The sequence below is a fragment of the Vallitalea sediminicola genome (assembly GCF_054408565.1).
Genome location: NZ_BTPT01000073.1, coordinates 57,672 through 106,105 on the forward strand (window position 1 = coordinate 57,672; position 48,434 = coordinate 106,105).

Annotated in this window: 42 protein-coding genes (1 of these 42 only partly in view); 4 read left to right on the forward strand and 38 right to left on the reverse strand. The window is 29.6% G+C overall.

Annotated elements, in window-relative coordinates; translation table 11 throughout:
• From ACX6CF_RS23060 to ACX6CF_RS23170, 23 genes are all read right to left on the reverse strand, one after another.
• On the reverse strand, positions 1-570 hold the 5' portion of the coding sequence (locus ACX6CF_RS23060) for a S41 family peptidase (protein WP_458787733.1). 690 nt of this gene lie to the left of the window's left edge; 570 of the gene's 1,260 nt are visible here — the first part of the coding sequence; it begins with the start codon at positions 568-570; its stop codon lies beyond the left edge, outside the window.
• A 110-nt stretch (positions 571-680) separates the two neighbouring features.
• Positions 681-1,811, reverse strand: coding sequence for a murein hydrolase activator EnvC family protein (locus tag ACX6CF_RS23065; RefSeq protein WP_458787734.1), 1,131 nt, complete (start codon positions 1,809-1,811; stop codon positions 681-683).
• Between the two features lie 39 nt (positions 1,812-1,850).
• Positions 1,851-2,762, reverse strand: a complete 912-nt coding sequence (gene ftsX, locus ACX6CF_RS23070) for a permease-like cell division protein FtsX (RefSeq protein WP_458787735.1) — start codon at positions 2,760-2,762, stop codon at positions 1,851-1,853.
• Positions 2,752-3,438 (reverse strand): cell division ATP-binding protein FtsE, encoded by a 687-nt coding sequence (gene ftsE, locus ACX6CF_RS23075; RefSeq protein WP_458787736.1) that lies wholly within the window; start codon positions 3,436-3,438, stop codon positions 2,752-2,754. The genes ftsX and ftsE overlap by 11 nt, the downstream gene beginning before the upstream one ends.
• 130 nt (positions 3,439-3,568) lie before the next feature.
• Positions 3,569-4,660 (reverse strand): PucR family transcriptional regulator, encoded by a 1,092-nt coding sequence (locus tag ACX6CF_RS23080; RefSeq protein ID WP_458787737.1) that lies wholly within the window; start codon positions 4,658-4,660, stop codon positions 3,569-3,571.
• A 433-nt stretch (positions 4,661-5,093) separates the two neighbouring features.
• Entirely contained in the window at positions 5,094-6,206 is a 1,113-nt protein-coding gene (locus tag ACX6CF_RS23085; RefSeq protein ID WP_458787738.1) for an ABC transporter ATP-binding protein, read from the reverse strand.
• A 508-nt stretch (positions 6,207-6,714) separates the two neighbouring features.
• Positions 6,715-7,584, reverse strand: a complete 870-nt coding sequence (locus tag ACX6CF_RS23090; protein ID WP_458787739.1) for a YitT family protein — start codon at positions 7,582-7,584, stop codon at positions 6,715-6,717.
• Between the two features lie 49 nt (positions 7,585-7,633).
• Positions 7,634-8,359, reverse strand: coding sequence for a WecB/TagA/CpsF family glycosyltransferase (locus ACX6CF_RS23095; protein WP_458787740.1), 726 nt, complete (start codon positions 8,357-8,359; stop codon positions 7,634-7,636).
• Between the two features lie 18 nt (positions 8,360-8,377).
• Positions 8,378-9,472 carry a polysaccharide pyruvyl transferase CsaB gene (gene csaB / locus ACX6CF_RS23100; protein WP_458787741.1) on the reverse strand — a complete coding sequence of 365 codons (1,095 nt, stop codon included), beginning with the start codon at positions 9,470-9,472 and terminating at the stop codon, positions 8,378-8,380.
• A gap of 40 nt (positions 9,473-9,512) precedes the next feature.
• Entirely contained in the window at positions 9,513-10,877 is a 1,365-nt protein-coding gene (locus ACX6CF_RS23105; RefSeq protein ID WP_458787742.1) for an O-antigen ligase family protein, read from the reverse strand.
• A 55-nt stretch (positions 10,878-10,932) separates the two neighbouring features.
• Positions 10,933-11,415 (reverse strand): hypothetical protein, encoded by a 483-nt coding sequence (locus tag ACX6CF_RS23110; RefSeq protein WP_458787743.1) that lies wholly within the window; start codon positions 11,413-11,415, stop codon positions 10,933-10,935.
• A 40-nt stretch (positions 11,416-11,455) separates the two neighbouring features.
• Positions 11,456-11,944: a DUF4330 domain-containing protein gene (locus ACX6CF_RS23115; RefSeq protein WP_458787744.1), complete on the reverse strand. Its 489-nt coding sequence runs from the start codon at positions 11,942-11,944 to the stop codon at positions 11,456-11,458.
• 88 nt (positions 11,945-12,032) lie between these two features.
• Positions 12,033-12,527, reverse strand: coding sequence for a DUF4330 domain-containing protein (locus ACX6CF_RS23120; RefSeq protein ID WP_458787745.1), 495 nt, complete (start codon positions 12,525-12,527; stop codon positions 12,033-12,035).
• Between the two features lie 81 nt (positions 12,528-12,608).
• Complete coding sequence (locus ACX6CF_RS23125; protein ID WP_458787746.1) at positions 12,609-13,733, reverse strand: glycosyltransferase; 1,125 nt, start codon at positions 13,731-13,733, stop codon at positions 12,609-12,611.
• 49 nt (positions 13,734-13,782) lie between these two features.
• Positions 13,783-15,042, reverse strand: coding sequence for a glycosyltransferase (locus tag ACX6CF_RS23130; protein WP_458787747.1), 1,260 nt, complete (start codon positions 15,040-15,042; stop codon positions 13,783-13,785).
• 4 nt (positions 15,043-15,046) lie between these two features.
• Positions 15,047-16,309: a nucleotide sugar dehydrogenase gene (locus ACX6CF_RS23135; RefSeq protein ID WP_458787748.1), complete on the reverse strand. Its 1,263-nt coding sequence runs from the start codon at positions 16,307-16,309 to the stop codon at positions 15,047-15,049.
• 38 nt (positions 16,310-16,347) lie between these two features.
• Positions 16,348-17,334: a hypothetical protein gene (locus tag ACX6CF_RS23140; RefSeq protein WP_458787749.1), complete on the reverse strand. Its 987-nt coding sequence runs from the start codon at positions 17,332-17,334 to the stop codon at positions 16,348-16,350.
• A gap of 13 nt (positions 17,335-17,347) precedes the next feature.
• Positions 17,348-17,884: an acyltransferase gene (locus ACX6CF_RS23145; protein ID WP_458787750.1), complete on the reverse strand. Its 537-nt coding sequence runs from the start codon at positions 17,882-17,884 to the stop codon at positions 17,348-17,350.
• A 23-nt stretch (positions 17,885-17,907) separates the two neighbouring features.
• Complete coding sequence (locus tag ACX6CF_RS23150) at positions 17,908-19,368, reverse strand: lipopolysaccharide biosynthesis protein (RefSeq protein WP_458787751.1); 1,461 nt, start codon at positions 19,366-19,368, stop codon at positions 17,908-17,910.
• Between the two features lie 95 nt (positions 19,369-19,463).
• A complete protein-coding gene (locus ACX6CF_RS23155; RefSeq protein WP_458787752.1) occupies positions 19,464-20,066 on the reverse strand; it encodes a hypothetical protein in 603 nt (200 codons plus the stop codon).
• Between the two features lie 23 nt (positions 20,067-20,089).
• Positions 20,090-22,927: a phosphodiester glycosidase family protein gene (locus ACX6CF_RS23160; protein ID WP_458787753.1), complete on the reverse strand. Its 2,838-nt coding sequence runs from the start codon at positions 22,925-22,927 to the stop codon at positions 20,090-20,092.
• Between the two features lie 82 nt (positions 22,928-23,009).
• Positions 23,010-24,341: an LCP family protein gene (locus tag ACX6CF_RS23165; protein ID WP_458787754.1), complete on the reverse strand. Its 1,332-nt coding sequence runs from the start codon at positions 24,339-24,341 to the stop codon at positions 23,010-23,012.
• A 261-nt stretch (positions 24,342-24,602) separates the two neighbouring features.
• Entirely contained in the window at positions 24,603-25,763 is a 1,161-nt protein-coding gene (locus ACX6CF_RS23170; protein WP_458787755.1) for an LCP family protein, read from the reverse strand.
• 489 nt (positions 25,764-26,252) lie between these two features.
• On the opposite strand from ACX6CF_RS23170, the gene ACX6CF_RS23175 reads away from it, so the two are divergent.
• Positions 26,253-27,131 carry a deoxyribonuclease IV gene (locus ACX6CF_RS23175; RefSeq protein WP_458787756.1) on the forward strand — a complete coding sequence of 293 codons (879 nt, stop codon included), beginning with the start codon at positions 26,253-26,255 and terminating at the stop codon, positions 27,129-27,131.
• Positions 27,132-27,176: 45 nt separating this feature from the next.
• Positions 27,177-27,911 (forward strand): elongation factor P 5-aminopentanone reductase, encoded by a 735-nt coding sequence (gene ymfI / locus ACX6CF_RS23180; protein WP_458787757.1) that lies wholly within the window; start codon positions 27,177-27,179, stop codon positions 27,909-27,911.
• Here ymfI and ACX6CF_RS23185 read toward each other — a convergent pair.
• From ACX6CF_RS23185 to murB, 6 genes are all read right to left on the reverse strand, one after another.
• Positions 27,908-28,756, reverse strand: a complete 849-nt coding sequence (locus ACX6CF_RS23185) for a glycine betaine ABC transporter substrate-binding protein (protein WP_458787758.1) — start codon at positions 28,754-28,756, stop codon at positions 27,908-27,910. The genes ymfI and ACX6CF_RS23185 overlap by 4 nt on opposite strands.
• Positions 28,757-29,036: 280 nt before the next feature.
• Entirely contained in the window at positions 29,037-29,294 is a 258-nt protein-coding gene (locus ACX6CF_RS23190) for an HPr family phosphocarrier protein (RefSeq protein ID WP_113673645.1), read from the reverse strand.
• Positions 29,269-30,255, reverse strand: a complete 987-nt coding sequence (gene whiA, locus ACX6CF_RS23195; RefSeq protein ID WP_458787759.1) for a DNA-binding protein WhiA — start codon at positions 30,253-30,255, stop codon at positions 29,269-29,271. Before whiA ends, ACX6CF_RS23190 begins: the two co-directional genes overlap by 26 nt.
• Positions 30,256-30,337: 82 nt before the next feature.
• Entirely contained in the window at positions 30,338-31,318 is a 981-nt protein-coding gene (locus ACX6CF_RS23200; protein ID WP_458787760.1) for a gluconeogenesis factor YvcK family protein, read from the reverse strand.
• A gap of 43 nt (positions 31,319-31,361) precedes the next feature.
• A complete protein-coding gene (rapZ, locus tag ACX6CF_RS23205) occupies positions 31,362-32,234 on the reverse strand; it encodes an RNase adapter RapZ (RefSeq protein ID WP_458787761.1) in 873 nt (290 codons plus the stop codon).
• Positions 32,235-32,257: 23 nt separating this feature from the next.
• On the reverse strand, positions 32,258-33,169 hold the full coding sequence (gene murB, locus ACX6CF_RS23210) for a UDP-N-acetylmuramate dehydrogenase (protein ID WP_458787762.1): 912 nt from the start codon (positions 33,167-33,169) through the stop codon (positions 32,258-32,260).
• 437 nt (positions 33,170-33,606) lie between these two features.
• Between murB and ACX6CF_RS23215 the strand changes: the two genes are divergently transcribed.
• The gene (locus ACX6CF_RS23215) at positions 33,607-34,842 is read left to right on the forward strand and encodes an MFS transporter (RefSeq protein ID WP_458787763.1); all 1,236 of its coding nucleotides are present in this window, start codon (positions 33,607-33,609) and stop codon (positions 34,840-34,842) included.
• Positions 34,843-35,046: 204 nt separating this feature from the next.
• On the opposite strand, the gene ACX6CF_RS23220 is transcribed toward ACX6CF_RS23215, so the two are convergent.
• From ACX6CF_RS23220 to ACX6CF_RS23255, 8 genes are all read right to left on the reverse strand, one after another.
• Positions 35,047-36,273 (reverse strand): extracellular solute-binding protein, encoded by a 1,227-nt coding sequence (locus ACX6CF_RS23220; RefSeq protein WP_458787764.1) that lies wholly within the window; start codon positions 36,271-36,273, stop codon positions 35,047-35,049.
• A gap of 221 nt (positions 36,274-36,494) precedes the next feature.
• Positions 36,495-38,516: a hypothetical protein gene (locus ACX6CF_RS23225; RefSeq protein ID WP_458787765.1), complete on the reverse strand. Its 2,022-nt coding sequence runs from the start codon at positions 38,514-38,516 to the stop codon at positions 36,495-36,497.
• 16 nt (positions 38,517-38,532) lie between these two features.
• Positions 38,533-40,596 (reverse strand): efflux RND transporter permease subunit, encoded by a 2,064-nt coding sequence (locus tag ACX6CF_RS23230; RefSeq protein ID WP_458787766.1) that lies wholly within the window; start codon positions 40,594-40,596, stop codon positions 38,533-38,535.
• A 46-nt stretch (positions 40,597-40,642) separates the two neighbouring features.
• Positions 40,643-41,233 carry a TetR/AcrR family transcriptional regulator gene (locus ACX6CF_RS23235; RefSeq protein ID WP_458787767.1) on the reverse strand — a complete coding sequence of 197 codons (591 nt, stop codon included), beginning with the start codon at positions 41,231-41,233 and terminating at the stop codon, positions 40,643-40,645.
• Positions 41,234-41,463: 230 nt separating this feature from the next.
• The gene (locus ACX6CF_RS23240) at positions 41,464-42,501 is read right to left on the reverse strand and encodes a winged helix-turn-helix domain-containing protein (protein ID WP_458787768.1); all 1,038 of its coding nucleotides are present in this window, start codon (positions 42,499-42,501) and stop codon (positions 41,464-41,466) included.
• 12 nt (positions 42,502-42,513) lie between these two features.
• Positions 42,514-43,803, reverse strand: a complete 1,290-nt coding sequence (locus tag ACX6CF_RS23245) for an MFS transporter (RefSeq protein WP_458787769.1) — start codon at positions 43,801-43,803, stop codon at positions 42,514-42,516.
• 358 nt (positions 43,804-44,161) lie between these two features.
• A complete protein-coding gene (locus tag ACX6CF_RS23250; RefSeq protein ID WP_458787770.1) occupies positions 44,162-45,076 on the reverse strand; it encodes a pseudouridine-5'-phosphate glycosidase in 915 nt (304 codons plus the stop codon).
• Positions 45,070-46,161, reverse strand: coding sequence for a carbohydrate kinase (locus ACX6CF_RS23255; RefSeq protein WP_458787771.1), 1,092 nt, complete (start codon positions 46,159-46,161; stop codon positions 45,070-45,072). The genes ACX6CF_RS23250 and ACX6CF_RS23255 overlap by 7 nt, the downstream gene beginning before the upstream one ends.
• Positions 46,162-46,447: 286 nt before the next feature.
• Here ACX6CF_RS23255 and ACX6CF_RS23260 point away from each other — a divergent pair, with 286 nt between their 5' ends.
• On the forward strand, positions 46,448-47,092 hold the full coding sequence (locus tag ACX6CF_RS23260; RefSeq protein WP_458787772.1) for a class I SAM-dependent methyltransferase: 645 nt from the start codon (positions 46,448-46,450) through the stop codon (positions 47,090-47,092).
• Between the two features lie 193 nt (positions 47,093-47,285).
• Here the strand turns inward: ACX6CF_RS23260 and ACX6CF_RS23265 are convergent, their stop codons facing one another.
• Complete coding sequence (locus ACX6CF_RS23265; protein ID WP_458787773.1) at positions 47,286-48,032, reverse strand: nucleoside phosphorylase; 747 nt, start codon at positions 48,030-48,032, stop codon at positions 47,286-47,288.
• Between the last annotated feature and the right edge of the window lie 402 nt (positions 48,033-48,434).

Genomic DNA, 48,434 nt, shown 5'->3' on the forward strand with positions numbered 1-48,434 from the left:
CTCTCTATAAATGCTTAAAGTTACTTTTGTACCTTTTTTTCCTCTAATCATGTTGGCAACTACTTCTTCCATAGTAAGACCTTCTATATCTTGATCATCAACTTTTCTTACTATATCACCAGGAAGTAATCCTGCTTTTTCTGCTGGTGAACCTATGAATGGAGATACTATCATTAACTCTTTTGTCTCCTCAATATAGGTAACAACTGCGCCAATACCTTCATAACTTCCTGATGTACTTTCCATGAAAGAATCGTATTGCTTTTTAGTGTAATATACAGTATATGGATCATCCAAACCTTCCAATAAACCTCCATATAAACCTTCATAAGCACTGTTATATAGATCATCTTTATTATAATCCTCTAGATAATATCTATCATCTACTAGCTTAAGTATATCATCTATTTTTTCTTCTGGATTATCGTATCCTTCCTTTACGACTTGAACACCTTTATTATCTTCCACTTCGTGCATTAATTTTGATGATCCAAAATATATTACATTTATTACAAGAATAATAGCCATACCAACAAATAATCCATAAATAAATTTTTTTCTTTCAGCCATTTTTCATTCTCCTTACTATACTAATAATATTGTATTGTTTTTGAGTTAGTATTATTCCATTATAGCAAAAAAACTGCATTAGCAGTTTTTTGCAATTAAATAATTTTTTATTAATTAAGCATATTAATTGGATTAACCCATTCACCATTTTTTCTTATACCAAAATGCAAATGAGGTCCAGTTGACCATCCTGTATTACCTGATTTTGCGATGGTTTGTCCAATTTTTACTTTTTGTCCTTTTTTTACTAGTAATTTAGAGTTATGTGCATAGATAGTGACATATCCACTTCCATGATCTATCAAAGCATAGTTACCCCATACACTACTATAACCAGCAAATGTCACGGTTCCATTACTAGCCGCTTTTACAGACGTCCCAGATGGTATACCAATATCAATACCTGTGTGATATGAAGGATTTTTTGTAATAGGATGAGGTCTTGGACCAAAATCACATGTTATACGACGTGATTTAGTAGGCCAAGACATCTTACCACCTGCATAAACTAATTTACTCTTAATATTATCAATAGCCTTTGCTATTTCATCCATTTCTTTCTTCTTAGCATCTATTTCTGCTTGATTAATTCTTTTATCCGTTTCTAGAACAGCCATTTCTTTTTCTTTAGTTGCTTGTACTTCTTCTAATGCAACTTTTTGAAGGTCACACTCATCTTTCAATCCAACAATTATTTTCTTATCATCTTCAAGTTTTGCTTCTTTATTAGCTATATCATCTCTTATATCTTCTAGTTCTTTTATCATATTCATATCATATTCCAACAATGCGTTTACGTACTCTACCCTGTTAAGTAGATCACTTAAATTTTTGGATTCTAACACTACCTCTAAATAGGCTGAATCTCCTTGTTCGTATATTACTTTCATACGTTCACTTGTTTGCTTAAAATATTTTGCTTCCTTTTCCTTAGCTTTTGCTAAGTCTTGCTTAGTGACTTCAATCTCTTTTTCTTTATCACCTAATTGTTGCTCTAAATCTTTAATCTTAAAATCGAATTCATCAATCTGCATATCTAACTGTATAACTCTTTCTATCAACTCTTTAATATCTGAATCCAACTCTTTGATATTCTGTTCATTTTCCTTTATCGAACTTTGGTTATTTTTCTTTTCTTGTTCCAATTCATCTAACTGCTGCTTATAGGAAGAAGCAAATATTGTAGTTGGAACCATAAACAAAAGTAATATGATCATACAATTTTTAATTACTCTTTTCATATAGCCCTCCATTATTATTTTATAAATTTTCTCAAGTAGTTAGACTTTTAAGTGCTTTCTTATAGTAATTCTACTTCCTACGATACCTATACCCATTCCGATAATTAGTGATAATGGTATAAGTATTCTATATATCTGTCCTACATCCATAAATGATAAGAACTGATTAATTACAACAAATTTTTCATTTATTTTATTTATTACATAGTCATATGCAAAGTATATTATTGCTAACGGTACTATTGCACCCACCGCTCCTATAAGCATACCTTCTATTATAAATGGGAATTTTATAAAAAAGTCTTTTGCTCCCAAATACTTCATAATGCCAATTTCATTTTTTCTAACCGATATAGCTATTCTCACTGTGTTAGAAATTAGGAAAACAGATATGAAAATAAGTATTACAATAAGTACTATACTCATATAATTTATAAAATTATTGAATCCTTTTATTATCTCTGTAAGATTTTTTTCCTGATTTATTTCTCTAACACCTTTTAGAGTTTGTATGTACTTTATTAATAATTCCTGATTATCAATATCTTTAATTAATACCTGGAAACTATCCGAGTCTTTTAATGGATTATTTTCTCCATCAAATCCAGTCAGTAGTTCTTCATTATTTTCATACATTGTTTTTTTAAAGTTTTCCCATGCTTGCTCTGGTGAAATATATTCAACTGATTTTACTTCTTCTCTTTGGCTTATCATGGTTTCAATAGCTTTTCTATCTGCTTCAGTTATATCTTTTTTCAGAAAAACCACTATTCCTAAGTTACTTTCTGCTTCTTGTAACGTAAATTCAACATTGGCAGCAGTTATATAAAAAACTCCTACAATAAATAGACAAGCCGCTATTGTACCAATAGAAGCGATGGACATTAATCTATTTTTAAATAAATTAATTACCCCTTGTTTAAAGCAATAATCAACTGTTCTAAGCTTCATCCCCGTAGTCTCCCCTTTGCACATCTCTTACAACACATCCATTATTAAGGGTAATAACTCGTTTTTTCATTGCATTAACCATCTCTTTGTCATGAGTTACAACAACTACCGTGGTACCCCTCATATTAATTTCTGTTAGTAATTTCATTATTTCCCATGAATTATTAGGATCAAGATTTCCTGTAGGTTCATCTGCTACCAGAATTGGGGGATTATTAACAATTGCTCTAGCTAGTGCTGTTCTTTGTTTCTCCCCACCTGAAATCTCTGTTGGATACATTTTTGCCTTCTTAGAAAGACCCACCATTGATAATACCATAGGTACACTTCTTCTTATTTTTTTACTTGAAACTTCTGTTACCTTAAGTGCAAAAGCAACATTATCATATACTGTCATTTTATCAAGCAATCTAAAATCTTGAAATACAACTCCAATATTTCTTCTTAGTGTAGAAACGTAACGTCTTCTTAATTTTGTTATATCCTTGTCATCAACAAATAATTTTCCTTCAGTTGAATCTAGTTCTTTCATTAATAATTTTATTAATGTAGTTTTTCCTGAACCACTATTACCAACTATAAAAACAAACTCTCCTTTTTCTATTCCCAATGATACATTATTCAAAGCACATACCCCATTAGGATATATCTTTGTAATGTTTTCAAGACGTATCAACTATTATCCTCCTAACTACAAAAAACAAACTATTATTTTACTCCGACTCATATGTAAATGAACAAATGACTTAGGCAATTGTAGATAACTACAATTGCTTTATCATTTTTTTCACTCATACATCTATATCTTAATATTCTGATTCACTAATAAATTTCATATACTTAACAACCATCAATGCTATTTTGAATGTAATGGCATCTTCAAAAATACGTAAATCAAGACCAGTATTCTTTTGTAGTTTGTCTAATCTATACACAAGAGTATTCCTATGGATATATAACTGTCTTGATGTCTCAGATACATTCAAACTATTTTCAAAGAATTTATTTATTGTTGTGATGGTTTCTTTATCAAAATCATCTGGTGATTTTCCATGGAATATTTCTTTTATAAACATTTGACAAAGAGGTAATGGTAATTGATAAATAATTCTTCCAATTCCTAGATTATTATAACCTACAATATACTTGTCCACGTAGAATATTTTACCTACTTCTAAAGCCATTTTAGCTTCTTTGTAAGAACGTGAAACATCTTTAATATCATTTACTACTGTACCCATAGCCACATACACACTACTCATAGCTTCTGTGTTAAGAGTATCTAAGATTACTTTTGCAATTTTATTAATATCTTCGTTAGTATCGTTTTCATCTAATTCTTTTACAATAATAATATTTTTTTCATCAACAGCAGTAATGAAGTCTTTAGTTTTTAGAGGGAATATACTTCTTACGATCTCTAGAGCGTTATTATCTTTCTCGAATTTAGTTTCTACTAAAAATGTTACTCTTCTGACATCTGTCTCAATGTGAAGTTTCTTAGCCCTATTATATATATCAACAAGTAATAGATTGTCCAGTAATAAATTCTTGATAAAATTGTCTTTATCAAATCTTTCTTTGTAGGCTACTAAAAGATTTTGTATTTGAAAAGATGCTATCTTTCCTATTTTATAAACATCTTCTGCTTCACCTTTTGCAGAAACTACATATTCTACATTATGATCATCATAAACTTTAAAAAATTGATACCCTAGAACTAATTGACTTTCTGCTTGTGATCTTACGAAATCTGGAACTGCAAAATTGTATTCTTCTAATCTACCTTCTTCAGTTGTTGCTAGTATCTTGCCATCTGGATCTATAACACTTATATCAATACGTGTTATTGTTTTTAGTCCTTCAATGGTGTTTTGAATAATTTGGTTTGATATCATTTATTTCTCTCCCTTATTATTTAGTATTGAAAAGCATATTATATAAGTGAATAAAATATTTGTTATTAAAGTTATTTCCAATTTTAGGCTTTACTATTTCCCTTATTATATATTTTATAGCAAAATCTACAAAAATAAAAGAGGGAATACGTAATTTTGTATATTTCCTCTTAATCATTTACAAAAAGTTCATAAATCTTGTTAGTTTTTAATAACGAATATACAATTTTTTATATTTTTTTCATTTTTACTATACGATATTAGTTATATTATGTTAATAGCAAGTAACAATTACTAAATAACATTGTAATACTTTTAATAAATAAAGCCATGTATATTAAATTTAAACATAAAAATCAAAGGGAATGTAGTATTCTACATTCCCTTTTGGTATATTAACATTTTTCATGTTAAAAATCTAATTTAATATAATCTAGTTAGCAATAGTCTTTTCAGTTTCTTTATCAAAGAGATGAATTCTATTTAAATCCATAGCCAACTCAACTTTATCTCCTGGTTTAGCTTTTGATCTTGGATCTACACGTGCTGTCATGTCATAACCATCAACAATAACATATAAGAATGTTTCAGAACCTAACATTTCTGTAACATTTACATCCGCCATAACAATACTCTTTGGTGATGATTCTAAGAAAATTTGGCTATCATGTATATCTTGTGGACGAATACCCATAACTACTTCTTTACCTATATAACCACCATCGATTAAAATCTTAGCTTTCACTTCAGGTAAAGTAATTCTGTTTGATTCAAATACTAAATCAATACCATTACCATTCTTAGCTACTTTTGCATCAAGGAAGTTCATTTGTGGTGATCCAATAAAACCAGCAACAAATAGGTTTTTGGGTCTTTCATATAAGTTAGTTGGTGTATCAACTTGTTGCACAATACCATCTTTCATAACAACGATACGAGTACCTAATGTCATCGCCTCAACCTGATCATGAGTAACATAGATAATTGTTGTTGCTAATCTTTGATGTAATTTAGAAATTTCAAGTCTCATTTGAACTCTAAGTTTAGCATCTAAGTTTGAAAGAGGTTCATCCATTAAGAATACTTTTGGTTCACGAACAATAGCACGACCCATAGCTACACGTTGTCTTTGTCCACCTGATAATGCTTTTGGTTTACGATCTAATAAATGCTCTATATCTAATATTCTAGCAGCTTCCGTAACTCTTTTTTGAATTTCTGCTTTAGGAGTTTTACGTAGTTTAAGACCAAATGCCATGTTATCATAAACAGTCATATGAGGATATAACGCATAGTTTTGGAAAACCATGGCGATATCTCTGTCTTTTGGTTCAACATCATTAACTAATTTCTCACCAATGTAAAGTTCACCTTCTGTGATTTCTTCAAGTCCAGCAATCATACGAAGTGTAGTTGATTTACCACAACCTGATGGTCCTACAAAGATAATAAATTCTTTATCAGCGATTTCAAGATTAAAATCTTGTACAGCTGTAACTCCTTGAGCATATACTTTTTTAATATTCTTTAATGATAAGCTTGCCATAATAAATTAGCCCCCTTAGGATTTTTTTGTAATTTTCCGGCTCTTGTATGTATCTACGTATGATAATATACTATATTTCAGGGGCTAATACCATAGGTTAATTAAACAAATTAGCTGTTTTCATTTTGTTTAATTTGTATATTGCTTATTCTATTTAATACTTATATCTATAATATTAATTTGATAAGTTACTAATCTATATATAATGACTAATTTCTTAATATATAATAATCATGTACTACTCTGTTTCTAGTATGATTTACCCAAAAAAAAGTAATAAATTATGTCACACTTGTAAAATTAACATATTAATTATTATAATCTATTAACACCAATCCTGAAAATTTGCATTATATATGAATTAATAATTAGTCAACTTATCTATACTTATATCGTGATAAGTAAATATAGATAAAACTTATACTTTTTTTTATATATTTTTTTTGCTGAGAATTACATAAAAAATAGTCTATAAATAAGGTTTTCCTATAGAAAAAATGCTTTAATTTTATTTATATTCTATAAACCCTTCTCCTAAAACTTCTTTTACATCTGCAACAATAACAAAGGCAGATTTATCATATTCTCTGACAATCTCTTTCAATTTAACAATTTCTTTTTTTGATACAACACAAAGAAGTACTTCTTTGCTCTTTTTAGAAAATTTACCACTACCTTGTAAACCTGTTACTCCTCTATCTAATCTTTGCATAATTTCGTTGGATATTGCATCGTTATGATCAGATATGATTAATGCTGCTTTTGAGAAATGAATACCCTCCAAAAACGCATCTATAATTTTAGCAGAAATAAATACTGCCACTAAAGCATACATAGCCTTTTCCATGCCAAATATAAAGTATCCTGATAAAATTATAACAGCGTCTAACATAAGCATTAATTGAGCTACTGATATATGCTTTATATAGTGTTGTATTATACTGGCTGCTAAATCTGTTCCACCTGTAGTTGAATATGCCGAAAAAACTAATCCTAGCCCTGCTCCAGATATAACACCTCCAAACACGCTTCCAAGTAACATATCATTTGTAGCTGGTGGTAAATAAGATGTATAGATTAAAGCTAATGATAAAAACATTGTAGAGAATAAACTTCTACCGCCAAAATTTTTACCCTTAATAAGCACTGCTGTAAAAAACAAAGGAATATTTATGACAATATTAGTAATCCATGGTTCAATTCCACCAGGTACTATATTTTCAGTCATTTTTTTAATAATTATAGCCAAGCCAGTAACTCCACCTGTTACAAGATCCAGAGGGATAAAGAACATATTTAATCCCGCCGCTAATAATGTTACTCCTACAATTATTATAAAATAATCCATAATAGGTTTTCGCTTACTTGTTAATTCCATAATTTTTCTCCTTCTGTTATACAAATTTAAGCATTTTTAAGAAAACATTTTAGCTAGCTTTCCTATGTATAATAACTTTTATTAAGAACATGGGTAATTTTATCATCCTTTTTATTCTGGTAGGTTGTTTTATAAGCCTATAAAACCATTCAAGACCTAATTTTTGATATATTTCAGGAGCTCTTTTTACAATTCCTGCCATTCCATCAAAGCTACCTCCAACGCCTAGAGCAACTTTGACATTTAAATTATTAATATTCTTGCTTATCCATTTTTCTTGTTTCGGAGCACCTAAACCTACTAATAATAAATCCGGTTGAAGAGAATTTATAGTATCCATAATCTTTTGCTCTTCTTTTTCATCAAAATATCCATCATGTATACCAACAACATTTAACCCTTTGTGTATCTCTTTCATTTTATTAGCAGCTTGTAAGGCTACTCCTTTGGAAGCTCCAAAAAAATATACAGTTTTATCAGTACCTTTAATCTTATTAAAAACGTTTTGAAGAAGATCATAACCTGCAACACGTTCTGTTATACTTTTTTTCATTATTTTAGAAGCAATAACAATACCTATTCCATCAGGAATAACCAAATCACCTTGATTAAGAATATTTCTAAACTCTTCATCTTGATTTGCTGCCATAACAAATTCTGGATTAGGGGTATAGATTTTATATTTTTTATCGCTATTAGTATATTCTATTACCTTATTAACGGCTTTGCTCATTGTTAAATCATCTACTTTAACTCCCAAAATATCAACTTTCATCTATTAACATTAATCCTTTCATTTTTTTGATACATTTATCAGATCTAAAAGATATTTATTGTTAAGCTCTGATTTCTTTTTCATTTCGACCTTTATCTTATTCAACTTCTCAACATAATTATCATAATTATTATAAACATCATTAACAATATTATTAATAGAAGTTATATTTAATTCTTGAACATCACCTGCTGATGGCATATCCATCAGTTCCAAATAGCAACTGACTTTTGGATCATATACAAATCCTACCATTGGTATACTGCTTAACGCCGCAAATAATAAAGCATGAAGTCTCATACTTAGTATCATATGCATTTCACCTATTACTCCAATAATAGATGATGAATCCAAGTCTTTATCCAGTACATAAGATTTGTTCTTCATCATACTAGAAATGTGTTTACTAATACCTATATCTTCTTTATATTCCATTGGAATGAAAACTATATTTACATTTTTATCTTCTATAAGTTCATCACATACTTTTGCGATTATCTCTTCATATCTAATGTTTTTCCATTCTCTAAATAAAATTCCTACAAGTGGTTTATCCAACGGAATGCCACCATCTGCTAAGAGTTTTTTGTAACCATCTTTTTTAATATTCATAGAAAATACAGGATCTGCAGTAACATGGATTATAGGTTTTGTTACTTTCATACTCTCTAAATCTCTTCTTGACAATTCATCCCTAAGAGTTATTAGATCCACCTTATTAACTATGTATTTTGTCATCATTCTATTCATTTTCTTGTATATTGGTCCAATTCCATTAGCATATAGCATAACCTTTTTTTTATATAATTTAGATAATTTTATTATACCTAAATAATATAGGAGTGATCTTGTACTTGTAGTATCTTGTAGTAGACTACCCCCACCACTTATTATAATATCTGCATTTTTTATAGTTTTGTTAACTTCTTTCCAGTCAAATCTATATATTGATTTTATATTATTATCTTTCATAGTAATTGTAGGATTTTTAGATAAAGCTATAATATTAGCTTCTATATTCAATTCTCTAATTCCTTCACATATAGCTGATAGTATTGCATCATCACCACAATTACTATAACCAATATATCCAGAGATTACAATATTTATCATGTAAACACCCATTCCTTTAATGAAATAAAATGCCATCTTATTATTTCATTCTATTATCTCTTATACTATATCCACTTTTATCCATCTTAAGTGCCATTATCAGTCCTATACAAAGCCAAAAATAGGTCACCATCATGGGAACTTCAAATATGTTTTCTACAGCATTTTGCGCTAGTATACCTAACGCTCCTGCAAATAATCCCATCATTAGATCTTTTTTCCTTTTATTACGTTCTTCTATGACTGCTGTGGTACACCATTTAACTACGCATATTAGAAGTAAAATAAAAGATACTAATCCTAATATACCCATTTCAGCTAATGTCTTAAGATAATAATTATCCATATAGAAAGGAGATAAATCATTATTGGTTGCAACAGCTCCTCCATATCTTCCTAATCCTAACCCAATAATTTTATTTCCTTCACTCCAAGCTTCAATGCCTTCTTCCCATCTATATATTCTTCCACCTTGGGATGATTTAGCTTTATATTCATCAGTAAACATATATGTCAATCTACTTGATAATGAAGGAAGCATAAGTACAGCTATACTTCCACATAATATAAGCGGTAAAATAAATTTTTTATTTTTATAGAGTATAAAGATACCAATACCGAAAGCAGCTGATATCCATGCCCCTCTTGACATAGTTGCAAATAATCCTCCAGCCATGACTATTGTCATACATAGTGCAATAAATTTCCTCCATCTATTATAATCAGAAGTAAGTAACGCTATACTCATAGGAATAAAAAGCACAAAAATCGCTCCTAGTATATTAGGACTTCCTACAATAGAATACGCTCTTGTAGTTATACTTTCTGCACTATCTACCCAATTACCTAACATCTCAGCACCAGTTAAGTACTGATATATACCATGTAATCCTAGTAATGTACCAACTGATGTCAATACCCAATACACTTTCAGAATACTTTTTGTAGAATCAAGTAATTGAACCGCTAAGAAATACCATAGCATATATTGTACAACCGCCCTTAATCCATCGATTGCAATTTCTAGATTAGGTGAATTAATAAATACTAGTAAAATACCTATTAAAACAAAAAAAACAATTGGAAAATCTATAGGAGTGGATTTATAAACACCTTTTTTCCTATAACGTATTAATTTATAGATAAATATACATATAAACCCTAGAAACATTAATTCATCCCATATACTTGAAAAAACAGCCAAACCAGCTACGTTTCTTACTACAAAATCAATAAAGACATATAGTCCAAGTAGTATAACTGTCTTTTGATAATCTAGAATAATAGCTGCCGCTAATATTATAACCATCGTTGCTCCCAAAGCCATGCTAATGCCTAATTTAGCGCCTATCATACCAATAACTAAACCAATTATTATAATTAATACATTTATTTTATTTTTCACATTGTTCACCAACTAACTTGTATTATTTTCATATTTATCTTCTAATTCAACTTATTCAGCTTATAATTTTGTTCAACAGACAAATCAACATACTATTTTCCTTATACTCTCGCATAAGATATTCCATAGAATTAACAACTATGGTTAATACAACAAATACTAGTACGTATTTTATTTTATAGCCAGCAAACATACTAAAAGCAATATTAGTTATTATATATCCAATAATAAAACTTATCATAAATTGATTGAATACCCTTATTTTCTTATTCTCCATATCATACGTTAATTTACCTATTGCATTTATTATGAAGCTAGTTGTACAACCTCTATTAATACAATTAAATAATGCATTAAATGCTTTTCCTATAGCACACAATAGTTTATATATTAATGAATACTGATATATTGAATGGTTAAACTTAGTAGATTTGTGAATTTTCTTCTTTTTCCTTGTTTTATAGAAAAAGCTATACTCATGTATTCTATCAACATACTTAATTATTCTATAAAAAAAACTAGTTCTAATTACATTCATAGCTTTCTTTCCTCTCTTATATATCTCCTAAGTCAAGTTATTACTTTATAACCTCATATATAAAACCTGGCATTTCACATAATTTAGTTCTAACAAAGTTACTACATCCGATTCTAATTTCTTGTTCACCCAATTTAAAAATCGGATCTTTATCAGATACAGTTGCTTTTATAGTTATGAAAGCTTGCTTATAAAATGGATGTTTCTGTGAAGAAACTTCACCATTCTCATCTTGTACAGTCTTATAATAATCTTCTATTTTAATATCAGTTATAGTTGCATCTAGGACTCTTTTATCTTGAACTAATTTATCTCCTATATTATATTGTTCGAAGAAATATCCATAGTTTGGCACTAATCTAACAACATATTCCACTTCTTTTGTTTGGTTAGAACCTAATACATTGATATCATTACCTTTAAATTTATAAAATGCTCCTAAAACTAATGCAATAATCAGAACAATGGTTATTAAGTCAATAATATTAATTAATCCAAATAGTTTACCTTTTTCATTTATAATCTTCATCTATTTCTCTCCCTTATATTATTGTTTTCTCCTAACTTTCCCACCTTTAATTTAGCCTGCCTGAATTTTTTGTAGTGGGTAAGTTTAATTATTGCTCTAATCTAACCTCTTTAACAAGTCCTTTTATTTGACCATTACTAGTTTTTATCCAGTATGGCAACCCAACTTTTATCTCTTGTCCACCACTATCAATGTATGGTCCACTTATATTGGCTTTACATTTAATTCCAACTTCGATTGTTTTTCTGCTTGGATCTTTTGTTGCAACAAGTTTTCCATCTTTTGTAGTTGCAACATAATCATCATCTCTTATATCAACGTAATCTATGTTTCCTGGTTGATATTTGTTTTGAGCAACTATAGTTTCTCCTTCTACAATAGATTCTGCTATGTCTGGTGCTTGAGAATAAGCTTCTGCAACAATATATATATCCTGTTTAGCAGATGAAATAGCTATCCCACTACCTTTATTATTTAATTTATTAATAACAGCAATACCTATCACTATTACTAAAAGAATAATAATTATATCCATAATATTAATCTTACCAAATAATTTACCATTCTTGTCAATTAATTTCATATTATCCTTCCTTTCTTAACGACTATTTTGTTGACTTAAACTTTTAAGAAGACTCTATATCAATTCAACTTATATAGATGGTTAATTTTTTAATATGTTTTTATATATTTCTAAATGTGATTTTGCCATGTTTACATCAGAGAAATTATTTTTAATTCTATTATACATATTTTCACTATATTTATTCCTCATATCAGTATCGTCAGCAAGCATCATAATATCTTTCGCTAATTGCTTATAATTACTGTCTTCAAATAATAATCCTGAATCTTCGTGTATAATCATCTCTGGTATTCCACCTACAGCTGAACTAATAGTAGCTTTCTTATTAAGTGCACCTTCCAACAATGCATATGGAAAACTTTCGCTGTGAGATGTTAGTGTATTAATATCCAATGTGTTATAGAAATTATCAATATCCTTAATGAATCCTAGAAATTTAATTTTATCTCCTAGATTATTGTTAATAACAAATTCCTTATATTTTTCAGTATGTTTTTCATCACCGTTACCAGCAATTAAAAATTCAATATTACTAGAAGTTTGTACTACTTTAGCTGCTGCTTTAAGAAAAACAGGAATTCCTTTCACTGGATGAAGTCTGGTTACAATACCTACATAAATCTTATTCACGTCATACTTAATATCATATCTACCCAAAAATTCTTGTTTAGATACTGAATATTCTTTTTCTACTATTTCGATACCATTATAAGATACAAAAATCTTATTATCCTTGAATCCTCTTTCTACTAACATTTTTTTGAACCGGTTAGTTATTGCTATAAAATAATCCATATGTTTTAAACTAAAATAATTTAAAGTTGTATATACTATCTTTTTATACAAGTTATTATCAAAATCCGATTTATAATCGCTATGTATAGTAGATACAGTAGGTATAGAATATTTTCTTTTGATAAACATGGCTAAAAAATTAGCTCTTGCTCCATGGCAATGAAGTATATCATATTTATCCTTTTTCAGCATTTCAACCAGACGATTAACAATGTCTAACTTATATCTTTTATTTTGTTTTATAACAACAACGTCAATACCTTTCTCTCTTGCTTCTTTTGCAAACCCCTCGTCTAAAAGGCATACAAGTGTTATATCTGCATGCTTACTTAATTCATTTATTAGAGTAATGACATGAGTCTTTGCTCCTCCACTATCTCCTCCACTAATAAGATGTAATATTTTCATAACATTCAACCTTCCTACTATTGTATCTCATAACTTCCACAGCTATAATCTACCTGATATCATAAGCTTTATTGAGTATTTGAACAAGTTGTTTTGTCAATTCTTTTCTCTCAAAAGTTTTGATTTTATCCCAATTTGGTTGTATTGCAATGGTATTATTCTTCCAATCCATATATAACTTAAGCATTAATTCTTTTATTTTACTTACATTGGTGGTCTCTGATATATATCCCGTATTAGTCTCTCTTATTACATCAGCTGCAACACCTTTTGGCGGTACCAACGCCAATATAGGTCTATTAGTATTCATATATTCAAACACTTTACCAGAATAAAAATTCTCTGCTCCCTTGCCTTCTCCAATAATAAATAATAAGATATCAGATTCTATGAGCATTTCAATGCTTTTCTTATGTTCCATATATGGTAAGTACTTAACTGTTTCGTTAAAAGAATAGATTTCATTTATCTCTTTTATCTTCTTATTAGGAATATTGCCTATAAATCTTATTAATATATCATTTTTATCAATTTTTTGTTCATCTATTAATTCATTCACTGCTTGTAAGAAATAATCTGGTTTTCTTCTTCCATACATGGATCCTGAATAAGTTACTATAAGTTTATCCTTTTTCACATAATCTTTATTAAGATTATTGAAGTCATCTTCGTCATAGCCGTTTGGTATTACATAAGATTTACCTTCTATTTTATAATCTTTCAAGAAGTTTTTTAACATCAGCGGTGTATTAGTAATAAAATAATCGCAATTGTCAACTACTTCTTTTTCCATTTTACGTTCTTTGTTCATACGTTTTTTTGAATATCCCATGTCAAGAATATACGGATTATTACACCACTCATCTCTAAAATCTACTACCCAACATATATCAGGTATATGTTTTTTCACATATAGACCTAATAGATGATCGCTATAGGGGTAAGATGTTGTATACAAAACTTCAATTTTATTTTGTTTGATATATTCTAGGAGAATATCTTTGTTCTTTTTATACCAAATTATGTCACCATCTGGTATCAATAATTTCCTAGATATAAATTTTCCAACTAAATTGAATGGTTTCCCTAACTCATTTAAGTCATAAGATTTAGTCCTTATTACGTTTAGATCTTTAGGTATATCCTGAAGTAATGATTCATCAATTAAACCTTTATTACATTCTCTTGTAAATACAACTGGCTCCCACTGAAATTCTGGTAAGTATTTAGCAAATTTTACACTTCTTTGAACCCCTGAGCCACCCATTGGTGGAAATTGATTAGCTACCATTAAAACTTTTTTTTCCATTTTTTTATTTACCTTTTCCTAATAAATTATAATTGAATCCTATTTCCACTAACTGCTTTTCATTAAAGAAATTTCTTGTATCTAATATATTAGCTTGTTTCATTTCTTTATATATTCTATCCATATTAGCATCACTGAATAGTTTATGATTTACTCCAAGTATGATTAAATCACTGTCCTTACATGCTGTATAGATGTCTTTTTCAAGATATTTAAAATTCTTCACATAAGGATCATGTATTGATATATTGATACCACTAACTTCCTCTAAAAGTTCAACTAATTCAATAATAGGACTTTCTCTCATATCATCAACATCAGGCTTATATGTTATACCAAGTATTGTAATCTTTTTTTCTTTTAAAGTTCCAAGTATCTTTCTGCTTTTGTTGAATACATATTCGGGCATACTATCATTGATAGTCCTACCTAATGTTATCATTTTTGCTGTTTCTGGGAATTTTTCTACTATGAACCATGGGTCAACTGCTATACAATGACCTCCAACTCCTGGTCCTGGTTGATGTAGATTAACTCTAGGGTGCTTATTGGAGAATTTTATTACATCCCACACATTGATACCCATTTGCTCACTGATCATTGCTAATTCATTAGCAAGTGCTATATTTACATCTCTAAAAGTATTTTCTGTTAATTTACACATCTCAGCAGTTGTAGCATTAGTTGTATAGATTTCTCCTTTTACAAAGGATTGATATAATTTTTTAACTTTTAGTGCTGATTCTTCATCTATTCCGCCAACGATCCTATTATTTTCCACAAGCTCAAAAAGAATCTTACCAGGAATAACACGTTCAGGAGAATGTGCTATATATAAATCTTCTTCTACATTGAGTGAAGATTCCTTTAATATTGGAATAATAATATTTTCTACAGTTTTTGGTGGTGACGTTGACTCAAGAATTATTATATCACCTTTTTTAACTAATGGTACAATAGACCTTGTTGCGCTGATTACATAAGACATATCAGCAGTCTTATCTTCATTAATAGGAGTAGGTACAGCTATAATATAAACATCTGATATCTCAGGTTTAACTGAAGCACTTAGCTTACCTGAAGCAACAACATCTCTTACCATAACATCTAAATAAGGTTCTTCTATTATTATTTCACCTTTGTTTAAAGCTTTAACAACTTTCTCATTAACATCTACGCCAATTATATCAAATCCATTACTAGCAAACATAGCAGCAGTAGGAAGTCCGATATAGCCTAGACCTAATACACATATCTTTTCTTTCACTTTAATCAATCCTTTCTATATTCTTATTAATTAGATTTCTATTTAATATTACTATATCTAAAAGTGTATCTTCCTTTCCATCCAACTTCGTCTCCCTTTTTCATATATAAATCTTTACTGTTTACTAAATTAAAATAACTTTTCCCATAGCTTAATGTAAAAGCATATGGACAAGACTCATCTACATAATCACCTTTACCTAAACCATATTCATTATTTAAGTAAGCTTCTAATATATGTGTTTCATCTTCTGAGCTAAGAGTAAACTGATTAATACAGTCAACCTGTTTTAATGGAGAGTCATTGGTTTCATAGGAATTAAATTTAGTATCCAAAGAACCTTCGTATCTAATAATTTTATAAAGAGAATTCTGTGTCTGTAAACCATAATATCTCTCAATAACAATATCATCTAACGCTTTTATACTTACTTCAACCTGTATATCCTTACTATCAATATTATAAATAACAGTTTCTTGTAAGATTTCTTCTTTATTTTCAAGGGTATTATATCCTTGAATATTATTTTTAACTGTTATAGTAACATTTGAAGCTTTTTGGAGATTATCATTATTGATATCACCATCTATTTTAACACTATGGTCAATCATCCTTGCAGTTTCATCTTTATCATCAATACCATGCCAGCCACCTGTAAATTGGGGCTTTTCAGTAGTTTTATCTAATCCTTTTCTAACCATATATGGACCAACCCAATCAGAACAACTATCCAGCAACTCTACTTTAATTAAATTATTAAAACTATCTAGTGTCATATTGTTTTGTATAGTTGAAGTTGATATATTCGAAATCTGCATCAACTCATTAATACCTCTCTTAGCAAATTCGATCCATATATCTTCTCTATCATTATAGCGATAACCAATATTGATCCTATCATCATCTTGCATAACCCAAATATCTTTTTTTCTTACATCCTCTTCTGCTGTATTTTTATTAACATTACATGCAGATAGTAGACTTATAACTATTACCACACCAATAATTTTTGTAAACATATTCATCAATATCATATCCTTAATTAATTAGGTTTTTCCTTGATTTAATCTTCCTTGCAGGAGTTCCTCCTACAATTGAATATGGTTCAACATCTTTTGTTACTACTGAACCAGCTCCGACAACACTTCCCTCACCAATTGTAACACCTGGAAGTATAATTGTTCTAGCTCCAATCCAAACATCATCTTTTATAAAGACTTTCATAGGTTTCGTTACATCTTGTTCAATCATTGGTATATCAGTTCTTTTTGTTTCATGATTCTTGGTATATATAATTACATCTGGTCCCATCATAACATTATCACCAATACTAAGTGGTCCCTGAACTCTAGCATGTAGACCTATTCCCGAATATTCACCAATAGATATATCTTGTCCATTGCCAAAAAAAACTCCTTTTTCTATATTACATGTTTTTGACGCGTATGAAAATATATTTTTACATAAAAATCTCCTAAACCCTTTTGCTCCAAAGTTAATCAAGCTATCAGATTCAGGCATTTTTTTTCCTATTAAATAGTAAAACCCTAAACAAATCTTTTTCTTTAATCCCATAATCATAACATCCTATACATTTTTTATCTTTTAAATAATCTACGTATCATCTTCATTTCTTCTGTTAATTCTCCAGTTATTAATAATAGGACACCATAAATAATTATAGATACTATTATTGATATAACTAATATTGGTACATTAAACTTCATGAACGACATAGCGATTATCAGTAGTATACCAAAAGTTAACGCACTTCCAATTATACGTATATATATTATCGGTTTTAATTTCCAGATTAATACTTTTTTGGCTCCTCTATAACTTAATATAAAATATAGTGCAAATGATATCATAGTTGTTATTGCCGCAACATTATATCCATAGATAGGAACTAAAAGTATATTGAATAATAAATTAAGCACTCCACTAATTAAACTATTCCTTAATATTATTTTGGTATTAGCCGTAAGTTCCCATGCCTTATTACAATACTCAGATAGTCCAAAAAACAGCATTCCCACAGAAGCCCAACCTATAATAGCATAGCCCCCTTGGTATTCGCCAGCTAGGCATATTTTAGAAATAGGTTTTGCCAACATAACTAATCCCACAGTAGCAGGTATACATATTAGAAGATAATATCTAACACCACTGGATAATATATCTTTAGTCCTAGAAATATCTTTTTTACCCCAAGCCTCTAACAAATTAGGGTAAACTGCTCTCATTATTCCCATCATCATCATTGTATAAACAGCTGAAGCCAATGAGTAATTTGCTGTATATATACCTGAAATATCTCTTCCGCAGAAATATATTATAACATATCTATCAGAGATATTAAGTACAAACAAAGTGAGGCTCAACCCAATTAATGGAAAACCGTATTTTATCATAACTTTAAAAGTATTCTTTGAAGCTTCATTAAAATTAATATAATTGTATCCTTTTAATCTAATGAAAACAATTATTGCTTTTAACAAATCTACAGTACCATTAGCAATTAATATAATTGTTACAGATCTTTCAAAATTAAAAGCTAGAAAGATTGTAAGTACGAGTTTTAGTACTACACCACATAATGATAGTACTAAATTCAGCTTAATTTTTTTTAATGCAACCAAAAGATTCATTAAAATTTGGTTCAAACCATATGCTACAAACATAAAAAAAGCGCTAAATAGTAATTTGGTCTCAATAATATCATTACCGATTAATTGAAATATCAGCAGTATAATCAGCACAACACCTACTAGTGTTATATAACTAATAAATGCAGTGGAACAAAGTGCTTTCAAGTTATTTTCGTCTTTATATGCATTAATATATCTATATAAGGAATGCATCAGCCAACCTAATATAATTAAAAAGATAACATTTATAGTTGGATTAATAACACCATAATCCCCATAGATTTCTGGTGTAAATAACCGTGCATAAACAGCGATTGTTATAAATCCAACTAGTCCTTCTAATATCTTAGCTGGAAGATAGAATATTATATCTTTTGAAATAATCTTTTTTGATGTATTTGCCTTCATATAGTGGCCTCGCTTTACTTTACAAATAAATAATTCAAATTTTGTTTTCATAGAATTATACCATAAAATGGTAGTAAAAACTATCGTGCTTTTTGTTAAGTTTCCACACTATTTGGTTCTACCTCTTCTTCACTATTAACCTCATCCTCTATGCTATACTCTCCCTTAATCATAACATAAGCTTTAGTCACAATCTGTAATCCTCTTCCATCATCTCTTGGAACTATCAACAGATGATTCTTAGGCACAACAACACCCATAGCCAAATCTATTCCTATAGTGATATCAGAAATTCCATCACCTGTTTCGTTACCAATAATCGTAGCAGAACCAGCTCTTAATATAATTTCTGAGCTATCTTTACAAATAAGCTTTTGTCCAGCTTCAAGTTCAATAATTTCGAACTTTGATGCTGAAGAATTATTATTGATTCCTTCTAGTTTACCATCAATATATTTGTTGACTTCTGAATAAATTTTTGCATAGTCAATATCTGTATTTGCACTTTGTTTATTACCTGAAGAATTCCCTTGATTGTTCATGATTTCCTGTAGTTTTTCATCCACATAACTTTTAGTAACAAGAGGGTCTTCTATTGTTCCAGGATCTACACTAGAAGCATTTGTTGATGTATATAATAACCCCGTAACCATAAGTAGTAAACAACAAATTATAATACGATATCTTTTTTTACCCATGTAAAAAACCGCCTATTCTCTAATTATTTTGGATAAACATTAGTAACATTGTATGATATATCATCAGCATTAATATTAAAATTAATTATGTGAAATTTTTCCTTTATATCTACTTTGTTTTTATCATGGACTTTGTACCATAATCCATTAATATCCATATATCTAATGCCTTCTATATATTCAACATTAAAGTCATAACCACTGCCATTTATAACAAAAATATTCTTATCTTGTTCTTCTTTCAATTTCTTAAGTATATTACAGAATAATTCTCCTTCTCTTTTATCACTAAATTCCAAAGGATTTTTATCCAATGTAATAATTATATGTTTTTGTTTCGTATTATTAAGATCATTAACAAATGTTTTCCATTGGTTAGGATCTGTTAATCTCATACTATTTTTTGATGTAGCGAGATTAATGATTCTTACATTTTCATAATCAGTAACTTTATATTTATTATCCCAAGTGATAATATCATTTTCCAATTCATCCCTTGGTATCTTAGTATTTCCAACAAATAGGCTTACGTCAGATAATTCTTCCATTTTTCCTAATACTTCACGTTGTACTATATCATCTAGTAGTGCATTCTTAGAACCAGTACTACCGAATACAGACATTTTCATCTGTGGATTTTCAATAATCTTTTTACCAAGTGGGTCATAAATCTGCTCTTTAGGTAAAGTAAGATTAGATGTATCAAATGCATAATGTGCTGTTAAATCATCAAATTTAAGTTCAAAGCTGTCATCTTTTGGACAATGTAGACTAGCAACGTATATTCTATCAAGTTGAATGGGATATTTAACATCTTGTGGTACATCAGCAGTTATATATTTCCAACCTGTCCAATCTACAGCATATGAAAAAGTTACTAATTTTTCATTTCCATCAGCATCTTTTATTCTTCCTCGCAACCAATGATTAATACCATTTCCTTCTACCCACAAACCTAATTTATTAAGTTTTTTATCAAAGGTGTATGGTTCATCTAATTCTAAATAAGCTGCTTGAGTACTTGTTGACTCTTTAAAACTATAATTCAGTTTAATAGAGTTATTACCTTCATGGGCTTCATTTATAACTTCTGCAGTTGCAGTAATTGTTTCAGGATGAACTGTAGTATGTAGTTTTGTATCATTTTCAAAAGAATCAATAAGTCCAGTTTCCTTGTTAACAATAACATATCCATAGACAGTTGTATTTCCAATAGTTCCCTTTATTAAACTTTGTCCAAGATTATTACCTGCTACAAATTGACCATCATGAAAATCACCGATGCTATTATTTTCTACTTCCCATGTTACATTTTTAGCGTTAACCTCACCTCTATAACCATCTTTATCAATCCCTAATATCTTAAGGTTAGTTGATTCTCCAGGTTCTAAAAAGCTGAATTCATTATTTATTTCCAAGGAAATAGGTTCATTAGTAGACTGAACAGTAATCTCACCAGAAATACCATTTACATGTGCCTTTACTGTTCCTTTTCCTTCACTCTGAGGATAGAATTTATTGCCTTCCCATTTACCATTAATCCCTACTGTTTGCCAAATTAAGTCGTCATTATTAATCTCTACTGGATTATAATACATATCATAACCAATAACATTAAAAGTGATGGGCATGTCTTTGAATGTTCTTGTTTTATCAACCATAACCTTTATTTCGTATAAATCACTAACTGGCGCTATTGAAGTTACCCCTATACCATTTGGGATTCTTCTTTGTACTCCACCAGATGGCCTGTTAAATACATTAACATCAGTATTTCCTAGATGTCTTCCAACTAGAGTACTTGATCCTCCACCATCAAGATGAATAGCATCATATATCCCATTATCAAGTAGGATTTTACCTAATTCATCATGAGTGGCTCCAATACTTGATCCTCTTCCATCAACTACAACCATATATACTTTATCTTTACTCTGATTATAACCGATAGCAGTTCTAGGATGTCTTCTCTTTCTATCAACTACATAACCTTCGTTACTTATCGCACCTGCTGATACAACTTTTCCTCCACCACTAATTGCTAAATTAATGGCTTCTATATCAATATTAGCATTTGTGTTAATTACTACTTTTGTACCAACTGTAAAGCTTTTAAAGCTATAGAGAGCTGTTTGTTCATTCATAACTATGATAAAACCGTTTTCAGGTAATGTGATAGTCTCTCCTGGTGTAGACAAATAAGTAACAACATCATCTTCTATAACCATTTTACATAATCCTGGAGTTTTTTCGTCTATCTCAGTTGTATCCTTCATGGCATATTTATCAAAATAAGTAACTGAATCAGTATCCCCAGTTATCTGATTAAATCCACCAAAGTACAGCTTTTTTTCACCATCTTCACTAGTCATCAAGAGACTCATTTGCATAAAATCAATAAATGGTAAATTATTTGAGTCCAGAAATAATGAACCATATGAATTCCAACCTACATTGAAATTATGCCTACCTATAATGATTCCGTCTTTTTCATATTCAAATCCTATAATATCAGTAGGATTATTTTTCATATTAAAAAAGTCTGCATTAACTGAAGCAATGACATTATTTTCTTCTGATAAAGAAGTAAGAGTATCTTTTATTCCAAATCCATCTGTATTTCTAATTACATCCAATTTAACAAATGGATTCGTTAAATCCGCTTCAATTATATGTACATCAACCCAACCTGCTTCTGTCAATCTGCTGTTTTTTTCATATGTAATACCACTGGAGATAATTTCTTTTTCAGTACTTTCATATAAAATATTATCAGTAGTGCCTGCAAATGAAATATTGTTATTAACTACTATTGCTGCTAAAACTAATACACTAAATAACTTCTTAAATATTTTCCTCATCAATATCTACCCCTAATCTTGTCAGTAAGGAATGTAATATTAGTCAATATCTACTCTTCTATGTCCAATATCTTATTCCTAATTAATTATCTTTATCATTAGTACCAATAATAATCCTGATATCTACCCCATCAGGTAAAGCTTTATCATTTAATTCAATAACTGCATCCTTGAAGTGCTCACTCAAATCTTCTCCCATACCCTCATTTGGAATAATAATTTTAGTCTTTTGTAAAACTTCAGTATCGTAGTTACCTATCTTGGATACAGTAAAACCTAAACCTTCTAATTTTTTCTTGGTTCTTCCTGCTAACCCGTTAATTTGGGAACCATTAAGCACCTCAATCTTTAATCCATTGCTACTAATAGCTTTTGGTTCTTCTGGTTTAGATTCCTCTGAATCTGTACCTTCTTTTGTATTATTTTCATTATCTTCAGCAACATCAACTTGTGAAATTTCTTTAAATAGTTCTTTTGATGCTTCCTCATCATAATAATAATATTCTCCACCTTGTTTTTTAGACGGCAAAGTATATAATTTCAGATTATCCGGAGTAATATCATCAATGTATTCAACATAATCTAATAGATTCTTAAAATTTGTTGTTGCATCACTAATTATTGCACTTCCTATAGTAATAATATTAAATTTATTTTTTTCAGTAAGGACTTGATTCATAAAAGCTTTCATAAAATCATGTTGCATATCAATACGACCAATGTCTCCATTAGCATAACCTTTACGATATCTTATAAGCTGTTCAGCTTGAGCACCATTTAATTCCTGCTCACCTTTTTTAAGGTTAATATACAAGTCTTGTTCTGGATCTAGGTATTTCATATCTCGTGGAATATTAAATTTAATAGGTCCAATAATATCCACTATTTTTCTAAATGTTTTTATATTCATATTAAAATAATAATCAATTTTTATATCAAACATATCTTCTATCACTCTAACAGAGTACTCATTTCTCTTATCTTTTGGTGAATATGCTGGAACACCGTTGATTTTTAATTTCTTCGGTGTATCTTTTCTACCTACTAATAATTCATTATGTATTTTTGTGGGTAATTCCACTAATGTATCTCTTGGAATAGACACTATGTTAATTTGTTTTGTTATGTGATTGAAGGTCATGACCATGGTTACATCAGTACGCCAACCATCTTTATCAACCCCGAATACAGCAAATGTTGTTAGTTGTTTTTCATTATCGGCTTCTGTAGAAGAATCAGGATTTTTGGGGTCACCTGGATCTGCTATAGGATTTTTTTGGTCACCTGGATTAGTTTTTCCTTTATTAAGTAATATGTAACCGCCAGTAGCAACTCCAGCTATCAAAGAAAATATAACGACTGAAATTAAAAACACTTTAAGAAATTTGCTTAGTAATGAAACTTTATTATTCAATTTTACCCTCCTCTAATTTAAAGCATGTTTGGATAAATCTATTTTTTCATTTTACAAAACAAGGTATCTAAATAGCATTATTACTAATAGATAACCTTGTTTTATACTTATTATAATCTAAGATTTATATATTACCATAATTTAGAACATGCTAATGTATTTACTATGACTAGTATATCAAAAGTAGGTATAATTGACAATAATTAACATGATATTAGAAAATATTACAAATTTGTTAATTTTTAATATTATTGATAAATATTAATAAACATATTCTATTTTATTATCATTATTTTTATTGCTGAAATTATTGTTTTTCATAGCTTCAGTAGTCTTTTCATGTTCAGCATTATCTTTTGTATCAGCACTACCATTTTCATCTTCTATTTTATCATCTGGTGTTGTTTCCGCTGGCATTGTTGTTACTTTATTTATAAGTGTATCTATTGATTCAAGCACAACTTCTCTATCATATGTCTGATACCATATACCATTAATCTTCTCACCATCAGATGGAACTGTTACTCTGTTTTCTGGTGTAAGTATTTCTTTTAAATTAAGGTCGAATAAATAACTTACATACTCATTAGCAGTTACTAAACCAAAATCTGTTTTCAAGTGACCATAAACTGTAGATGCTAATTCTTTTATCTTATCAAAATCTCTTATTTTAAGTATCTTATTGCTCATTGCTATCAAGAAATCCTGTTGCATCTTAATTCTTTTAAGATCTGGTGGAACGCCTTTATAATGTCTATTTCTAACTAATTGTTCAGCTTTATCTCCATCTAATACCTGTAACCCTTCTTTTAGATGAATATATAAATCCTGTGCTCTATCTTCATAATCCATTTTTTCTGGAACATAAAATTCTACTCCACCAACAGCATCTACTATATCTTTGAAACCATCTATAGTAACTGCAGCTGTATAATCAATCTCTAATTGTGTTATTTCTTCCACAACATCTTTTATCACTAATAAAGCATCATCATCCCAACCAGCATTGGAATAGACTTCAGTTAGTTTACAATATTTCACCCTGATATTATTTTCTTTTTTTATCTTGTCAAATCCATCTTCCCTAAAATCAATGAATAAATCTCTTGGTAATGATATTAATTTTACTTCATTAGTATTAGTATCTAAATGGGCTACCATAACAACATCTGATAGTCCTTCTGACTTGTCAAATCCTATTAATAAAGCATTTACTGATTTTGGCTTTTTTGCTTCTTCTTTGTTATCTTCCTCATCAATATTATTTGTGTCATTGTTGTCTTCTTTACCAAGTTCGTCATCTTGTCCATGGGCTAATTTATTATCATTAGCCGTTAGCACAATAACTAATGAAGTAGTTAAAATAACGGCTACTACTATTATTAACATTAGCAATGTACTAGTTCTTTTTTTATTGTTCATCTTTCTACCTCCTATTAATCATCTAATATCATACCATAAAAACATTACAAAGAGTTAACATTTTTTTTAATTTAATTTAGTTCTAATAATTTAACCTAATCTATAAATTATACCAAATTATTATTTAGTTTAATTCACAATACACTAAACATATACTATTAAAATCATTGTTCAAAAATAATAATTAAGTTGTGTATAATTAAGTTGTGATTAAAAAATACTAAATAAACTTGGAGGAGATTATATCCATTTACTGTTGCTATGTAATATTCATTCATGTATATTATTTATATAACTTATATATTACACAGACTACTTTATTTAGTTTTCCCACATTAGACGAAATTTATATTAATTTTGTTTCACTAATTAAGTAAAAAAATAACTTTTTATATATTTTTTGCTATTCTTAGTATAAATTTTTGTCAAATTTTGGTTAATATTATGTCAATTGTTTAAAATCAAATAAAAAAATAGAAGGTGATATTTATGTCTATATTAATTGGTTCACATGTATCTATTTCAAACGGTTTGATAGGGGCCGCAAAAACAGCTCATTCATATAATGCAAATACATTTATGATTTATACTGGCGCGCCTCAAAATACTCGCAGGAAACCTTTAGAAGATATGAAGATTGAAGAAGGTAAAGAATATATGAAAGATCATGATATAAGAGATATCGTTGTTCATGCTCCCTATATTATTAATCTTGCTTCTGTAAAAGAGGATATATATGACTTAGCCCAGTCTTTTCTAGCAGAAGAAATAAGAAGAACACAAGTAATGGGTTCTAATTATATTGTACTTCATCCAGGTTCTTATACAGTTAAAGATACTGATTACGGAATCAATAGAATAGCAGAAGGATTAAATAATGTTTTATCAAATGATACTAAACCTTTTATATGCTTAGAAACAATGGCAGGAAAAGGTTCAGAAGTAGGAAAGTCATTTGAAGAACTCCAAAGAATAATTGATAAAATAGAGTTAAAAGATAAGATAGGAATATGTTTTGACACATGTCATACTCACGATAGTGGTTATGATATTATTAATAATTTTGATGGAATCATGAAAGAATTTGATAATATCATTGGTCTTGATAGGTTAAAAGTTTTTCATATCAATGGATCACTTAATATCAGAGGTGCAAGAAAAGACAGACATGCTAATATAGGTGCAGATATTAATAATAACCGTGGTATTGATCAGATAGGTTTTGATGCCCTGTATAATATAGTGCATAGCGAAGTATGTGATAATAAACCGCTTATATTAGAAACTCCGTGGATTGATAAAAAAAATAATCTATACAAAGAAGAGATAGCTATGTTAAGAGATATTAATAACAACATTGATATATAAGTTGAATAAGTATATTTAAATTATTTTGAAGGGAAATGAATATTCATGGATAACAAAACCGTTCTTGTTACAGGTTCTTCACGGGGCATAGGAAAAGCTATAGCAATTAAGTATGCCAAAGAAGGATATAATGTAGCAATTAATTGTTCGTCTAGTTTCAACGAGTTAATAGATACAGCAGACCTTATTAAAAGTTATGGAGTATCTTGTCTTCCTATAATGGCTGATGTATCAGATAGTAATTCTGTAAAAGAGATGTTCGAAGAAATCAAAGTGATATTTGGTAATGTAAATATAGTTATCAACAATGCAGGTATATCTAGTATAAAGTTATTCACAGATATTACTGAAGAAGAATGGGATAAGATGATAAATACTAATCTAAAATCATTATATAATATCTGCCATCAAGCTGTACCTGATATGATAAAAAATCAATATGGGAGCATAGTTAATATAACATCTATGTGGGGAATAACTGGAGCCTCTTGTGAAGTTGCCTATTCTGCCTCAAAAGGCGGTGTAAATGCTTTTACGAAAGCCCTTGCAAAAGAACTTGCACCTAGTCATATACGTGTTAATGGTATTGCTTGTGGTTTGATAGACACAACTATGAATTCATGTCTCAGTAAGGAAGATTTAGATTCCATCATTGAAGAAATTCCATCAAATAGAATTGGTAGACCAGATGAAGTGGCCAACCTATGTTATTATTTATCATCATCGGATTCTTCATATCTTACTGGGCAAATAATAACATTAGATGGAGGATTGATTTAGTCTATTACTCTATTTAATATCTGAAGATTGTTATCCAGCCAAGTGTTAACAATCTTTTTTTCTTGGTCATTTTCATCTAATACATTAAGCAATTCATTGAGCTCACCAGTTCTTAGATAATAATTATCTAATATGTTCAATAATTCAGGATGATCAAATTCATTCCTAACAATGGTATGTGTATCAATATTTCTGGTATATATGCTCTTAGTATCTCTAAGATGTCTTAGACCAAATTTATTTATAGTTCCATTAGGTGTCCATAAAGCAACCGCTATCCACTCTTCGTTGTCCATAGAAGTTTTTATTAAAGCATTGAGTTCTTCGTAGTTTACTTCTTTTATATCATAGTCTATACCATAATTTTGTAACATGTTTTTAGTTTCATCAATGATTACATCACTCTCTTTACAAACATATATAGTATTGGAGAATTCTTTTTTGTAATCTTTTAGTTCACATAAAAAACCTATAAGAGTATAACCTGGAACATAAATACCATTAGATAAATTTCTACAATTAGTTCCTAAATCTCTGACTAAAGATTCTATTTGTGCTCTTCTGCCAGTATCAATAGTAGGTACCCAACCGCTTAACAAAACATCCGTTGTACCTTCGCTTAAATTATCCCACATTGTATTGGTATTATTCATTATAATCTTAGATGTATATCCTTTTCTATTAACTATTTCGCTAAGTAAAATGGCCTGGGCATAGGACGATGGATAAGTAGCACATCCTATCCTAATATCCACATTATCACTTATATCTTTATCTTCTTTATCACTTCTTGCACATGATACTAATAGTCCCAAACATAATATAATAAATAAACATCTTTTCATATGAAATACATCCCTTCGTCTAAACAAAGCATTTTTACTTTGTACTCTTAACTGTCAACTTTTGCTGTGCCTTATTAGTATTTCACATATTAATTTTGTATATTATGGTTAGTTTTGGGAATTAATAAATTACTATCGAATTTTCTTATATATATCCATCAGTATATAGAGAAATGATTTCATTAATATACTTTAAGAGTAGATATTTCTTATAACACAAGCAAAAAAGATACAGATTATTAATCCGTATCTTTCTTAAAAATAACTCTTTATACAATAACTATTTATCTTCGCTTAAGTACTTTTCAAGCTCATTGATAGCTTTTTCTTCGTCAGTTCCATCTGCTGATATAGTAATATCTTCACCTTCTAATACACCTAGTGACATCATACCCATTATGCTTTTAGCATTAACTTTTTTATCTTGCATCTCTACATAAATATTACTTTCAAATTGACTTGCAACTTGTACAAATAATGCTACTGGTCTAGCTTCAAGTCCTGAAGCGATTTTAACTGTTATTTTTTTCTCTATCATAGTTATCCTCCCTTTTGTCTCTTAATTTTTCAGCAATATTACTTATTTTTCGTAATCGATGATTAACTCCAGATTTGCCTACTGGTGGATCTAGCAATGTACCTAATTCCTTTAAAGTAGCTGATGTGTATTCTAATCTTATTCTAGCCATCTCTTCTAAAGGCTCTGGTAAAGAATTAAGACCAACAGTATGATCTATATATTTAATATCTTCTACTTGTCTAACAGCAGCAGATACTGTTTTCTTAAGATTTGCCGTCTCACAGTTAACAATTCTATTAACGTTATTTCTTAAATCTTTCAAGATTCTTACATTTTCCAAGTCCATAAGCGCTACATGTGCTTCCATTATATTTAACAAATCAACAATTTGAGAACCTTCTTTTAAGTAAGTGATATAGTATTTTTTCCTCATAATTGTTTTGGATTCCATGCCAAATGAATTAATCAATTTTCTTAACTCTTCGCTTTGTTTTTTATGCCAACTAACAAATTCTAGATGATATGTTTTTTCTGGGTCACTTAATGAACCACTTCCTAGGAACGCTCCTCTAATGTATGCCCTTTTACAACATGTACCTTGCACAATCAAAGGGTTAATCTTATGAACTATATGAAGTCTTCCATCTTCCCCAAACTCTGCAATACCTATTGCTTTTAGTATCTTAAGAGCTACATGAGCATTAGTAATATACATTACATATATTCTACTCTTTTTTAACTGAGTGTTTTTTCTTATTAATACTTCAACATTAATATTAAATGTTTTTTTCAACAATGTAAAGTACTTTCTTGCAACAGCAGCATTTTCTGTCTGTACTTTTATAGTTATTTCATTATTATTTACTACTTTAATCTTACCACAACTGTTAATAATAGCTGCTATTTCAGCAATTCTGCAATGTCTTGCACTGCCAATATGCCTTGATAATTCTTCTTTTACTTTAGAAGAAAAAGACATATAATCACACCCTATCATTCTAATTATTTTACCCATTATTTGCATATTTATTAGGTTATAGATGGCAAAATGCAGGATTTGGTTAAAGTTGTTTTAATATAGATATTATAACTTCTGCTAGTTTATCAGAATTATGTCTAATTAATGTGGTCCCATTTAGTATCTTCAATAAAGGAGCTTCTAATACTTTTATTCCCTTATCTTTTAATAAATTTTCATCATATGTAACTGGTATTGCTCCATCTTCTATGTAGAGTTCTAAAATTTCATTAGGTATTTCTTGGTCATTGACTATAATATAATCTATTATACCTTTTCCTAGATATTTTTCAATAACATTAATATGATCTGTTAAATTATAATTATCTGTCTCACCTGGTTGTGTCATTATATTGCTCACATAAATGACTGTTGGTTTAGATTTTTTTATTACCTGTGATATATCTTTTACCAATAGATTAGGTATAATACTGGTATACAGGCTACCTGGTCCAAGAACCAATATATCAGCTTCATTAATATCATCTATAACCTTATCATATGGTTCTGGATTCTTAGGTTGTAACCATACATCGTTAATATTCTTTCTATCGTTTTTACATCTTTGAACGATTTCACTTTCTCCTTCAATTATAACCAAATCATCAAACAGAGCACATAATTCAACGTTTTCGGTAGTGACAGGAAGAACTTTACCTTTTACTGCTAAGACTTCACTTGTTTTTTCTATCGCTTGTTCAAAACTTCCAAATATTCCATTAAGGGCTGCTAAAAAGAGATTACCGAAATTTTGTCCACTTAAGCTTCCTTCTGTAAATCTATATTGAAAAACTTTTTCCATAATTGGTTCAGTTTCAGCTAATGCCAATATACAGTTTCTAATATCACCAGGAGGAAGCATATCCAATTCTCTTCTAAGTATTCCTGAACTACCTCCATTGTCTGAAACAGTAACAACGGCAGTAAGATTTTCAGTATATTTTTTCAGTCCCCTGAGCATTGTAGATAATCCAGTACCTCCACCCATAGTTACTATTTTTATATCGTCCATATCTTGAATCATTTAATAACTCACTCCTCAATACTAATAATAAGATACAAAAATATCAATTCTTCAATTTTGAGTCTTTTTCTATATCTCTGTGATAAATATTGGTACTGTAATCTTGTTTTAATAATCTATTATAAAGCTCATTTGTTAAAGTGACAGATCTATGCTTACCTCCTGTACAACCGATAGCAATAACTAATTGATTTTTTCCCTCTTGAATGTAATTAGGGATTAAGAAATTAATCATATCATCCAATTTATCAATGAATTTATTTGATACATCCCATTTCAGCACATAATCTTTAATCTCCTGGTCATTACCTGATTTCTCTTTTAGTTCTGGTATATAGAAAGGATTAGGAATAAATCTCACATCAAAGACTAAATCAGCATCTGAAGGAATCCCATATTTAAATCCAAAGGATAAGACAGTAATAATTAAATTCTCATATTTTTTTCCTTCTAAAAATATCTTTGCTAGTTCTGATTTCAATTCTCTTGTTAATAATTTACTGGTATCAATAATGAAGTTAGCTCTTTTTTTAGCCTGTTCAAGTATTTCTCTTTCTTTATCAATACCGTTTTGTATTCTACCCTCTGATACAAGCGGGTGCTTTCTTCTTGTTTCTTTGAATCTTTTTACTAGAGTTTCATCATTAGCATCTAGAAAAAGAACTTCTAATTCATAGCCTTCGTTCTCTAATTTTTTTATTTCATTAAGAAGCTCAGTAAATAAATTCCCACCTCTGATATCAATACCTAAAGCAACTTTATCTATTCCAGAATCAGGGCTGAAACAAATCTGTGCAAACTTATTGATAAGTACTGGTGGAAGATTATCAACACAAAAGAAACCAATATCTTCTAACATTTTCAGTGAAATACTTTTGCCTGCACCAGACATCCCTGTAACAATTACAAATCGCATGAGCTTCATCCTTTCTAGTTTTTTTATTCTCCAATTATTCTAACTTCTGTTTCTAAGTTAACATCATATTTATCTTTTACTGTATTTTTTACATAATCAATAAGATTAATGATATCATCCGCTGTAGCAGTACCTTTATTAATAATAAATCCACAGTGTTTCTCAGATACTTGGGCATTACCTATTTGATGACCTCTTAATCCACTATCCATAATAAGCTTGCCAGAATAATATCCTTCTGGTCTCTTGAAAGTACTACCTGCACTGGGATACTCCAAAGGCTGTTTTTCTTTACGCTTGCTATTAAGTTCTTCTATTAATCTTTTTATTTTTTCTTTATTGCCTTTTTTACATTTTAATACTGCATTTAACACAATATAATTGTTTTGCTGAATTATACTAGTTCTATATCCTAATTTTAATTCTTCATTAGATAATGTGATGATATCTCCTTTTTCATCAATTACATCAGCCGAAACAATTACTTTAGACATATCACCGCCATAGGCTCCTGCATTCATATATACAGCACCACCTAATGTACCAGGAATACCAGATGCGAATTCAAATCCTTCTAGACTTTCATTTGCAATTAATTTAGCTAATCTGGATAATAGGATACCCGCATCAGCAGTAATAGTATTATCTTCAATAGTAACATTATTGAAATTTTTGTATACTTGTATTATAGCGCCTCTAAAACCATTATCTTTTACAATTATATTACTTCCGTTACCAATTATATAGTAAGGTATGTTAAAAGTTTTACATGTCTTTATAGCATGAGATAGTTCATTTACATTACTTGGACTTATAAATAAATCAGCATTTCCTCCCACCCTAAAAGTGGTATGTTTTGCCATTCTTTCATCTTTACCAACATTTTCTTTTCTTATTTCCTTTGTTAATTCTTTGGTTATTCTATCTATCTCCATAAATACATCCTTTCATACTCTACTAATATCTACTAATATATTATGTAACCTACTTTAAAAGGTAATAGAATTCTAAAAATAATAACTTCTCTTATTATCAAATTGATATAAAATAAATTATATATGTCTTAATAACAATATTCTATAAGTAATTTTTTGCAATATCCTTATTATATCATATTTTTTTAATTTAGAGGTTAGAATATCTTAATGCTTTTACAACTATATATATTGAATTTTAACATCTGCACACCCAATTTCAATATGTTCAATATATTTCCCTTGGTTTTATAAGTTGAATATTACTAAATAATGCTGCCTCTATAGCAATTAATTAATTCAACTTATATATTTAACAATATTTTATCAAAAACATTACAATTTTATTGTATAATATATATATTGAACTTAAAATTAATACATTGGAGGATGAATTCATGGTTAAAGAAGCTACAGGAAAATTAAATTATAAGAAGACTTTCATTTTAGGTTTTGGTTTTTTTGCTATTAGTTTAGTATGGCCCCTTTATAACAATTATGTTCCATTATTTTTGAAAGAATTTTTTCCAAGTCAATTAGTTGTAAATAGTATCATGACCCTTGATAACATCTTAGCTATATTCTTAATACCATTTATTAGTGCCGTAAGCGATAACACCCACACAAGATTCGGTAGAAGAAAACCTTTTATAATGATTGGTCTTCCTATATCAGCGTTAATGTTTATTCTATTACCTATATTTTCAAATGATTTATTATTATTTATAATTATTATTACCATTCTTAATTTTTCAATGGCGATTTATAGAGGTCCAACTGTGGCATTGATGCCTGATATGATACCTTCACATCAAAGAAGTGAGGCTAATGCAGTTATTAATTTCATGGGAGGTTTAGCTGCCGTTTTCGTTTTGTATGGTGGTTCAAAGCTATATGAGATCAATAATCACCTACCCTTCACCGCTACTGGTATAGTTATGATTATTTCTTTATTCATTATAATATTTTTCATAAAAGAACCAAATACATACAGCACAGCAGAATCAGGTGAAAAAGTAAAAATAATGTCTACATTAAAAGATATCATCAGTAGTAAAGATAGCAAAACTTTCCATTTACTATTTGCCATCCTTTTTTGGTTTATTGGTTATCAAGGTATGGAAGCTACATTTAGTAACTATATAGTTCATTATGTAGGTTTACAAAAACATGAATCGGGAATTATTCTCAGTGCTTTTGCAGCCGCTTTTCTGATTTTTGCAATTCCTGCTGGATTTATAGGGAAAAAAATGGGTAAAAGGAAAGCTATTCTTATTGGTTTAACTATTGATATTTTCATCTTTATTATCATTGGATTAATGGGTCCTGTTGGTATCATACCTTTTAATAAATATGCTATGATAACATTGTTAGCAATAGCTGGTATATTCTGGTCACTGATTAACATAAATTCTTATCCTTACATAGTTGAAGGTGTTGATGAAACGAAAGTTGGTACTTATACTGGATTTTATTATTTTTCTTCTTCGGTAGCTGCTATAACGGGCCCATTGATATTCGGGCTTTTTGTTGATATTATTGGTTTTAATGTTTTATTTTTCTTGACAGCTATATCATTTGTTGTAGCGTTGTTGTTTATGTATACTATAGTACAGACCAAAAAGGTTGAGTAGGATCTAACTTATGTGTTAAGGAATGGACAACGGTAGTATCATAAAACATATATAGTGATAATCACTCTCGTTACATTTGTTGTTTTATCTGTTTTGAAGAAAACAAACTGTAAAAATCGTTCTTATCACTATATATGTTTATTTTGCCACTCTTTCGGTTAGTAACTATAGTAATAGTATTAATAATATTGCATAATATACAAATTATTGTTTTGAGATTATTTTATTGTCTAATATGAGTTTTTCTAATTCTTCAATGGTTATACCTATATCTTGTGCTCCTGATAAGTATTTGTGTACATTTATCTGTATAGCATCTGATACTGTTGTATATTTATCAGAGATAGGTCGTACTATTGATGAGGCTAATGCATTCTTGAACCCTTGTGAATTTAGCAATTCATTGGAGTCTATTATATCAGCATCTGTCAATAATTTATTGTATCCTGGTATATGTTTACCCTCAATAACTATATTTTTTTGACCTTCTTCACTAGAAATATATCTAACAAATTCCCAAGCTCCATCTTTGTTTGATGAGTTTTTATTTATCCCTAAAACATAACCTCCTATTACACCTCCATTAGGTAAAGGTGCAATTCCAATCTGTTCTTTTTCTAATTTGGATTCAAGCTGCTCATTGTTGACTAAGTTAGATTGATATGGCCAATTTCTTGAAAAAACAGTTTTACCTTCTATAAAAGCATCATTAGTATCATTTTCATTGTAGTATAATATATCGCTAGGAGTATAATCAGCATCAACAAACATTTTCATTGTTTCCAATCCTCTTTTTATGGTATGAAATGAATTAGTGAATTCTGTTACATTTATAGTTAATCCTTCGTATACACTGGATTGAAAAACGAATCCTGTTTCTGTGTTTCCTTGTCCTTTATATTTTTCAGCTAATTTTGACAAGTCTCCATAAGTATAATTGCCACTTTCTAATACTTTTGCTTCTGTTTCTTCTACTATATCTTTTCTGTAGTATAATAATCCTAAGTCTAGATAGAAAGGTAACGTATATTGCTGTCCTTCATGATTACCCGCCTTCATAGCTCCTTCGTTGAAATCTGTTTTCTTATATCCTTTTTCCTGCATTCTTACATCAATAGGTTCTAAGTAACCTCCTCCTGCAAATTCTCCAGCCCATGTAACGTCCATAGATATAACATCCAATTCAGCAGAACCTTGTGATATGGACTCTTTAATTTCATCATGGATATCGGTATCGTTACCTTCTAGTTCTATTAATTGAATTTCATAAGTTTCTTGTGATTGGTTGAATTGGTCTATTACAGCTTTTGTTTCACCATAATAATCAGCAGTTGCGCCAAATCTAACTACTTTTTTCTTAGCCTGCTCACATCCTCCTATAGATGCTATTATTAATGTAGTAATTAATAGTGTAGTAATTAATTTCTTCATTATCAAGTCTCCTTGTTGAATTTTAGGTTTAATTCTCAGTATTATCATTCATATACTTTTTATTTACATAATTGAATATAATTATTCTTGTTATTTAAAATCAGAATACACCAAAAGTACTGTTCATGATTAAGCAATAAAATAAAAGGCAATCTAATTCTTGAATAATTACTCCAAGAAATCAGATTACCTTTTATTATTTGTTATAACTTATATATAATTTATTTGCCGAATAATCCTTTAATCCAGTTAATAAATCCTTTCTTTTCCTTGCTTTTTGTTTCTGTACTAGCAACTACTTCTTTGACGTTCTTTATTTCTTCAGTTTTCATAATGAATTTAACTGAACCTTCCATATCTTTTCCAATTCCGGAAAAGCTGTTGTATTCGTCAGCCAACTTGATTAGTTCATCTTTTACAAGAAGTAGATCATCCAATGAATCTGTTTTTTCTGTTAAGACACTGCTTAATTTTTTAATACCTTCTTGATGAAATTTATTCATATTGACATTAAGTTCTTTTGCACCATTTTTTAATTTGTTTCCACCATCTACTAATTGATTAGTTGCTGATAATATTCCTTTATTTCCTGTTTCTAATTTGTCTTTTCCTGCTACGACAGCCTTAGAACCTTCTGATAGTTTTCCTAATCCATCACTTACACCTTGTGATCCAGCTACTAATTCAGTAGAGCCACCCACTATTTTCTTAGCTCCACCATCTAATTGAGTAGCCGATTGTACTAACTTATCAGCACCATCTACAAGACCTTTACTACCTGCTTGTAATAATCCCGCTGTTTCTTTAATAGTTTCTGTACCTTTGTTAAGTTCACCTAATCCAGCAGTTAATTTTTGTTGACCTTTCTTGAAATTATTCAATTCACTTGTCATATTAGTAGAACCATCTTCAACAGCCTTCAGACCAGCTTCAATCTGTTTTAGAGTTGCTAACATAGGACTTTTAGGGTCTTGTTGTTTTACTGCTGCAATTAAACCTTGAACACCTTTTAAGCTTGCGGTTACACCTGTAGTTATTTGGTTTTCACCTGCTATCAATTTGTCTGTTCCACTTGTTAAAGTTTTTGCTCCTGTTTCTAATTCTTTTGTACTGCTAGTTAGTTTTCCTAATCCATCAGAAAGCTTACTGGCTCCATTAGCAAATTCTCCTGCTTTTTCGGCAAAATTCTTTGATCCTGCTCCAAATGCATTAGCACCTTTTCCAAATTCGCCTGCACTATTTACAAATAGTTTAATACCATCAGCTACTTTAGTTGCACCTTCATAAGCTGAATCAATTCCTATTTTTAATTGACCCACTCCATCAATTAATGCTGTGCTACCTTGACCTAATTCTACTACACCAGCTCTAAATTTCACTAAATTATCAGCAAGTGCTGTTTGTCCATCTGATAAAGTTTTGGTTCCATCTCTTAATTGACTAGAAGCTGATTCCAATTCATTGGCGGAGTCAATCATTTCACTTATACTTCCTAAGTCACCTTGCTCATCAATTTCAGGTAATTCACATGTTGCCACTGACATGATAGGTCCTAATTCAAATTCTTTTGCGTCTGCTTCTATTACTAATTTTTCAGGTATATTAATATCTGCTGAATCATCAGGTATCAATTCGTTCAAACCTGGCACTGATACGTAAGTTATAATTTGATTATTACCTTCAGTTAATATTTTACCTGAATTGATTTTTACATTACTAAAAATATCATCTGGTAACATCACTACAGAAGCCACCATAAAAGGAGTATAGATATCTTTAGTTTCATTATTTATAACTGTTTGATGTTTTTCTTTATTTATCATTTCTAGTTCTATTTTGATTTTACCTGTCTTACCTGATAATTCTGATGGTTCTATTTTGCTACCATCTAAATAATAGTTTACTTTTATCTCTACTGGAATCTCTTTGTCTGTGTTACCTTGGTAAAATAAATCCTTTCCTTCTAGTTCCCATACTATATTTTCTCCATCTATACTAGGCTTTTCTTCACCTTTAACATTTTTTATCTCCGTTAGAGAAGAACTATCAATAATCTTTTGCCCCTCTACATCTGAATGTATCTGGTCACTTACTATTATTTTTTCAACTTCTCCTGTTGAGGATAAATTAACATATACAGTTTCATCTTTTGTGATTGTATTATCAGCAGCCAAAGATAAGGTACTAGTTGTCATTAGTAAAACCGTTGCTAAACTACATATCTTTTTCATTCTTTTTTTCATACTATATCATCCTTTCTTAATTTCTGCGCCATTTTCTACTAGTTTTTGAAACGAATCCTTCAAATAAGAGGAGAAGTGCTGGTAACATGAATATAATGATGAACATACTAATTATTGCACCTCTTGAAATCATTCCTGTTAAACTTTTTATCATTTCCATATCCGCAATGAATCCAACTCCAACTGTTGCACCAAAGAATGTTAAGGCACTAGTTACTATTGATCTAACTGAACCTAGAAGACTTAGTCTCATAGCTTCAAATTTATCATGTCCATGTCGTATTTCTTCTCTGAATCTAGTAGTTAATAATATTGCGTAATCTACAGTTGCTCCTAATTGAATGGTTCCAATTACGATTGAGGATACAAACGGGATAGTCGTATTAGTAAAGTAAGGAATCCCCATGTTAATAAATATAGCAAGTTCAATAGTTCCCACTAGAATAATAGGAATTGATATAGAACCAAATACCAATAGTATAATTGCAAATACTGCTACAATCGATGCTATACTTACATTCTTGAAATCTACATCTGCTAACTCAACCAAATCTTTTGTCAATGCACCTTCACCTGTAACCATACCATTTTCATCATATTTTTTAACAATATCATTCATATCTTGTAATTGTCTGTTTTGTTCATCTGTAGCAGCTTTGAAACTGGAATTAACTAATAAGAGTTTGTAACCATCTTTTTCAAGTATATCAGTTAATTTATCAGGGACATATTCGTATGGTATTGCTGGACCTACTAATTTGTCATATCCAATTACTGACCTAACTCCTGGTAATTGCTCAATTTCACCAATCATTTCTTTTGCTTTATATGATGGAGTCTCTGAATCCAAAACAATCATATGAGTTGTTGTCATATCATAACCTGTTTTCAGCTTATCAAGTGCTACTATGGAATCAAGATTTCTTGGTAATGATTCATCTAAATTATAATATACTTCCGTATTAGCTTTACCGTATATAAAAGGTATGAATAATAGGATAAACAATACTACCAATTTTTTATAGTGTTTTATTACAAAATTAGCTGTACCATTAAATGATGGTAATACTGTACCATGATTGAATCTGTGTATTACTTTATTAAATGTCAGTATAAGTGCTGGCAGAATAGTTATAGTACACAATACACCTATTAATACTCCTTTAGCCATTACAAAACCTATATCTTTACCTAACCCTAATTTCATAACTGCCAAAGCTAAGAAACCTGCTATTGTAGTTAATGAACTACCAGCAATTGATGTTGCTGTCTTTGTTATTGCAACAGCCATTGCTTCTTCTTTATTGCTATTAATCTTCAGCTCATCTTCATATCTATGTAATAAGAAGATTGAGAAGTCCATGGTAACCCCCAATTGCAGCACCGCGGCCAATGACTTGGTTATATATGATATTTCTCCTAAGAAAATGTTAGTTCCAAAGTTATATAATATAGCCATACCTATCGCTGCTAAAAAGATTAATGGAACAATTGTTGATTCTAATGTCAATGCTAAAACAATTGTAGCTAAAACAACTGCTAATAAAACATATACAGGTGTTTCTTTATCCGCTAATTTAATTGTATCTCTAAGTATTGCTGACATACCACTTAAGAAACATTGTTTGTTCATTATTCCTCTAATGTCTTCTATGGCTGTCTGAGTTTCATCAGATGCAGCTTCATGAGTAAACTCTATCATCATTAAAGTAGAGTTTTCACTATAAAATATATCTTTTATATTATTTGGTAGAAATTCTTTAGGTATAGTGATATCTACTACATCACTAATCCATAGTGTTTTTTCAACACCTTCTACTTGATTTATTTTTTCTTTGAGTTCCATTACATCTTTTGATTCCATATCTTCAATAATGAGTAACCCTGTTGCTGCTTTATGAAATACTTTGTCTACTACTTCCTGACCTTTCATAGAATCAAGTTCTTCAGGTAAATATGTCAGTAAATCATAATTTACTCTTGTATTGGTCATACCATAAAGTGATGGTATCATTAACAAGATACCTATTAGTAAAACTATTTTTCTATGTTTTACAATCATTCTTGCAAACTTTTTCATGTTATCCTCCCTTTCTGCAATCATTAGTCATTTCATAAGTCTACTACTATTCAAGCATTTTCCTTATTACATTAAAAAGAATTGGCTTCATCTCATCTATGCTTGCTGGTTCTTTTAGAATGATTGAACTATAGCAAGTTGAACCAACTAATTCAATAATAAGGAATAATGTTTTATCCACATCTTCAACTGGAATGTTATGGTCTTTTAACTTATCTAAAAATGTATTGTATATTTCATCCATATCATTACTTATTTCGGGATCACTTAATGCCTTTCTATACAATCCCCAAGATAAGTTTTTGTAGATCAGACTTAGAAGAATAATATTATCCTTGAGGTATTCTATTGTATAATTAGTAAAGAATATAATCGCTTCAATAAAGTTTTCATGCTCTTTATCCATAGTCTCTTGAAACGCTTCTTTTATGATAACTGAACTTTTCTTTAAAATAATATTATCAAGTATTTGATTTTTATCTCTGAAGTAGAGGTAAAAAGTACCTTTAGCCACACCTGCCTTTTTTACAATATCGTTTATTGCAGTTTTGTCAAAACCTTTAGTTGTAAACAATTCATATGCAGAACTAAAGATAGCGTTTTTCTTTTGCTTTTTATTCTCTATAATCTTACTCATAGCACACCTTCAATCCATATTGACCAACGGTCATTTTTAAATCCATGCTTATTATATTCGTAAAATGACCAATGGTCAATATTAAATTTTTATAAAAAAAAGCTATGAATTTTAATTTTCATAGCTATAATTACCAAATAAAATTTATTATTAACTAGTTAACTTGAATTATATCATAATCTTAGATAAAAAACATGCTGTATTTTTGTTTGCGTGAGAAATTCATAACCTTATTCTTCTTCATCAATAATATCGAATAACATATTATTCATTATCTTAATAAACTTATTTTTATTCAATTTATAATATAATCTTTTGTTTTTCCCTGTTTCAACATCAAATATACCTAAAGTACTCATTTTTTTTATATGATAACTCATAGTTGCAGTAGTAATACCTAGATGGTCTGCTAATTCTTTACTGTACCATGACCTTTTCCCTAACAGATTTATTATTTCAAAACGATTATCATCATTTAATAATTTTATCAACTCTCGATATTCCATCTTCTTCATATTATCATCATATTTTTGTTCCAACCCATAACCATAAGTAATAGTATAGACTCCATCTTCAGTATATCTAAGCCCACAGCCTATTTCACTAAAGTAACATATATAAAACTCTACTTCATTATCTATGACTAAATCTTTATCTATCAACATAACCATATTATCAAAGAATTTATCATAGTCTTCTTTTATTAATAACCTATGTTCGCTCAGTTTCCTACTCATGAAATCTTCAACTTCTTGTTCAATAGATACAAAAAATTTATTATAATATTCTCTTAAAGTTATGACTAATCTTTCTTTCATTTCGTTTGGATATTTAAAGTAATCCATGTATATCTCTACTTTATCAAAATCCATCATATCATTTTTCAAACCATCTTCTATAGATTTTTTGAGTTGTTTTTCACTACCTTCCTCTGGAATATCAAGTTCTAGTTTTTCTATAATAGTATTAACTAGATCTTCTCCAGACATCTCATCCATATTATCAAGCAGTATACCAACATCGTTGATATCTTCATCGATTGCATAAAAAATGATAGCAAATAACCCTTTACAAAACTTGCCACAATAGTACTCCATATCTCTTTTTAATATAGGATCCATATTGTCTTGAACATTCTTAACATACTTAGAAATATCATTATTGAGTTTAAATCTTTTTGCATAATCTGGCCACTCATTAGCATCAATTATTCTAATAATAGATTGCATAAAATCTATCACAATATTATAATTTATATCAGGTATCATTATATCACTCCATCAACTTTCTACCTCAACAACTTTCATAGTGTCTGTAACAATAATTGATTCATCACTATCAATTATTTTATTCATTTTCTTAATCATGTAGATTGCAATTAAGAATATACCTACCCCTGCATATATCATTATAATATATGTTGGTATTAAATCAAGTAGAAATCCGTGTAATAAGTAACCTAGAGGTGAAATCGCCATACAAAGTGTTCCATTCAATCCCATGACTCTCCCTCTATATTCATCGTCTGTATTCTTTTGTATATAAACAGCCATAGGAATATTTATAAGTACAAGAATACATCCCATAAGGAAAAAAAGAATACTATAGTATATAGCGATAAAATTGTTAATGTCAAGTAATCCAGTAGCTATTAATGGAACACTGAAAAGTATATTTATAATACCCAAACCTATTACAAAAATACCCATTTTCAATGGCTTCAACACCCCTAATTTATTAGCGAATGTAATTGAAACAAATAAGGATCCTATTGCAAGCGCAGCTTCAATTATACCATATACCTCATCTGACATATTGAATTGAACAACTACTATATGTGGTATAGCTACATTTATAGCTGTAAACAAGAAATTGATGAAAACAGCAACAGATATAACACTAAATATCAATTTTTTAGTTTTAATATAAGCAAATCCTTCTTTTATATTAGCAAAAAAGTCTACTTCTTTTATAACCAATCTTTCTACGCTTTTTTCTACTTTCCAGTAGAAATCAATAAAGTACTCTGAAAAAGTTGATAATATAAATGATACACCATTAAATATTATAAACATTGTTGGAGGTACTAATGCATAAACAATTCCACCTATAATTGGCGCCATTACACCTGTTAGACTGTTCATAGCTTGGTTATATGAATTGACTTTACTTAAACTAGATTCATCTACCAAGTTAGGTAAAGCCGCATCAAAAGCCGTTGCAAATAATGCATTGCACATTGAAAGTAACACTGTTGACATATATATTATCCACAATTGCAATCCAAATACCTGACTCAATCCAAAAGCAACAAACATTATGACACCACTAAAGAAATCTGCTAATAGAACCATCTTCTTTCTATCAACTCTATCAGCTATAACACCTCCAAGAGGTCCAAAAATTAAAGCTGGTATTGTTGCCAGTAAAATACTTATGGAAAAGTTAAGAGCAGAACCTGTTATTTTTAATATGTACAGCCCCATAGCAAATCCATAAATACGTGTTCCAAATAAAGATACTAGTTTCCCTAACAAAAATAGAATTGTGTTTTTCTTAGTCTTATTCATATTCAATTTATCCTCCATGCTTAATTTTTTAAGTTTATTTATTTTAGGTATATTATATAAACATCTAATATATTATATATTATATTAACATCTTACATATTTGTCAATGAAATTATTAAAATTTTTATATTTATAAATTGAACATGGTCAAATACCTACTAAACAAGGCTATATACAGCTTCTATAGTTATTTAAAATATGTGTATCTGTATTCAAACGCAATGTTATATGTTCATCTAATATATCTACATCACTAAAAAGCAATAATAAAACGCTTACATTAAGTAGAATCACTTTTTGTAAACGTTTCATATCTAGTCATAAGATTGATCATCATATAATATAGTTCTTATTTTCATTAATGTAATGCACATAATTCCTTAGCAATCTTAGCTGCTACTCTTGCATTATTATACACTAACTTCTTATTAGAATATAAACTTTTTCCTTCTGTTATGTGATGTATTTCAGCTAATATGAATGGTGTGATATTCTTACCCTTGATACCTTTTTTCTTTGCATCTTGTACAGCTTCATCAATAGCATTATTTATATACTCATAATCCATTTCGTATTCTTCTGGTATTGGATTCCCTATTACCATACCACCTTTTATATTTAGATCTTCTTTAGCCTTTATTGCTTTTGCTATTATTTCAGGTGAATCCACATTATAATCTACACCAAATCCACTTTTCCTAGTATAAAAAGCTGGAAAATCATCTGTTTTATAACCAATAATTGGAACTCCTTGAGTTTCTAAGTATTCCAATGTCAGACCTATATCTAATATAGATTTTACTCCTGCACTCACGACTGCTACATTAGTGTTAGCAAGCTCCATTAAATCAGCAGATATATCAAATGTCTGTTGAGCATTCCTGTGAACCCCTCCAATACCTCCTGTTGCAAATACCTTAATACCAGCTAAATTAGCTATTAGCATTGTAGTTGCAACAGTTGTCGCTCCATCTAATTTATTGGCTATCAACATGGGCACATCTCTTCTGCTGGCTTTTCTTATTCCTTTGTTTTCACCTAAGTAATTCAGTTCTTCATCTGTTAATCCAACTTTCATCCTTCCCTCAATGATGGCTATAGTAGCAGGTACTCCTCCCTCTTTTCTAATTTCGCTCTCACATTTTTTGGCACTTTCTATGTTCTCTGGATATGACATCCCATGAGAAATAATTGTTGATTCAAGTGCTACAACAGGTTTGTTTTCCTCCAAAGCTTTTTTTACTTCTGGCTTGATATCCATATAATCTAACATTCTATCTCCTCCAATATATTATTTATACTTTCTATACTCATATTAGGATTAACGGTTTCATGGTTTTTTAGGGCTATTATCGCAGCCGCTGTAGAGAATTTTGCTATCTCATCAATATCCTTTTCATATAAATTTCCATATACAATTCCTGCCATAAATGCATCACCTGCTCCTGTAGCATTTGTCACTTTAATCTTTGATGGTTTATAAACATTAGCATAATTACTTTCTCCATAGTATACCCCGTCTTTACCTAACGTTATAAATACTCTTTTAACACCTTTATTGATAAAATAATTTACAGCTTTCTTAAGTCCATGTGTATCTTCGATATTGATACCAGAAAGATATTCAGCTTCATGTTTATTAAGTTTTATTGTATGGAAACCACCGATTATATCTTTTACTCTTCTTGATTTTTTTATGGAGACAGGGTCTAATAATATTTTTTTATCCTTGAAATTGGTTAATATGTATTCTATGACCTGTCTTGATAAACAGGTATCTACTACTATTACTTCTGAATTCTTAAGTATATGATATTTACTTTTAATAAATTCTGGTGTCATTCTATCAACGATGCTCATATCTGATAAAGCTATTGCCATATCACTATTTTCATCCATGATAGCAAGGTAAATTGAGGCATTCATATCAGGTAATACTAGAGAGTGTTCCATGTCAATACCCATTTGAGTACATTCTTCCATAAGTCTTTTACCATTAATATCCCCTCCAGTAACTGAGATAAGTTTTGTATCAATTCCCAATCTAGCCAAGTTCTCAGAGATATTTCTCCCCACTCCACCAAGACATATTTTGACTAATCCAGGGTTAGAATCTCTCTCAATAAGTTTTTCTTCTGTGAATCCATGAATATCAATATTAGCAGCTCCAATTACTGTTACATAATCGGATTTATTCATGACATATCCTCTCCCTTTGATATAACCTTTTTTTATTAGATTGGTAATATGAACCCCGACTGACGAACGAGTGATGTTTAGTCTTTCCCCTATTTCTTTTTGTGAAGTAAGTGGATTTTTTTTAATTAATTCTAATATTTCTTTTTCACGTCCAGTCATAATTCCTCCTTAATATCAGCTTATGTTGTAAGCTTATGCTTATTAGTTATATATTACCACTTTGTAGTTGATTTAAAAATATAATTTCAGTTATTTTTTGTTAATTTTAATATATTAAACTATTCAATTATTTTTCTAAAGCAATATATCAATAATTCTTTATTATTTTTATTTGTTCACACAATATATGTTGGTTCATTATTAAAATTATTAGAATATATTTTTTCCACTTTCAAATAATATACATATATGATAAAATATCCAAAAGAAAAAGGAGATTAACTAAATGGACTATAATTACCAAAAATCTTACTGGAATAAGATGGCAGATAGTAAAAGCTTTACTACTCCATTTCAATTTAGTGTTTTTTCTAAATATATATCTAAAGATGATATGATTTTAGATATAGGCTGTGGTTACGGAAGGACTCTGCATCAATTATACGAAAAAGGATATAACAAATTATATGGGATTGATTTTTCTAAGAACATGATTGATAGAGGGAAACTTCAATTTTCACATCTCAATCTAGAATGTACCGATAGTAAATCTTTAGAATATGAAGATAATTCTTTTGATGCAGTTATTATCCTCGCTGTTTTAACAAGCATTATAAGTAATGATGACCAGCTTGCATTGATATCTGAAATTAGAAGGGTTCTAAAGCCTAAAGGGATAATATATATAAATGATTTCTTGATTAATTCTGATGAAAGGAATGTTAAGAGATATAATGTTTTTCATAATATGTTTAATAAATATGGTGTGTTTGAATTACCTGAGGGTGCTATTATGAGGCATCATACAGTGGAATGGATTAAGGAGTTAGTTAGTTGCTTTGATGAAATTGAGTTTGAAGAGATGTCTTATACTACTATGAATGGTAATACTTCCAGGGGATTTTATTATTTGGGAAGGAAAGAAGTGTAAGATATAGTTAGTTTTTAAGTTGTAAACGTGAATTAATTGATTGAGGTTATAGGGTTCGTTTTACTTGCCTTACTCCTGAAGGATCGGTCTGCGTAAAACGAACCCTATAACCTCTTCTCTTATGGCTACGTTCTTATGAAAGTTGGTGATTTAAATTGAATGTAATTTCTTAGCTATGCTTATTAGTTCTTTGTTAATTATTAATTAGCTCACAATATAAGTTGTAAAATGATTCAAGGGCTAGGATTATTTCTTTCTTTTCGCCTTCTGTGGCTTTTGTTTCATCGTCTACATAATCGTTAATAGCGTCTTTTACATCTGCTTCATATCTTACAACGTTATTAAGTATACTAGCTACGTGTACTTGTCTGAGAGAACCTACGGTATAGATAGCGGAGGTTTCCATATCTGAACCTAGTACGTTTTTAGAATTCCAATGTTTCATTATTTCACGTTCATTATCAATATAAAATGAGTCATGGCTTCTTGTAATACCCATAAAGATATTGTAACCTAATTTTACACTAGTATCATATATAACTCTCATAAGATTGAAGCTTGCTACGGCAGGATAGTTATCGCTTACGTACATTCGTGAAGCTCCCTCTTCTCTTACTGTACCTGTAGGTATAATCAAATCTCCAATATCAATTATGGAGTTACATGCGCCTGCACTGCCTATACGAATAAAATATTTTCCACCACAAGCTATTAATTCTTCTAAGGCAATAGTTGCTGAAGCACCACCTATACCAGTTGATGTTACTGTGATTGGCATTTCTTTATATGTCCCTTTAATTGTTCTAAACTCACGATTGTAAGCAACTTCTTCCCAAGTATCTAAAAATCCTGCAACTCGTAGTACACGTTCTGGGTCTCCAGGCAATATAACCATTTTTTCAATGTCATTATCACTGCATAGTATGTGTGGCTGTTTCATATAACTCCTCCTTCGTAAAAATATTAATTAGTCTTATTATAACACTAGTGGAAGGAGTTTTTAACATATTTTTACTTTTTTTATTTTGTTATAGCTTAAATATATTCGTACAAAATTGAAGGGGTAATTGATAAGCGTATAATTGCGTACTACCGTAAATACCATATCTCTAATCTTTCCTTACGGCTAGTGGCTTTGGTAAGGTATTCTAGGTGTTANNTAACACCTAGAATACCTTACCTTTTTATCCCCATTGAAAGATTAAAGATATGGCATTTACTAGGCTCTCGGTTATATTTACAAAAGTACCTTGCCACTGTTATATTTCCTATTACCATTTTACTTGATTAATCTAGCCACAAGCTTCACAGAACAAGCCAAGTAGATGGGGGATGGGTGCAA

Excerpts from the sequence above, each read along its gene's own strand:
- ACX6CF_RS23065 (WP_458787734.1), bottom strand. The coding sequence starts at position 1,811 with ATGAAAAGAGTAATTAAAAATTGTATGATCATATTACTTTTGTTTATG.
- ftsX (WP_458787735.1), bottom strand. The coding sequence starts at position 2,762 with ATGAAGCTTAGAACAGTTGATTATTGCTTTAAACAAGGGGTAATTAAT.
- ACX6CF_RS23080 (WP_458787737.1), bottom strand. The coding sequence starts at position 4,660 with ATGATATCAAACCAAATTATTCAAAACACCATTGAAGGACTAAAAACA.
- ACX6CF_RS23085 (WP_458787738.1), bottom strand. The coding sequence starts at position 6,206 with ATGGCAAGCTTATCATTAAAGAATATTAAAAAAGTATATGCTCAAGGA.
- ACX6CF_RS23090 (WP_458787739.1), bottom strand. The coding sequence starts at position 7,584 with ATGGAATTAACAAGTAAGCGAAAACCTATTATGGATTATTTTATAATA.
- ACX6CF_RS23095 (WP_458787740.1), bottom strand. The coding sequence starts at position 8,359 with ATGAAAGTTGATATTTTGGGAGTTAAAGTAGATGATTTAACAATGAGC.
- csaB (WP_458787741.1), bottom strand. The coding sequence starts at position 9,472 with ATGATAAATATTGTAATCTCTGGATATATTGGTTATAGTAATTGTGGT.
- ACX6CF_RS23110 (WP_458787743.1), bottom strand. The coding sequence starts at position 11,415 with ATGAATGTAATTAGAACTAGTTTTTTTTATAGAATAATTAAGTATGTT.
- ACX6CF_RS23115 (WP_458787744.1), bottom strand. The coding sequence starts at position 11,944 with ATGAAGATTATAAATGAAAAAGGTAAACTATTTGGATTAATTAATATT.
- ACX6CF_RS23120 (WP_458787745.1), bottom strand. The coding sequence starts at position 12,527 with ATGAAATTAATTGACAAGAATGGTAAATTATTTGGTAAGATTAATATT.
- ACX6CF_RS23125 (WP_458787746.1), bottom strand. The coding sequence starts at position 13,733 with ATGAAAATATTACATCTTATTAGTGGAGGAGATAGTGGAGGAGCAAAG.
- ACX6CF_RS23130 (WP_458787747.1), bottom strand. The coding sequence starts at position 15,042 with ATGGAAAAAAAAGTTTTAATGGTAGCTAATCAATTTCCACCAATGGGT.
- ACX6CF_RS23140 (WP_458787749.1), bottom strand. The coding sequence starts at position 17,334 with ATGAATATGTTTACAAAAATTATTGGTGTGGTAATAGTTATAAGTCTA.
- ACX6CF_RS23145 (WP_458787750.1), bottom strand. The coding sequence starts at position 17,884 with ATGGGATTAAAGAAAAAGATTTGTTTAGGGTTTTACTATTTAATAGGA.
- ACX6CF_RS23150 (WP_458787751.1), bottom strand. The coding sequence starts at position 19,368 with ATGAAGGCAAATACATCAAAAAAGATTATTTCAAAAGATATAATATTC.
- ACX6CF_RS23155 (WP_458787752.1), bottom strand. The coding sequence starts at position 20,066 with ATGGGTAAAAAAAGATATCGTATTATAATTTGTTGTTTACTACTTATG.
- ACX6CF_RS23160 (WP_458787753.1), bottom strand. The coding sequence starts at position 22,927 with ATGAGGAAAATATTTAAGAAGTTATTTAGTGTATTAGTTTTAGCAGCA.
- ACX6CF_RS23170 (WP_458787755.1), bottom strand. The coding sequence starts at position 25,763 with ATGAACAATAAAAAAAGAACTAGTACATTGCTAATGTTAATAATAGTA.
- ACX6CF_RS23175 (WP_458787756.1), top strand. The coding sequence starts at position 26,253 with ATGTCTATATTAATTGGTTCACATGTATCTATTTCAAACGGTTTGATA.
- ymfI (WP_458787757.1), top strand. The coding sequence starts at position 27,177 with ATGGATAACAAAACCGTTCTTGTTACAGGTTCTTCACGGGGCATAGGA.
- ACX6CF_RS23185 (WP_458787758.1), bottom strand. The coding sequence starts at position 28,756 with ATGAAAAGATGTTTATTTATTATATTATGTTTGGGACTATTAGTATCA.
- ACX6CF_RS23190 (WP_113673645.1), bottom strand. The coding sequence starts at position 29,294 with ATGATAGAGAAAAAAATAACAGTTAAAATCGCTTCAGGACTTGAAGCT.
- whiA (WP_458787759.1), bottom strand. The coding sequence starts at position 30,255 with ATGTCTTTTTCTTCTAAAGTAAAAGAAGAATTATCAAGGCATATTGGC.
- ACX6CF_RS23200 (WP_458787760.1), bottom strand. The coding sequence starts at position 31,318 with ATGATTCAAGATATGGACGATATAAAAATAGTAACTATGGGTGGAGGT.
- rapZ (WP_458787761.1), bottom strand. The coding sequence starts at position 32,234 with ATGCGATTTGTAATTGTTACAGGGATGTCTGGTGCAGGCAAAAGTATT.
- murB (WP_458787762.1), bottom strand. The coding sequence starts at position 33,169 with ATGGAGATAGATAGAATAACCAAAGAATTAACAAAGGAAATAAGAAAA.
- ACX6CF_RS23215 (WP_458787763.1), top strand. The coding sequence starts at position 33,607 with ATGGTTAAAGAAGCTACAGGAAAATTAAATTATAAGAAGACTTTCATT.
- ACX6CF_RS23220 (WP_458787764.1), bottom strand. The coding sequence starts at position 36,273 with ATGAAGAAATTAATTACTACACTATTAATTACTACATTAATAATAGCA.
- ACX6CF_RS23225 (WP_458787765.1), bottom strand. The coding sequence starts at position 38,516 with ATGAAAAAAAGAATGAAAAAGATATGTAGTTTAGCAACGGTTTTACTA.
- ACX6CF_RS23230 (WP_458787766.1), bottom strand. The coding sequence starts at position 40,596 with ATGAAAAAGTTTGCAAGAATGATTGTAAAACATAGAAAAATAGTTTTA.
- ACX6CF_RS23235 (WP_458787767.1), bottom strand. The coding sequence starts at position 41,233 with ATGAGTAAGATTATAGAGAATAAAAAGCAAAAGAAAAACGCTATCTTT.
- ACX6CF_RS23240 (WP_458787768.1), bottom strand. The coding sequence starts at position 42,501 with ATGATACCTGATATAAATTATAATATTGTGATAGATTTTATGCAATCT.
- ACX6CF_RS23245 (WP_458787769.1), bottom strand. The coding sequence starts at position 43,803 with ATGAATAAGACTAAGAAAAACACAATTCTATTTTTGTTAGGGAAACTA.
- ACX6CF_RS23250 (WP_458787770.1), bottom strand. The coding sequence starts at position 45,076 with ATGTTAGATTATATGGATATCAAGCCAGAAGTAAAAAAAGCTTTGGAG.
- ACX6CF_RS23255 (WP_458787771.1), bottom strand. The coding sequence starts at position 46,161 with ATGACTGGACGTGAAAAAGAAATATTAGAATTAATTAAAAAAAATCCA.
- ACX6CF_RS23260 (WP_458787772.1), top strand. The coding sequence starts at position 46,448 with ATGGACTATAATTACCAAAAATCTTACTGGAATAAGATGGCAGATAGT.
- ACX6CF_RS23265 (WP_458787773.1), bottom strand. The coding sequence starts at position 48,032 with ATGAAACAGCCACACATACTATGCAGTGATAATGACATTGAAAAAATG.